The organism is Mesorhizobium sp. M1066, from assembly GCF_040318635.1.
Taxonomy (GTDB): Bacteria; Pseudomonadota; Alphaproteobacteria; order Rhizobiales; family Rhizobiaceae; genus Mesorhizobium.
Genome location: NZ_JAMYMR010000037.1, coordinates 1 through 54,238 on the forward strand (window position 1 = coordinate 1; position 54,238 = coordinate 54,238).

Genomic DNA, 54,238 nt, shown 5'->3' on the forward strand with positions numbered 1-54,238 from the left:
GGCATCGCGAACCTCCCGGCGCAAAGCACGCCAAACTGTTCGCGATGTCCTCGCACACCTGTTCGCGATCTCTCCGGTCCAAACACCCCCTTGAGGGGGAGATGGCCGGCAGGCCAGAGGGGGTCGCCTCACGTGGAGCGCCAGCCTCCTCCGCGGCGATAGGAGGTCGCGTCCCGTCGAACCGACCCCCTCTGTCGCCTTTGGCGACATCTCCCCCTCAAGGGGGGAGAAAGCAGATCACCCCGCCATATACCCACCGTCGATCGAAAAAATGCCGCCACTGGTCCATACCGCCTCGTCGCTGGCCAGGTAAACAGCCATCCCGGCCAGATCGTCGGGGCGGCCGATTCTGCCGAGCGGATAGCTGCGCTCGACATAGGCCTTCAGCTCCGCCTTTGCCTCGGCCGGCAAATTGTCGACGGTCTTGCGCCGCATGGCGGTGTCGACCGTGCCGGGCGCGATGGCGTTGACGCGGATGCCGCGCGGGCCGAGTTCGAAGGCCAGCGACTTGGTCAGCGAGTTCAGCGCGCCCTTCGACAGGGAATAGAGGCTCGACGGCCGCTTCGGGATCATCTTGTTGGCGAAATAGGACGAGATGTTGATCACCGATGCGCCGACTGCCAGATGCGGCAGCAGGCCCTGCGTGAGGAAGAACACCGCCGCCACATTGAGCGCGAAGGATTCTTGGAACTGCGCCACGCTGACGGTCTCGAACGGCACCAGGAAAGCCACTCCGGCATTGTTGACGAGGATATCGAGAGGCCAACCGGATCTCTCCACCTGCTCGATGACGGCTGCGATGCCGGCCGATGTGGCAAGGTCGGCTGACAGCGTCTCGACATTACCGCCAAGATGCTTGCGGGCGGCGTCGAGCTTTTTGGTGTCGCGGCCGACGATCAGCACGTCCGCACCCTCGTGCAAAAAGGCCTCGGCGATCGCCAGGCCGATACCGTCCGACCCACCGGTGACCAGCGCGCGCTTGTTGTGAAGTCTCATTGGACGCTCCGAGGGATTTGCCTCGTCGAGAGCACCGTATAGTGGCGGCCAAGGTCAAGCCGTCAGCCTATCCCACGGTATGAACTTCGACCGCTGCCATCCGGCAGGCCAGCCGAGTCTGGTTTAAGCGCCGGCGGTCGCAAGCTCCCCCAAAGCCAGCCGTCCCGCGACATAATTCTTGACTTGGCGGACCGCCTGTTCGCGCGACACGCTGCCCGGTTGCAGGCCGAGCCGCAGCCAAAGTCCGTCGATCAGCGCCGTGACACCAAGCGCGATGTCGTCGGCGTCTCCAGGCGAGGCGAGGCCGTGCAGGCCCGACAACAGGTTCGAGCGCATGCGCGCGTGGATCACCCTCTGGATGCGGGCCATCTTCTCGTCGCGCGGCACCTCGGCGCAGAGCGACAGCCAGGCATGGCACAGAGGCGGCTGGAACAGATGCTCCTCGAAATTGCCCTCGATCACGGCATCCATGCGCTCCATCGGCGTACGCGCCCGGCGAAGCCGCGCGATCACCGCCTGGCACAGGACGGCGTTTGCCTCGCGCATCGCGTGCTCGAACAATTCCTGCTTGTTGCGGAAATAGTGCAGCACGATGCCCTTGGAGGCACCGGCCTGCGCCGCCACCTTTTCCAGGGTCGCACCGGCAATGCCTTCGCGCTCCAGCACCGCGAAGGCCGCCTGCCGCAGCTCCTTGCGGCGGATCTCACTGAGACGCTTGAGTTTCACGGGATCGGTCCATGCATCGCGAATCCACGTTGACATTTTCGTCCGCTCAGATCAAGGATTGACCCATGGGACAATAAAAAGACCAATTGGTCAATTTCACAATGAGGAGAACCCGAAATGTTGCGCATCCTTGCAAACGGCGTCTGTTTGGCCGCCCTCATGTTGGCCTCTCATGCGGCCCAAGCTGCCGAGGCCGAGCAGTGCAAGACGGTCCGCATGGCCGAACCCGGCTGGAACGACCTTGCCTTCACCACCGGGGTCGCCAACGTCCTGTTGGAGGCGCTCGGCTATCAGCCGCAAAGCCAGGTGCTCGGCATCAACGTCATCTACGAGGGCATGAAGAACAAGGATCTCGACCTGTTCCTGGGCTACTGGGATCCGGCCATGGTCACCTATTACGAGCCCTACAAGAAGGACGGCTCTGTCGAGAATGTGCGCGTCAATCTCGTGGGCGCCAAATACACCTTCGCCGTCCCGACCTACGCTTGGGATGCCGGCGTCAAGGACATTTCCGATCTGCACAAATTCGCCGACAAGTTCGGCAAGAAAATGTACGGCATCGAGCCTGGTTCAAACCAGTTGATGATGGACGCCGTCGCCGATCCGGCCTTTGGCCTGGACGGATGGCAGGTGGTCGAGTCCAGCGAAGCCGGCATGCTGTCGGAGGTCGGCTACGAGATCAAGGAAAAGCAGTTCATCGTTTTTCAGGGCTGGGCGCCGCATCCGATGAACACGATGTACGACTTCAAATATCTGACCGGCGGCGACAAGTTCTTCGGCCCGAATTTCGGTGCCGCGACGGTAACGACGCAGGTGCGCAAGGGCTATCTTGAGCAGTGCCCGAACGTCGCGCAATTCCTCGGGAATCTCGTCTTCGACATCGATTTCGAGAATGTCGGCATGGGGTATCTGATCAATGACGGCATGAAGCCGGAGGACGGTGCGCTGAAGGCAATCATGGCGAACAAAAGCCGCCTCGACGCCTGGCTCGCCGGGGTCACCACTTTTGACGGCAAGCCGGGCCTCGCCGCAGTCAAGGAAAAGCTCGGCCTGTGAGAGCGGCCGCGCTCGATGACTTGCCGAAGTAGGATGTGATGGCGGAGCAGGGCGCCTGGGCCGGCCGCAAGCAGTTCGTCACTGTCGGCGATCTCGACATCGCCTATGTCGAGATATCGGGCGCCGAGCCGGCACTTCTGTTGGTGCACGGCTTCACCGACACCAGCCGCAGTTTTTCGCTTCTGGTGCCATATCTGGCCGGCCGCCGTCTGATCATGCCGGATCTGCGCGGCCACGGCGCCTCGCACGCTGGCAAGCACTGCGGCATCGCCGATCTTGCCGATGATATCGCCGGGCTGATCCAGAGTTTACAACTCGACCGACCGGTCGTCGTCGGCCATTCGCTGGGCGCCATGGTGGCTGTCGCTTTGGCTGCGGGGCACAAGGAGTTGATCGGCGGGCTGGTGGTCCTGGCCGGCACGTTGAAGCCCGATTTCGCGCCGGGTCATCCGCTGGTCACAGGCGTTGAGGCGCTGCGCGACCCGATATCGCCGGCCGATCCGTTCTATGCCTGGTGGCATGCCTGTCGTCCCGAGGTGCCCGCAGCCTTTCTCACCGGCTTGGCGCAAGAGGCCTCGGCGATGCCGACCCCGCGCTGGCGCGCGATTCTCGAGGAAATCCGCCGCGCCGACCTGACCGATGCTGCGCGGGCCGTGCAGGCCCGGACGCTGATCATCGCCGGCGCGTGCGACCCGCTGTTCGGCGAGGCGCACCAGCAGGCGTTGCAATCCGCTCTTGCAGAAGCCGTCTTCGTTCGGGCCGAGAGCTGTGGCCACAACCCGCATTGGGAAGATCCAGGCCTCGTCGCCAAGGCCATCATCGAGGCGTTTGAAGTCTGATGCATGTCGCCCAAAAGTGCCCCCGGTTTTGGGAGAACGACATGCACAAAAAAGGCCTATTCCTAAAGCGCGTCGACGCGCTTTAGGAATAGCGCCCGACCAGTGATTGCGATGTCGGCGACAGCCGCAAAGTCTCCGTTGGTTTGGTCAGGCCGAGCTGCGCGGCCTGCCAAAAGTCCTGCCATGCCGGCGAGGCGGCGAGGGCAGCTTTGCGGCGGGCATGCGCCTCGGCGCTGGCAAAGCCCATGACGCTGATGAAGACGTTTTCATCAGCCCGTACCGGCAGGCGCGGAAAACTGTTTTCGGCATGCTCCGTAACGAAAGCGGCGAGCAGACGTGCGTCGGCCGTCATCAGGCACGCCGTCTCAGTCTCGAAGCGAGTGGCGAAATCAGCCTCCGTGCCGGGCTGCAAATGATGAATCGCGATGACAACGATGCCGGTCAGCGGTTTGTTTTGAATGGGCTTTTCGTCATCGGCCAGACTTGGCCGCTGCTTGCCCGCGAGGTCGAAGCCGGCGCCCGGCCACGCCGGCTTGAGCAGCAGCACATCGTCGGAATCGATCATCGTCGCATTGGCCGCATGGCTGTTCGCCGCCCAGACCGGCCCGCCATAAAAAGCGGCGAGAGCATTTTTCCGCGCATCCATGCCGTCGAAGCCGCGCATCCAGACGAACATGTCAGGCCGATCGAGGTCCCGGAACTGGCCGATGATGGTCATGCCGGCGTCCTCTTGGCCCTCGATCAGCCTGCCGTCGAAGATGCCGATGAGCGTGTCGCGCCGGCCGGGCTTCAGCGTGTATTGCCGCAACTCGACGACAGGCGAGGCGAGCGCCGTGGGTTTCGGCGCGACGTTCCGGGGCAGGTTCATCCGGCACTCTCCTTAAAACAGGGTGATCGTCCTGTTTTCAAAACAGACCGGTTGTCCTGTTTTGTCAACATGCTAAAGTTCGGCAATGTCAGCAGAGATGACCGTCCAGCCAAAACCGCGCCCGGGAAAACGCATCAACGACCCTGAAGGCATGCGCAAGAAAGTGCTCGATGTCGCCGAGGACGCGTTCCAGGCGCGCGGCTATCACGCCTCCAGCATCGGCGACCTGATGGCGGCGGCTGATGTCAGCGGCGGAGCGCTGCATCACCATTTCCCGACCAAGAAGGCGCTGGCGCTGGCTGTGATCGACGAGCGTGTGGCGGCAGCGGTCGAAGAGACATGGATCGCGCCGATGCTGGCGGCGGCGTCAGTGCGCGAGGGCGTGCGCTCGGTGTTCGAGGCCGTGGCGGCGGAACTGGAGCAGCAGGGGTTCGTGCGCGGCTGCCCGCTCAACAATCTGGCGCACGAACTGTCGCTTGCCGATCCCGATTTCCGCCTTGCCCTTGCCGGTATCTTTGGCGGGTGGCGGCAGGCGATTGCCGACAAGGTGCGTGCCGACCAGCAGGCGGGCAAGGACGAGGGCACGGACCCCGAACGCTTCGCCGCGCTGACGGTCGCCGCCTATTCCGGGGCGATGTCGATGGCCAAGACGGCGCAGGATGCCGGTGTGCTGCGGGATTGCCTGGCGGGGCTGGAGCGCAGCGCGCCGTCGCCATCGCAGGGCGGATTGGCAGCCAGGCGACGCAACAGGATACTGCCACGGCCGAGAATTATTTGATGTCGGCGGGACAGCACCCCCCTCTGGCGTGCCGGCCATCTCCCCCGCAAGGAGGGAGATCTGCAGCATCGGCGCTCGCTCGTACCTTCACCGGTGGAGATTGGCGAAAGCCGGTGTGACAGCCAATCTCCCCCCTTGCGGGGGAGATGTCCGGGAGGACAGAGGGGGGTGTGCAGGATCGCGACGCAGCCACTTCTCTCGACCTTGCGGCTTCGCTCTGGCTGACACGAGGGGGAAGCGAAGAAGCCTGGGCTCTTACCTACTCGGCCAGCGGCTTGATCGTCTCGTAGCCGTTGACGGATTCCGAACTGGTGCCTTCATCGTAGCGCCGCGCGAGCGCGGCTTGCAGATCGGGAGCATAGAGGGCGGTGAATGAATCCAGCGTCTCGCCGGCGCCGTTCTTGAAGGTCTCCTTGACCGCCAGGACATTGTATTTGCAATCGCCCAGACGGAATGTTTCCTTGCCCTTGACGATCAGGCTCAGCGTCTTGGTGCCCTTCGGCGGCTTGTTCGGCGACAGCTCGACGAACTCTATCGTGGCCTTTGCCCCGGCCTTCAGCGGGAACAGCTTTCGCAGATCGGAAAACGGGATCATCGCCTGGCGGCCGGTGTCGCTGTCGCGAAACACCTCGATCAGGCCGGCGAACAGATATTGGGTCTGGGGCGATTGCGATTCGTAGGTGTTGGCAACCGACATCATCCCGCCGGCCACGGGCCGAAATTCGCTCTGGATGCCGGGTCTGGCCAGAACGAAACCCTTCCTGGCGGACTTGGCATCGACGCAACCGGCGGCATGCGCGGTGCTCGCGCACAACATCGCGGCCAGGATCATGCAGATAGGTGCGGCTTTCATTTTTCCTCCTCCGCTTGCGCAAGCGAGACATGCCAGACCCGTGGCGTCATGTCGATGATGGCGCAGAGGCGCTGGACGACCGGCTGCTGTCCATGCTGAATCAGCAGATGATGAATCGCCGTTCGATCGGATCGCTTTCCCGACGCAACTTCCTGGTACAGGCTGCAGGATTTGCCGTGGCCGGTGCATTGTCGCGCCCGGCCTTCGGCCAGACCGGCCAGCGCGTCCAGTCCATCGACGCCACCTTCCTGTTCATCGCCGATGTCCATGCCTGCCGCATGGCGAGCGGCTTGAGCCCCAACTGCCTGCAGGAAGGCAAGACCGATGCCGCGCTGCTGCGCAATGTTGCGGCGCTGAATGCCCTCGAGGACAAGGATTGGCCGACTGAAATCAATGGCGTTGCCACTCGCCTGCGCTCAGCCGGCAGCCGCATCGGCGCGCCGCTTGGCCTCGTTGTCGGCGGGGACATCACCGACGATGGCGGCGGCCAGATCACCCAGCCGAGCGAGGGCACCCAACTGCTCCAGTTCAGCCAGCGCTACAGCCAGGGCGTCGGTCCGGATCGCGTGCACATGCCGGTTTATGTCGGGCTCGGCAACCATGATCTCGACCAGAACGGGCCGCCGCACCATGTCGACTGGTACCGGCGCGAACTGCGCGACTATGTCGAGGTCAACCATCGCGCCGGCGTGTTCTTCAAGCCGCCAGTGCCGGCCACCGACTATGATGTCGACACCGACTGCTACTCCTGGGACTGGGGCGGCCTGCATCTGATCCAGACGCATCGTTTCGCCGGCGATACCGGCCACGGTGCCGAGAGCAGCCTGCCATGGCTGAAGCAGGACCTGGCGACCTATGCGGCGGACGGCCGTCCGGTCGTCCTGTTCCAGCATTATGGCTGGGACACTTTCTCGGTGGAACGCTGGGATGCCGCCAACAGGCACTTCGATGATGACGGCACCGGTGCGCCGCACTGGTGGGGCGAGGCCGACCGGCAGGCGTTGCTGGCGGCGCTGAAGGGCTACAATGTCGTCGGCATTTTCCACGGCCACCAGCACGAAACGCCGCTGGTCTATCGCAGGGACGGGATCGACCTGTTCAAGCCGAAGGCTGCCTATATGGGCGGTTTCGCGCTGGCCAGGGTGACCAGCAACGGCATGGACGTGGTGCTGGGCGAGGCGACCGGCGATCATGGCGAGGTCGCCTTCACCGATGCTTTCAGCAAGGGCTGGAGCACCTGAAAAAGGCGGCCTTCGCGGCCGCCTTTCCCTCGATAAAGCGCGTTTCTCGATGTCGGATCAGAGCGCCTTCTTGACCTTGTCCTTGACGTCGCCATAGGCCTTCTGCACCTTGCCGGCGATCCTGTCGCCCGTGCCTTCGGCCTGGGTCTGCCTGTTGCCGGTTGCCTTGCCTGCGGCTTCCTTGACCGAGCCCTTGACCTGCTTGGCCACGCCCGCAACCTGATCCTTGTTCACCATTTTTGCGCATCTCCTAGGATTTTTGAATTCGGGGGAATTCATTGCGGGTAGCTAACGAGCCGGCGTCGGTTAGGTTCCAGGCGTCGCCCGGACGCCAGATCAGGTCGCGCGGCCGCCGCCTGAGGCAAGGTCGGTGAGTTGGGTTTGAACACGCGCCGGCCAAAGGATTTTGGCTGACCGTGCGTACGGGGAGAAAAATGGCAGAATTTACGCTCTATATCGGCAACAAGTGTTTCTCCTCATGGTCGCTGCGGCCCTGGGTGGCGATGAGGCATCTGGAGATCCCGTTCGAGGAACGTTTGGTGCGGCTGCGCACGCCTGAAACCTTTGCCAATCTGGCAAAAGTGTCGCCGACCGGTCAGGTGCCGGTGCTGAATCACAATGGCAAGATCATCTGGGAAATGTATGCGCCTGTCGTCACCCGTTTCGATACCTATGGCGGCACGCTGGCGCCGGATACGCGCGCCTATGTCGACGCCGTGCTGGCAACGCCGGCGATGCGCCACTGGTATGCCGAGGCGGGCAGGGAGACGTGGCCGGAACCCGGCCCGGACGAATAGGATCCAAACGAAAACGCCCCTCGCACCTTTTATCGTGCGGGGGGCGTCTTTGCCATCAAACTGTTATTCGATTGCTCTCATGAACTGCTGATGACACGGAATAAATGCGCGTCTGCGCAGATGGTTCCAGAGGTGCCGCGAAATTTTTCCAAGGTGGCGCAAGCGCGCTGTTTGGCGCCCCCTTTGCCGTCATGCCAGGTGTTTTGGTCAGGTGTTTTGGAAGAATTCCGCAGCTGTGGCTTTATGCAAATTTGACAGCGCACCAAAAGAAGCCTACAAGCAAATCGTCGATATTTGTTTGACTGACTTTTGTTATCCGCGCTTTCGAGCGCGCCTTTGACGAACTTCCCACATCAAAAATCGGGACAAACGACGTTGTGCATCCGCATGGCGTCGAACGAATATTTGCCATGGAAAGGGTTCGTCATGAGCACCGGCACAGTTAAATGGTTCAACGCCACCAAAGGTTTTGGTTTTATTCAGCCTGACGACGGCTCGGCCGACGTTTTTGTCCACATCTCGGCCGTAGAGCGCGCCGGCATGCGCGACATCGTCGAGGGCCAGAAGCTCGGCTACGAGATGGTCCGCGACAACAAGTCGGGCAAGATGTCCGCCGACCAGTTGAAGGCGGCCTGAAAAACGAATTCAGCTCTCCCGGTGACCACGGATGTACTGGCACCGGTGAGTGGCGAATTCGGGCGCATGGCCGCGGAGACCTGAGTTTCCACGGCATATCATGTGCATAAGCAGGGCGTTCCCGTGCACCCCCGGGGCATCCTTTTGGATGTCGTCTGGTTGCGCGACGCTCTCATGGAAGGTCAGGCGGTGCCTGGCCTTTTTCATTTTGCGCGCCTTGCCGCCGAAAGTGCGCTGCGTGCCGGCCTGGACGTGCTAAGGGACGCTCCAGCAATTTGAATTCGCCGCGCGTATTGCTTTGTGCGTGATCCTGACCGAAGACCCGGTCTCGCTCCATCGGCACAGGCTCCTGACAGGAGAAAGATTTGACCACCAGTTCAAAGACAACCGTCGATCAGGCCGTGTCCCTGTTCAGCAAGACGCAAACCCAGTCGATGTCGCTCAACCGCATCAATTCCGAGCGCGACGCCGTCAGCGAGGCACGCGAAGCCAAGACCGCGCGTCTGCGCGAATTGCGCCTGGAGAAGGAGGCCGACGAGATGGCCGCCGCCGCCGCGCTAGCCGCTTTGCCGAAGCGGGCCGGAAGACGCTGATGGCCACCAAACGCGTACCGCCAACACCGATCGCCGCCGACGCAACCATTGCCGACATGGTCGAAGGCCTCGACAAGCCGGTCGAATTCGTCCGGCGTGTGCTGGAAAAGCTCGAACGCTGCAAGCGTGCCCACGGTGATGCCCAGGTGCGCGTCGGCGTGCGCGGCCGCGCCGAATGCCCGAATTACCTGATCGAATATGTCCGTGAAGACGCCAAGACCCATGAGCGGGTGACTTACCAGGACGCCGCCTACAGCGGCAGCACGCATCGCGAGCTGGCGGCCCATCACATCGAGGCGGTGAAAAACTGGTCGCCCGAGGAAATGAACATCACGGCCGTTTCGGCGCTGATCGGCCGCCTGCGCAATCCGCGCGCCCCATCATCGCGCTTCGCCGACGAGGACTGACATGGCCATAAAATTCTCCTCCAAGGATCAGCCGGCAGCCTCGGGTGCCGCGGCAAAACCGGCCAAGCCGGTTGCCGCGCCGAAAGCCGGCGACGCCACGGAGGCCGCGACCGATCTGTTCAAGTCGCCGGCGGATTCGCCGAAGGGCAAGACGGCTAAGAAGAAATAGCGCCTTGCCGCAAGACGCCGATCGCAACCCCGCCGCGCCAGGGCTGTCCGCCCTGGTGGCCGCCGCAAGCGTTTTGTCGTCGCAACAGGGCACCTTCGATTGCCAAAGCTGCGGTGCATGCTGTTCCTATTCGGCCGAGTGGCCGCGCTTTTCCACCGAGGATGACGCACAGCTCGACCGTATCCCGGAAAAATATGTCGCATCTGACCTGTCAGGCATGCGCTGCGAGGGCGTGCGCTGTTCGGCGCTGTCCGGCGAGATCGGCAAGTCGACCGCTTGCGGCATCTACGACGTCCGGCCGGACGTCTGTCGCGCCTGTATGCCCGGCGACGAGGAGTGTCTGATGGCACGCCGAGCGCTCGGATTGCCGGTGTAGCCAATCTCCAATCGCCTCCGCTTGTGCGCCGACCCGCAGCCCGATACGTTCCTGGCCGGGTCGGGTGCCGGAGGAACCATCGTGAGCATCGAATTTCTGTTGACGTCGCTGATCGTCGTGGCTTCGCCCGGCACCGGCGTTCTCTACACGCTGAGCGCCGGCCTCTCGCGCGGTGCGCGGGCCAGCGTCATCGCCGCCTTCGGCTGCACGCTCGGCATCATCCCGCACATGGCCGCCGCCATCACTGGCCTGGCGGCGCTGCTGCACACCAGTGCGCTCGCCTTCGAGACGCTGAAATATCTCGGCGTCGCCTACCTGCTCTACATGGCCTGGAACACGCTGAAGGAGAAGGGCGGCCTCAGCGTCCAGCAGGGTGTGACGCCGCGCTCGGCCGGCAAGGTGATTGCCACCGGTATCCTCGTCAACGTGCTCAATCCGAAACTGTCGATCTTCTTCTTCGCCTTCCTGCCGCAATTCGTCAGCACCACCGAGCCCAATGCGCTGTCGAAGATGCTGGAACTGAGTTCCGTCTTCATGCTTTTGACCTTCGTGGTTTTCGTCGGCTACGGCATCTTCGCCGCCTCGATCCGCAGCCACGTCGTCTCGCGGCCAATGGTGTTGACCTGGATGCGCCGGACCTTCGCCGGCGCCTTCGTCATGCTCGGCGCGAAGCTGGCGCTGGCCGATCGGTAGCGCCACGGGGAGCGGTTCAGTCTCGCTGATCCGCTCCCCTTTGTTGCGCTATTCCGGGCGAAAAGCCGTTATGCGCTTTCGGGGAATTGCTCGGGCACGCTACCCCTTCACATAGCCCATCGCTTCGACGATCCGCCCGTCGGCCACGCGCATGAGGTTGACGCCGCGCAGCGAATTGCCGTCGGTCATGAAATAGCGCCAGCGGATCGTTGCCCGGTCGCCGGCAACGAAGGTTTCCTCGATATCGAAGCGCGTGCCGGCCTGGGTTGCTATCGCCGTCCAAAGCCCGACGCACGCCGCTTGACCGGCATAACGGGCGCCGTCCGGCGCTGGAACGGTGTTCTCGATCAGGCAATCCTCAGCCACCAGCTCGGCGAGTGCCGAAGGATCATGGCGTTGGAATACGTCGTTGTAGCGCCGCATGATCTCGGCCGTCTGCTGGGACAGATCATACGCGGTTGCGTCCATGACAAGCTCCTGTGTCATCTTCTTTCTCCTGGCTTCATTGGCCTTTGGTGGCTTCGACGAGCGTTGCCTTGAGGGTGATTTGAGACACGCCGGCAAGGGCCCGCGAGACGAGGCAGCCCGCCTTGGCGGATTGTGCAAGGCGCTCGAATTCATCTTCGGCAAGTCCCGCGACCTCGGCCTCGGTTTCGAGCTCGATGCGGGTGATCGTCGGACCGGCAGCGGTTGCGCCAAGATGCACCTTGGCGACGGTGCTGATGCTTGTCGGGACATGATTGGCGTTGCCCAGTATGGCGCTCAGCGCCATCGAGAAGCAGCCTGCATGCGCTGCGGCGATCAGTTCCTCCGGATTGGTGCCCGGACCGTTCTCGAAACGCGACGGGAAGGAATAGGCGCCTTCGAAGACGCCGCTGCCGAGCCGTAACCGGCCCGAACCTTCCCTCAGCGTCCCCTGCCATTTGGCCGAGGCTTCACGAATTGTCATTGTCGTTCTCCCTTCGCATGTTGTTCCTCCCGAGAAATATATAGACTGATCTACATATTATGTAGACCGATTGTCATATTCTGCGCAAGGCCTATAATGATTCCTGCTGACAGAGGTTGACATGGCCAACGACACCCGCACCCGCATACTCGAGACGACTGGGCTGCTGCTCAGGCAGCGCGGCTATCACGGCACCTCGCTCAACGACATATTGAGCGCCAGCGGCGCACCGCGGGGCTCGCTCTACTTCCATTTTCCTGGCGGCAAGGACCAACTGGTCATCGAGGTGACGCGTGGCAGCGTTGCCGATGTGACGAAGAGGTTGGGCGAGGCGCTGGCCACCGAACGGGATCCGGCGGTGGCCGTCCATCATATCTACCAGTCGGTGGGGCGCATGCTGGAAGACAACCAGTTTTCGCTCGGCTGTCCGGTCGCGCCTGTCGTGCTGGACTCGCCCACCGACGTGCCGGAACTGACGGAATTGTGCCGCTCGGCCTTCGAACAGTGGATAGGCCTGCTGCGGGACGCCTTCGTCAAGGCAGGGGTGCCCGAGCGCCGCGCGCATGCATTGGCACTGCTGGTCGAATCGTCGCTGGAAGGACTGATGGTGATCGCCCGCGCCACAAGCGACCGCGCTCCGATACAGGCCGTGGCCGATGAGGTGGCGGCGCTGATCGAAGCTGCGGTGCTTGCCGGCGAGGTAAAGCAACGCGCGGATACCGCCGTCTGAGAGGCCACAACGACCGTTGCGCAAAACAAAAAGGGCGGCATCTCTGCCGCCCTTTCCGTATCTGAAGGCTGATAGGGCTGGATTAGAAATCCATACCGCCCATACCGCCCATGCCGCCGCCCATGCCGCCAGGCATGCCGCCGCCGCCAGCCGACTCCTTCTTCGGAGCCTCCGCGATCATGGCTTCGGTGGTGACCAGCAGGCCGGCGACCGAGGCCGCGTCCTGGAGAGCCGTACGGACGACCTTGACCGGATCGACGATACCCATGGCGATCATGTCGCCATATTCGCCGGTCTGGGCGTTGTAGCCGAAGGTCAAGCCCTTGTTCTCAAGGATCTTGCCGGCAACGATCGATGCTTCCGCACCGGCGTTGGCCGCGATCTGGCGGGCCGGAGCCTGCAGCGCACGACGAACGATGTTGATGCCGGCGGCCTGGTCGGCGTTGACGCCGGTGGCCTTGATGTTGGCCGAAGCGCGCAGCAGGGCTACGCCACCACCAGCAACGATGCCTTCTTCGACGGCCGCGCGGGTCGCGTTGAGGGCGTCATCGACGCGGTCCTTCTTTTCCTTGACTTCGACTTCCGTCGCGCCGCCGACGCGGATCACCGCAACGCCGCCGGCGAGCTTCGCCAGACGTTCCTGCAGCTTCTCCTTGTCGTAGTCCGAAGTGGTCTCTTCGATCTGCTGCTTGATCTGGGCGACGCGGCCCTGGATCTCGGCCTTCTTGCCGGCGCCGTCGACGATGGTGGTGTTCTCCTTGGAGATCGACACCTTCTTGGCGCGGCCGAGCATGTTGAGGCCGACGTTCTCGAGCTTGATGCCGAGGTCTTCCGAGATGACCTGGCCACCGGTGAGGATGGCGATGTCTTCCAGCATGGCCTTGCGGCGATCACCGAATCCCGGCGCCTTGACGGCGGCGATCTTCAGGCCGCCACGCAGCTTGTTGACGACCAGCGTGGCCAGAGCCTCGCCTTCGACGTCTTCCGAGATGATGAGCAGCGGCTTCGAGGTCTGCACGACGGCTTCGAGAACCGGCAGCATGGCCTGGAGGTTGGAGAGCTTCTTCTCGTGCAGGAGGATGTAGACGTCCTCGAGCTCGGCAACCATCTTGTCGGCGTTGGTGACGAAGTAGGGCGAGAGATAGCCGCGGTCGAACTGCATGCCTTCGACGACTTCGAGTTCAGTCTCGGCGGTCTTGGCTTCTTCAACCGTGATGACGCCTTCGTTGCCGACCTTCTGCATCGCTTCCGCGATCATCTTGCCGACCGACTCGTCGCCATTGGCCGAGATCGTGCCGACCTGGGCGACTTCCTCGGAGGTCTTGATCTTCTTGGCAGCCTTGCCGAGCGCCGCGACGACTTCGGTCACGGCCAGATCGATGCCGCGCTTCAGGTCCATCGGGTTCATGCCGGCGGCAACGGCCTTGTGGCCTTCCTGGACGATCGACTGCGCCAGAACGGTCGCGGTCGTGGTGCCGTCGCCGGCGATGTCGTTGGTCTTCGAAGCAACTTCGCGGACCATCTGCGCGCCCATGTTCTCGAACTTGTCTTCAAGCTCGATTTCCTTGGCGACGGTGACGCCGTCCTTGGTGATGCGCGGGGCGCCGAACGACTTGTCGATGACGACGTTGCGGCCCTTGGGGCCGAGCGTGACCTTCACCGCGTCGGCGAGGATGTTGACGCCGCGCAGCATGCGCTCGCGGGCATCACGGGAGAATTTTACGTCTTTGGCAGCCATTTTTAGCTCCTGGCAGGGGCTTTGATCGAGCCCGGGAATTCAGTTGACGGAAAGGCCTGATATCAGCCGATGATGCCCATGATGTCGGATTCCTTCATGATCAGAAGGTCTTCGCCATTGAGCTTGACTTCGGTGCCCGACCACTTGCCGAACAGGATGCGGTCGCCGGCCTTGACGTCCAGCGGGACCAGCTTGCCAGCTTCGTCACGAGCGCCGGAGCCGACGGCGATGATCTCGCCTTCCTGCGGCTTTTCCTTTGCCGTGTCGGGGATGATGATCCCGCCAGCGGTCTTGGATTCGGATTCGACCCGGCGAACGACCACGCGGTCATGAAGCGGGCGGAACTTCGACTTTGCCATTTTTTCTTCCTCGATGAGAACGGTGAGAAACAGTTCCTCCATCCGGCGGCGCCGGACATGTGGTTAGCACTCACCAAAGGCGAGTGCTAACGTGGCGCTGAAATAGGCTGGCGGCGCGCCGGAGTCAAGGCACTCGGAGCGCCTCTTGGCATGATGATGAACTTACCGGTGCCTGGCCGAACCGAGCACCAGGAGCGGGCACCGTTCCGCCAGCGGATAGCTGCCGCTCGGCACGACGCGCACCTCCCCGAACCAGTTGGCGGCCTCTTCGGTCAGCGCGGCCAGTGTCGCGAAGCTGTAGCTTATGTCCGAGCCTGCATAGACGTCGATCGTGTTGATCGAGGTGATGCTCCATCCTGTTCGCGCGGCAAGAGCTTCGCGGTCTGGGAACAGTCTGCCGAATGTATCGCGGATCGTTGCCACCTTGATGGTGAAATCGCGGTCGTCAGTCGTGGATGCCATCGCGATCCGCCATTTGAGCGCGTGGAAATTCTCGATCCCGCCGGCCAGAACCAGAGCTTCGATGCCGCGCGGATCATCCGCCGTTTCCGGTCGTGCGAAGACGCGGATCGCTGCGCGCCTGCCAGGCTTCAGCACCCTGGCGATCTCGCCAAATAACGAACTGCGCGCCGCCTGGGAATCGACCGCCGACAGGCATCCGTCGCCGATGACGGCGTCGATGCTTGCGTGATCCACGGGCAGGTTAAGCCAGTTGCCGGCGATTGCCCTTCGCGAGCCGTCGTCACCGGCCCATACGCCTGAAATCATGGCCGCCGACTGGTCGACCGCCAACATAGACCTGCCCAGAATTGCCAATTCCGGGGTAACCCCCAAGAGAAGGACATCGGCATTTCCGAGATCAAGTTCGCGATCGAATATAGCGACGGTTTCCGCTGTTGGCCGGAGTGGCGCTTCCAGAAGTTTCCAATGGCGGTGGTAATCGTCCCAATGATTTGTCATGCAATTCTATTGGTCCCTGGACGCCTGGATTTTGGATACCCACCGGGGCTTAATAGAGGTCGTTGGACAAGCCAAGACATTTCAAGGCATCTACAGACAGTCCAGGAGGCAGATAGTGGCGCGTATCGCTGTGATAACGCATGAGCATGACAGATTCCTGGGCAGGCGCGACATTCTGCTGCGCAGGAGCAGCCCATACATGCTGTTCGACATTCTTGCGGAATTGAAAAGGCGCGGCCATTCGGTTCGGGTTCAGCAAGGCCTGTCGAAGCCGGTCAGCGCCGATATGGCGGTATTGCATGTCGATGCCACGGTGACGCCCACGGACTATGTCGACTACGCCCGGAGTTTTGCATTCTGCCTCAACATCGGCGCCGCCGACATATCCAAGCGGCGGATCAGCGGTGCATTGATCGACAAAACCGACAGCTGGCAAGGTCAGGTGATCGTCAAAAGCAATCTCAACAATCGGGGACTTCCCGAGACACTCCTCAACCGGCGATCCGAGCGCGCGGGGAAACAGCCGCCGTTTCCGCATCTGCCAATCTTGCAGCCCTATGAGATCCATGGATCTCTCGGCGACGTTCCAGACGGCGTCTTTGATTGCGACGATCTCGTCGTGGAAAAGTTCATTCCGGAGAGAGAACCCGACGGTTTTGCTGTTCGTTTCTGGGTGTTTTGCGGAGAGCGCGAGCGCTGCACCCGCTACGTCTCTCCGAACGGGCTGGTCAAGGCATCGGAGACGATCCGGCGCGAGCCCGTCCCGGTGCCCGACGAGTTGCGTGAGCGTCGGCGCGAACTCGGCTTTGACTATGGAAAATTCGATTTCGTCATGCATGAGGGCAGGGCCGTCCTCCTCGATGCAAACAAGACTCCCGGCCGTCCGCAAAATCTCGTCAAGATGTTCGCGGCCGGCGCCTCCGATCTGACACACGGCTTCGAAGGCCTCATCCATCGGGCGAAATAGGCGCGGCTGAGATCGTCATCGGACGTTCTAGAGAAACAGCCGCAGCTGGGTGTGAATGATAGACCGGTAATCCTCTATGGTCTGGCGGCATTCCGCTTCGCCCTCGGCGAGCGCCAGGCGCACCACGCCGCCGGCGAGCTGGAAGATCAGCAAAACCATGCGTTCGAACTGCTCGCGCCTCTCGGGCTCGATCAGGGCGATGACATGGTCGCAGAACATTTTGGCTTGATGCCGGGTTTCGGCGATGTCGAGGTTTTTGAGCGCCTTGTCGGCCTGGATGGCGTTCTGCAGATCCTGGATGGCCGGATCGCCGGCGACACGGCTGAGGTAATCATCGAGCAGTCGGTCGGCGGCCACGATCACGTCGTTCGCCTCGCGGATTTCGGCGATGATCGTCGTCAGCCGTGCCCGGCTGACCTCTGAAAACCGCTCATAGAGCATCGCCAGGATCGCCGATTTGTTGGGAAAATAGTGGTAGACGGTGGCGATCGGCCCGCCCGCCAGCATGCCGACCTCCTTCATGGTGACGGCGTCGATACCCTTTTCCCCGATCAGCCGCATGGTCGTCGACAGGATCGCGTCGATGCGCTCGCGGCTGCGTTCCTGCTTGGGCCTGCGCCTCGGCTCGGTCGCCATTCTCTTCAATTCCGTCATGCACCGATCTTTCGCACGGTTTTCAAATTCCGGTTGACAAGAAATATGATCAAGTATCAGTTTCTGAAATACTGACAGGTTGTCAGCTTTTTTGCCGCACGGCAAGGACGTTGGGAGGCGCCTTTGGCTTCGACAGATACCGGCCATGCAGGCAGTGGCGACTGGCTGGTCGGCAATCCGACCGGCTGGCAGCTCGCCTCGGCCCTGTGGATCGGTTCGGTCGGCCTGCTCATCCTCGGCCTGCAGCCGGTGCTGCTTGGCGCCCTTTACACCGAGGGCCATGTCAGCGGCGACGAACTGGCGCTGGTCGCCACCGCCGAGATGATCGCCATTGCCATCGGCTCGGCTGTCGTGGCGATGCTGCTCTCGGCCCACAATATGCGCTGGAAAAGTGCCGTCCTTCTGCTGCTGCTGGCGCTGGCCAATGTGTGGACGGCCTATGCCGCGAGCGCCAACATGCTGATTGCGGCCCGCGCTCTGGCCGGGCTCGCCGAAGGCGGTCTGGTCGCCATCGCCACCGAACTGATCGCCCGTTCGCGGCGCGCCGAGCGCATCGGCGGCTTTTTCGTCACCATGCAGACGCTGGCGCAATGCGCGCTCGCCCTGTTGCTGGCGCTTTACGTCATTCCGGCCGCCGGGTCGGCGGGCGGCTTCATCGTTCTTGCCGTCGTCTGCGTCGTGTCGCTGGCGGTCGCTTTCACCGTACCCGGTGACTATGCCGACCTGCCCAAGGAAGAGAATTTGGCCAATGTGCTGACTGTTCCCTCGATGACCGCGCTGTTGTCGGTCTTCTGCTACTTCATGTTCTTCGGCGCGGTCTGGGCTTTTCTGGAGCCGCTAGGTGCGCAATACGGCATCGATGGCCGCACCGTTGGCCTGATCGTCTCGGCCAGCCTCGCCGTGCAGGTCCTGGGGGCGATGACAGCGACCGCGTTCGAGGCGCGCATCGATTATCGCCTTGCCATCGCGGCGATCGGCTTCGTCGCGCTTGTCAGTTCCCTGGTTCTTGCCAGTAGCCCCGGCCTGACGACGTTCTGGGTCGCTGCCTTGGCTATGGGCTTTATCCTGCTGTTCATCGTGCCCTACCAGATCCGTCTGGCGATCACCGCCGACGAGACCCGCACCGCTGTGCTCTTGGTGCCGGCAGCCCAGCTTTTCGGCCTGGCGATCGGACCGATCGCGGCGTCGCTGCTCATCGATGGCAAGGATTTCCGGCCGGTGCCGGAATTCGCCGCCGCCAGCGCGGTGGCCAGCGTGGTGCTGCTCGGTCTGTTCGTCCTTGTGTCACGTCGCCGTCGTGCGGTTGCCTGAGCGGGGAGGTGGGATGTCAAACATTTGGAGCAACTGGTCGGGCTTTGTAAGTGCCGAGCCCAAGCTGATCGCCAGCCCCGGCGATGCCGGTGAGCTCGGTGATCTCGTCCGGACCGCGCCTGGCCCGGTGCGCGTCGCCGGCGCCGGTCATTCCTTCACGCCGCTGGTGAAATCGCGGGGCACGATCCTGTCCCTGGAGAGACTGGAAGGGCTGGTCTCGCACGATGCGCAAAAACATCAGGCGCGGGTGCGGGCAGGAACCCGGCTCGGCGCGCTGATGGGCATCCTGCAAGGTATTGGCCAGGGCCTGCCCAACATGGGCGATATCGACCGCCAGGCGATCGGCGGCGCGCTGGGCACCGCCACGCACGGCTCGGGACCGACGCTCGGCGCCTATCACACGCAGCTGGAGACAGTGCGGATCGTCGACGGGCTTGGCAAGGTTCGCGACTTCAAGCGGGCAGGGGATCAGGACATGATCCATGCCATCGGCGTCGCACTCGGCGCTTTCGGCGTGCTCACCGAAGTGACGCTGAACAACATCGCGACCTACCGGTTGCGCCGCCGCAAATGGGTGCTGCCGATCACCGAGATGCTGCGCGATTTCGAGGCAATGATGGCCGCGCATCGCTCGGCCGAATTCTACTACATTCCGTTTTCCGGCTATGCGCAGTTCATAGCCAGCGATTTCAGCGACGCCGCACCCACCACACGGCCGCCGGAAAAGGACGAGGCGGGTTTGAGGACACTGCGCAGGCTGCGCACCTCACTTGCCTGGCTGCCATCGCTGCGTGGCCGTCTGATCCTGGGCGCCATCGCCAAATTGCCGGCCGAGGACTACGTGCAGGACTGGCTCAACGTCTATGCCAGCGACCGGCAGACCAAGTTCAACGAGATGGAATATCATTTGCCGTTCGAGGAAGGGCCGAAGGCGCTGGCCGAGATCATCGAGCTGACCGAGAAGCGTTTTCCCGAGGTCTATTTCCCGATGGAGGTGCGCTCGGTCGCGCCGGACCAGTTCTGGCTTTCGCCATTCTACAACAGGCTGACCTGCTCCATCGCCATCCACCATGATGCAGCGAACGATCCGTTGCCGTTCATGCGGGCGGCAGAGCCGATCTTCCGCAGATATGGCGGCCGGCCGCATTGGGGCAAGATGCACAGCCTGAAAGCGGCGGATCTGAAAAAGCTCTACCCGCGCTGGGACGATGCCATGGCGGTGCGCCGCGACGTCGATCCGCAAAACCGCTTCGTCTCGCCCTATATGGCCGGCCTGTTCGGCATCGAATGATGAGCACCTATTTTTCCACCCTGTCGGATGCGCTGAAGGAAGCCGGCATCTTCCAGCCCTGCCTGCTGCTCGATCGCGACCGGCTGGACGGCAACATTGCCCTGGTAAAGGAGAGACTGGATCCCGGCCTTGCTGTGCGGTTGGTCGACAAATCGCTCGCCTGCCTGCCGCTGCTTGCGCATATCGGCAAGGCGCTCGGCACCAATCATGTCATGACCTTCCATCCGCCGATCAGCGAGGCGGTGCTGAAGGCGTTTCCGGATGCCGATCTGCTGTATGGCAAGCCGATGCCTGTCGATGCGGCAAGGGCTGTGCTTTCGAGGGGCGTGGTCGACTGGTCGCGTGTCTGCTGGCTGATCGACAGCGAGGAGAGACTGGCGGAATATGGCGCCCTCGCTGGCGAACTCGGCATCGGCCTGCGCATCGCTTTCGAGATCGATGTCGGGCTGCATCGCGGCGGGTTCGCCAATCCTGAGGCCTTGTCGAAGGCGTTGAGCGCGTTGCCGGCCCGGCTGCATTGCGAAGGCGTCATGGCCTACGAGGCGCATGCGCCGCTCATTCCCGGCCTTTTCGGCGGACCGGCAAAGGCATTGGCCAAGGCGTCGGCGCAGGCCTCGGCGTTCGTCGCCTGTCTCGGCGCCGACCAGCGCCGTATCCTGAACATCGGCGGCAGCAAGACCGCGCTGCTTCATCATGGCGGCATGGCCAACGAGGTCTCGATGGGCTCGGCCTTCGTGCTGCCCAGTGATTTCGATACGCCAGGCCTCGACGGCTTCCAGCCGGCGGCCTTCATCGCCACGCCGATCTTGAAAATGGTCGAGCCGATGCTGCCTGGCCCGCCGGCCGTCACCCGCCTGCTGCAGGCGCTCGGCCGCTTCCCGCGCAAGGGCTGCTATCTCTATGGCGGCAAGTGGATGGCCGAGCCCGTCTTCCCCGAAGGCATGAAGGCGAACGGGCTGCTCGGCCTGTCCTCCAACCAGCAATTCATGGGCTTGCCCGCCGACGCGACCGCAAAACCCGGCGACTACGCGTTTCTAAGGCCGACGCAGAGCGAAGCCGTGCTGCAGCAGTTCGGGTCGATCGCTGTGTTTTCCGGCGGCGGGATAGTCGATCGCTGGCCGGCGCTGCCGATGGCCTGACCGACTACGCCTTCACCGGTATCCAGATCTCCAGCCCGCCATTGCCGCTGCGTGGGTCGAACTCAGGGCCGTAGCGTTCGAATTCCGGCGCATCCGATATCTCGTGGCCGGAAGCCGGCAGCCATTTGTTCCAGATCGTATTGACCGTGCGGCGGATGGTCGAGATGTGTTCGCGGTGGGCAAAGACCGCATATTTCTGCGCCGGCACCCGCACCCGGCTGAATTCCCTCGGCAGGTCGGAAAAATCAGACACTTCGACGCCGGCGATGTAGTCGAAATTGCCGGCATCGTCGCCGTTGACGCAGACGCCATAGGCGACATCGCCGGTCTCGCCCGGAATGTTGCCGATATAGGGGCCGAAGCGCTGCCATTGCATCGGAATGGCGGCGCTGGTTTCGCAGCTGTAGCGTTCGCCGAGGCCGGCGATCAGGAACGGCCGGCTGGTCTCGAAACGCGGTGGTTCGAGATTGGTGAGGAAGGACTGGTCCATCAGGATCGGCTCCACGAGGTCGAGCTTGTCGAGTGTGCCTTGCGCGCGCACCAGTTCCGGCGTGGTGCCGAACTGATCGCGGAAGGCACGGGTGAACGCCTCATGCGAGTTGTAGCCGGCGTCGAGCGCGACGGAGAGAATGTCGGGCGCCCCGCCGGCCAGCTTGCGCGCCGCCTCGGTGAGCCGGCGTGAGCGCATGTAGCCCATCACCGAGCGGCCCGTGGCAGCGCCGAAAGCCCGCGTCACATGAAAACGCGACACGCCGCTGCTTTGCGCGATATCGTCAAGCGAGATCGCCTCCGGCAGATGACTTTCGACGAACCACAGCGCTTTCTCGGTCGGGTTCATTTTGCTCCTCGCATTGGCCAGATCATCCTGCCGTTTCCTGGCGCGGCCAGTTTGATCGAAATTGCGCATCCCGCGCAATCGAACCGATCCCGTCACAGTCGCACACCGATATGGCACAGCGGTCGAGCGCCCCTTGCCGCCGACGAGCCAAATTCGGCAGGCTTCGCTTGACAGCGCCAGGCGGCATCCTCTAAATGCGTAATATTATTACATATCGAGAGCGTGAAATGCATGTTTCCCCTAGCCGGTCCACCACTCCGTCCGAGAAATCCATTGCGAAGCGATTGGGGGAAATCTACGCTGAAGCGGTGATGGTCCCCGAGTCGAAAGGCGAGGGGTGAAAAGGGAACACGGTGAGATCCCCAGGGGTCGAGGCCGTGGCTGCCCCCGCAACTGTAAGCGGCGAGCAAAATCCGTGAATGCCACTGGCCGGCAAGGCTGGGAAGGCAGGATGGCGCAACGACCCGCGAGCCAGGAGACCTGCCATCACTGAGTTGACCGGACGGGGTGTGCCGGGAGGAAACGCGAATCCCGGTCTTGTCGGCCGCTTCGCCAGCTTCCTTCCGTCGCCAGTTTTGGAAAGTGACGGAAAGTTGGACGGCTCTATCGATCATCGCATCATCGTGTGCACGCTTTGCCATCCCGGCAATCTGGCGGGCAGCCGATGACCGTAGCGCTTCTCGAAGCACATGACCTCTGCGCCATGGCCAATGGGCGGGATCTGGTTCAGGCGGTCAGCTTCTCGGTGGCCGCTGGCGATCGCCTAGCCATCATCGGTCCCAACGGCGCCGGCAAGACGACGCTGCTGCGCATGCTGTCGGGCATGCTGCGGCCAAGTTCCGGCGAGGTGAAGCTCGGCGGGCGGCGGCTGGACGGGATTTCGGCTGCCGAGCGGGCACTGCATATCGCCGTGGTCGGCCAGACCGACCAGCCCGATCCGCGGCTGGCGGTGATCGACTATGTCGAGCTTGGCCGGGTCCCGCACGCTCGGTTACGGCGCAGGAGCGAGGAGCGTGACATTGTCGTCGATGCGCTGCGCCGGACCGGACTGCTGCCGCTGCTTGGCCGCACCATCGGCTCGCTGTCGGGCGGCGAGCGCCAGCGCGCCCAACTGGCCCGCGCCATCGCCCAGCAGCCAAAGATACTGTTCCTCGACGAGCCGACCAACCATCTCGACCCGCGCGCCCGCGGCGAACTGCTCGACCTCGTGGCAGGCTTCGAGATGACGGTGATCGCGGTGCTGCACGATCTGGCGCTGGTGGCACCGTTCGCCACCAGGGTGGCGGTGATGAACCATGCCCGTCTGCAAGCGCTCGCCGCACCGCGCGAAGCGCTGACCCAAAAGCTGATTCGCGAAATTTTCGGCATCGATGTGCTGCGTCTGCGCCATCCGACCGAAGACCGCGAACTGACGGTGTTCGATGTTCCGAACCGTGCCGCGCCGCCATCCTGATTGAAGCCGTCCCATATCGATCATCCCGTCCACAGGAGCAAACCCTTGAAACGCCTTGCTTTTTCGCTTGCCTTCTCGCTGCTGGCCTCGACAGCCCTGGCCTTCCCGGTGACCGTCGACAGCTGCGGCAAGCCGCTGACCTTCGATGCGCCGCCGAAGCGCGCGGTCATCCAGGATCTCAACATGGCCGAGATGGCTTTCGCGCTGAAACTGCAGCCGTCGATCGTCGGCCTGACCGGCATCACCGGATGGTACAAGGTGGGTCCCGAATTCAAGGCCGAGCAGGGTTCGATCCCGGAACTGGCGCCGAAATATCCGACGCTCGAAAACCTCGTCGCGGTCGAGCCCGATTTTTTCTTCGCCGGCTGGTATTATGGCATGAAGCCGGGTGGTGAAGTGACGCCCGACACGCTTGCTCCGCACGGCATCAAGACGCTGGTGCTGACGGAAAGCTGCGTCCATCTCGACAAGAGCCGCCCCGCCGCCTCGATGGACCTGCTCTATGGCGACGTCGAGAAACTGGGCAAGATCTTCGGCAAGGAGACAGAGGCTGAAAAGCTTGTCTCCGGCTGGAAGACGCGGCTCGCCGACATCACCGCCAAGGTCGGCAGCGCCAAGGGAACGCGGGTGTTCCTCTATGATTCCGGCGAGGACAAGCCGTTCACCGCAGGCAAGTTCGCCATCCCCAGCGCCATGATATCAGCCGCCGGCGGCGACAACATCATGGCCGACATGGACACCAGCTGGGGCAACACGGACTGGGAAACGGTGGCGTCGCGCAATCCGCAATTCCTCATCCTGCTCGATTACCAGGACGGTGGCGGCTACAGGAAGCTGCTCGATTTCCTGAAGGCGCATCCGGCCATGAAAGAGACGGACGCGGTCAAGAACGAGCGCTTCGTCGCGCTTCGCTATGCCGAACTGACTCCCGGCCCGGCCAACATCGAAGCGATCGACAAGCTCGCCAAGGCCATGCATCCGGAAGCGTTTTGATGCCTGTCGCCCAAAAGTGCGCAGCGGTTTTGGGGCAACGACATGCATGAACAAAAGATCCTGGAAGTGCGTCGCACGCGTCCTGACAGACACGACGCATTTCCAGGCTTGCGCCATCCGGCATTTGCACTGGCCATGCTGGTGGGAGCGGCGGCGATCGCCGCTCTCGCTTTGCTGTCGATCGCCTACGGCTCGACGCTGATCCCGCTGACCGACATCGTTGCCTCCCTTGGTCGTGCAGTCGGCTTCAGCGGGCACGACGTGGCCGGGCCGGTCGGCAAGATCGTCGTCGACCTGCGGCTGCCGCGCACGATCCTGGCCATCTGCGTCGGGGCCGGTCTCGGCGTCGTCGGTGCGCTGCTGCAGACGGTGACCCGCAACGACCTTGCCGATCCGTTCCTGTTCGGCCTGTCCTCGGGCGCCGCCGCGGGTGCGGTTTCCGTTATCACCGTCTTCGGCGACAGTTTCGGCATCTGGACATTGCCGGTCGCGGCCTTCACCGGCGGCATATTGGCTGCCGGTGTCGTGCTGCTGCTGGTGGCGCGGGTGAGGGGGCAAGGCCCGGAGCGGCTGATCCTTGCCGGCCTTGCCGTGTCCTTCATGTTCACCGCCTTGACCAACTATCTTGTCTTTGCCGGCGATCAGCGCGCCGCCCACTCCGTGCTGTTCTGGACCATGGGCGGCCTTGGCCTGGCGCGCTGGGATAATATCTGGCTGGGCGCGCTGGGAGCAGGCACCATTCTGGCTTACGCGCTGTGGAACCACCGCCGGCTCGATGCTTTCCTGGCCGGCGAAAACGCCGCCGAAAGCCTGGGCGTGCCGGTGGCGCGGATGCGCAGGATGACCTTTCTCGTCGCTGCCTTCTCGACGGCTATCCTGGTCTCGGTCGCCGGCGTCATCGGCTTCGTCGGGTTAATGATCCCGCATCTGTCACGGCCGCTGGCGGGTCCCTTGCATCTGCGCCTGGTTGCCAGCTGTGCCGTCTTCGGCACGGTGCTGTTGCTGGCCAGCGATCTTCTGGCCCGAACGCTGCTGCCGCCGCAGGAACTGCCGATTGGTATCATCACCAGCTCCGTCGGCGCGTTCTTCGTCGTCACCATGCTGATCCGCAACCGGCTTTAAGTGCGGTCGGAAACGGTTTACTCAGACCGTCCAGAAATAGCGCACGATGTGAAAGAACACCGGGGCGGCGAAGACCAGGCTGTCGGTGCGGTCCATCATGCCGCCATGGCCTTCGATCAGATGACCCCAATCCTTGACGCCCTGGTCGCGCTTGATGGCCGAGGCGACCAGCCCGCCGAGAAATCCCATCGAGCAGGCGACGAAGGCCACGGCTGCTGCCTGCAGCGGCGAGAAGGGTGTCACGAACGATAGCAGCGCGCCGAGCAGGCTCGCCGACACCAGTCCGCCGATCAGGCCTTCCCAGGTTTTCGAGGGCGAGACGTTCGGCGAGAAACGGTGTTTTCCAAACAGCTTGCCGAAGATGTATTGCAGCACGTCGCTGCCTTGCACGACGATGATCAGAAAGGCAATCAGCAGCAGGGTGCGGCCTTCGAAGCCCGGCACGTCGAGTGTCAGCAGGGCAGGGACGTGGCTGACGCAATAGACCGAGATCATCACCGCCCATTGCTGCGCGGCGATCCGCTCGAGGAAGCGTTCGGTGTCGCCATGCAGCGCCGTGATGGCCGGCATCAGCAGGAAGCAATAGACCGGAATGAAGATGACGAAGAGACCGTACCAGGCGGTCCACACCAGCCAGTACTGAAACGGGATGATGATGCCGAACATGCCGAGCAGCACCCAATGGTCGCTGCGGCGCGTATGCGTCAGCGTCACGAATTCGCGCAGCGCGGCGAAGGAGATCAGCGCGAACAGGATGGTCATCCCGTAACGGCCGAAGAAAAATGCGACCGTCATCAGCGCCACCATCACCCACCAGGCGTTGATGCGCTGGGTGAGATTGACCAGCGTCGAACTGAGCGGCTTCGGCGCTCGCGCCGAAAGTATGGTGGCGACGATGCTGGCGGTGGTCAAAACCGCCAGCAGGCCGATGATCAGGATGGAGATTTCGTGGCGCATCAATCGTCTCGCTCGGGACGCGGGTTGAGCGCCAGAAGCGTGGCGTGGGCGCGTTCGAGGAAGGCGCGGCGTTCTTCGCCCGGACCGATCGCCACCGGCGCGCCGAAGACGACGCGGCACAACAGCGGCACCGGCAGGAACTGGCCCTTGGGCAGCACGCGCGACATGTTCTCGATCCAGCACGGGATCAGCTCGACCTCAGGCCGCGCCGTCGACAGATTGTAGAGCCCGGAGCGGAATGCCAGCAGCGGCTCTTCGGTCATGTTGCGTGTGCCTTCGGGAAACAGGATCAGCGAGTGCCCCTGGTCGAGAACCGACAGCATGATCTCGATCGGATTTTCCTCAGGTCTCGTCCACTGCCGGTTGATGAGCACCGACGACAGCATGTCCTGCGCGATGAAGCGGCGCAGCCGCGACTTCCCCCAATATTCGCCTGCGGCAACAGCATGGGTGATCGCGCGCTCCCTTTCGCTGAGGCAGGCCGACAAAAGGATGAAATCGCCATGGCTGGTGTGGTTGGCGAAATAGATGCGCTGCCGGTCGGACGGCAGGCTGCCGTTCCAGATCGGACGCACGCCGGTCACCATCCTGGCCAGCGCCGACAGGCCGACGGAGGTTACCGTCTGCAGCAAGGTGAAGGTCTTGAGCGAAAGCCTGTTCATCGCGGCGCCCAAAACCCTGACGCCAGAAGTGCTGCGGCAAACAGAGCCAGGGCGGCACGCTGCTTGAGCAGCAGGCGGTTTGTGCCGGCCATGCGGTCATCAAGCGAACGTGTCGCGGACGGGGCCGGTTTCAGGCGCATGCGCGCCAATATGTCATCGATCGCGGCGCCGCCGGAGGCTTCGTCGTCATGGCTGGCCATCAGCCGGAACAGCAGCGCGTCGAATGCCAGCAGCGCCGACAACGCCAGCACCGCAACAGCACTCGCGGCGGTGATCGACAAAGCAACGGCCGCAGGCAAGTTTTCGAAAGCGCCGCGCGTCGAGGCAGCCAGCGGCGCAAGGACATTCGCGGAAACCACGATTGCGGCCGGCCACGCTGCCTGCCGCATCAGCATGCCGGCGAAGCGGTCGGTGCGGTCCTGATAAGCATTGCCGGTCATGACGCTACCGGATCCGTGGCTTCTGCAAGATGAACCGGCCGGCCGAGGGCCGCGAGCATCTCGCGGGCGAGCGTCGACGTTTTGGCCCTGCCGGTCACCACCAGCCATTCGGCCACGACGCCGGCGCTGCGCTGGAAGCCGAGCGCGCAGCACACCAGCACGGTGCCATCCCGGCGCGCGCTTTCCAGCGCGCCGGCTGCCTGTTGCTGTACCGACACGGGCGGCGGCAACAGGTCGATCATCGGAAAGCTGATCCAGCTGCAATCGGCTGCCGCCGGTCTTTCAAGTTCGGCGGCAAGGTCGATGACCGTGCCGAAGCCGTTGGCCTCGCGTGCCGTGGGAAAGCGCCCGAGAAAGACGCCATCGGCAATCGCCACCTGGGGAGCAAGTTTGCGCGTCCAGGCCCATATGTTTGCCCTGGCGCCGAGACGGTAAGGCAAGAGCAGGACACGGCTTGCAAGCGTGATGCTGCCATCGGCGGATTTCTGGAACACTTTTTCGCCTGCCCCTGCATAGGCGAGGGCGACGATGGCCAGCGCCAAAGCCGGCCAAAGCAGGAAGAGGGCGACAGCGCAAACGAATGCACCGAGCGCGGCGCCCGCCAGCGCAAGGACGGCGCCCAGCGCATAGAACCGCGCCAGCCGCCGCGCTTGCACATCGCTGGTCAGCCGGAAGCCTGAAAACGGCAACGCGCCGCTGCGCGGAAACAGCCACAACGCAAAGAACCCGAGCAGTGCGCCGGTCGGGATGTCGATGAAATGATGCTGCCAGGTCGTCAGCACCGAGGCGCCGATGAGGAAGCACCAGCCGTGCCAGAGCGGCAGGAGCAACCCGCCGAGCCGGTGGCGCCAATGATCCCAGATGATCACCAGAAGGGCGATGTGCAGCGAGGGCGCCTGGTTGAACGGCTTGTCGAAACCGCCGAGCACGGCAAACAGGAAGCCGGGCAGGCCGGTCGTCGCCGGTCGCACGAATGTCGCGGTCAGCGGGAACAGGATGAAGCAGGCAACGGCGACGATTTGCGCGGTGAGATAACGCCCGGCCAGGCGGTCCACCCCTTGCCTGTCGTTGTTGAGCAGCAGCGACAGGCCGTAGAACAGGTTGATCGACCAGTAGGGCACGATGGTCCAGGCGACGAACGGGATGGAGTGCTCCCAGGAGAACACGATGCTGCCGACATCGTCGCGGCGCGACGCCAGCCAGTTGGCGAAGCCGTAGCTGAGATAGAAGAACGGTGCCAGCAAGGCCAGCCACAGGGCTGCCCTGACGACCACCCGTCCATAAGGCTCGGCGCGCGCGGTGGGTGCAGGCGATGAGACCATGCTGTTCAGCGGCGCCGCGCGACCGAGACGGTGAAGATGCCCCATTGGTCGATGCGCTGGTCGAGCTTTTCGAAACCGGCGGCTTCGACGAGCTGGTCCATCTCGCCTTGCGTGCGCCGGCGCATCACCCAGGCCTCGCCGCCGCGATGCGAGGTCAGGCTGCGTGCAATCATCTCGAGCTGCGGGTGCCAGGGCTGGTTGGTGTAGAGCAGTAGGCTGCCCGGCTGCATGGCGCTGGCCAATCCACCGAGCGAGCGCGCGATCATGGCGTTGTCCGAGAACAGTTCGTAGAGGCCGGAAACGATGGCGAGATCGGGCGCCGGATCGACGTTGGCGAGCATGTCGGCATCGAAGGCATCGGCGCGTTGGAACGAGACATCAGCCGGCAATTGCCGTTCGGCGATCAGCTTGCGGCCAAGCTGGACGTTGAGGTCGGAATAGTCCTGCAGGCGCACGCTCGCCGGCTGGTCGGGGCTCTTCACGATGGCATCGAGAACATAGCGGCCGTGGCCGGCGGCGATGTCGAGAATGTGCGCCGGCCGACCAGCGGCCTTGAGCGTCGCCAGGCAAGAGCCGATGAGTTCTTCGAGATGCAGCTTGCGCTGGCGGATGCCGCGCCAGCCAATGGCCTCCAGGAAAATGCGGTCGACGACGCGGCCAAGAGGCGTAAGACCCCGCGCGTCGTTCTCATAGACGTAATCCAGCGTCGAGCCGGAATCGAAGCCAGTAGCGACACCGGTCTTCATGCCCTGCGAGACCCAGGCGCCCATGCGGATGGAGGCACGGCTGAAGGCCCAATAGAGGCCTTTGGGCGACATCAAAGCGAGCGGCGAGGCAAGCCTGTCGGCCTCGTCGCGGGTGTAGCCGGCGATGTCCGCCTGCTTCAGGTCGACCGGCGCGTCCGGCGCCGCAAACTGCTTCGCCAGGAACGGCCGGATCAGCTCGAGGGCCTGCGCCCGGTCGCGTTCGCCCAGCGTGTCGTGAAAGAAGCCCGGCAGCACATGGCGTTCCTTGGCGCGGCTGCCGAGATTGACGAAGAACTCGTGCTGCGGGCCGTGGCGCACCACCCAGTCGCTGCCCGAGAGCAGAAGCTGGGTCGGCACGCTGATGGCGCGGGCGTCAGCGACGATGCGTGCGGCATGCTGGTAGAGTTCGACCAGGATGTTGGAAGCGATCGGCCGCGTGATCAGCGGATCGCTCTCGAAGGAGGCGATGCGCACGGGATCATGGGTCAGGAATTTCGCCTTGACGTAGGAATTGACGAAAAAGCGGCCCTTGATCTTCTGCCAGAGCGCGATGCCCTCCTTGGCGAAAGGTACGTAGAGTTTCACCGAGAAAGCCGGTGAAGCCAGCACCATGGCGCGCAGCTTGGGCGCATAGTCATGCACCCAGGCGGCGGCAAGCACAGCGCCGAAGGATTGCGCGATCAGCGCGATATCCCCAGTGGCGAAGCCATCCCTGGCGGCAATCTCGCGCATGAAGCAGTCGATGTCGCGCACCAGGGCCGAGAAGGAAGGGGCATAGCCGCGCTCGCCGGACGAACGGCCATTGCCGCGGGCATCCCAGGCATAGAAGGCGTGGTCCGGCATCTGCAATTCGTCGACGAGATGGGCCATGCGGCCGCCATGCTCGTGGCCGCGATGGAACAGCACCACCGCGCCTTTGGCATCGGCCGAAGCCGCAGGCCAGAATCGGTAGAAGATCTCCGCCCCGTCATGGCTGCGGAAGACCCGCTCCTGCGCTTGCCGCGCAAGGCTTTGCGTGGCCGCGGCGGCGATCGGTTCGTGCTTCATGGTCTTTCCCTCTGGCGGCCCAATGGCGGCATGGCGAGCCTCGATGCTCAGCTGGCGCTGCCAATAAGGCCGGCGCGTATCCGGTTTATGGCGGTCAACAACGAAAGCGTTGCCATGGCCGGAAACACAAACAGCGCGATGGTTGCCGGCCAGAGCCCGGCGGCGCACAGCACGGCAACCACACCGAGCGCCAGCGCCCTGTCGCTCTTGCCGAACGGCCCGGCATAGTTTCGCCCGATCTTGGTAGCGATGCCGAGCACGCCGGCGAACTCGGTCAGCACGGCCGATATCGCGAAGGCGATGACGCCCCATGCGCCAAACTCCGGAAAGACGGCAAAAGGGAGGATCAGCGTGAGGTCCGAAACGACGTCGCACAACTCGTTCAGATACATGCCGAGCGTCGAGGCTTGGCCATGTTCCCGTGCCAGCATGCCATCCACGGCATTCAGCGCCATGCGCACGAACATCACCACGGGGATAAGCAGCAGCAGCCAGCGCCATTCTGGCCAGATCGCAATGGCCGCGCCGGCGGTTATCGACATCACGGCCGCCAGGATGGTTATGCTGTTTGCGGTGACCCCGATTGCCGCCAGCCGATTGACCAGCGGCCGCAGTCGACCCTGGAAGGCCGGCTTGAGAGCGTAGAGCGTCGGCATTTTCGTGATCCCCCGATCCTGACCAACGGCTGTACATCAATATGTCAGACCCGACCAGCATGACGTGGCAGAGCGGCGAAGCCGGCTGGCATGGCGACAGTCGCTCACCAATCGGTAACCATGCCTGCATCGCATGACTGTCGTGCATATCTGCCGGCTTCTTATGCAACGCGGCATCTTGAATAGTGAGCACGCTTATTATATATCCCGCTCATGGTTTCCGATGGCATCGACAGATTGGGCTTCTTGATCCACGACGTGCAGCGCCTGATGCGCAAGCGCTTCGAGGCGAGGGCCAGTGGCTTGGGGCTTTCTTCGGCGCAATGGCGGCTTCTGGTCCGCGTTGCCAAGGAAGACGGTGTCGCGCAGGCGCGGCTGGCCGAACTTCTCGAAATCGAGCCGATCAGCGTTTCGCGCCTGGTCGACCGCATGGAGGAGGGAGGCTGGATCGAGCGTCGTTCCGACGCCGCCGATCGTCGCGTCCGCATGATCTTCCTGACGCCCAAGGCAAGCGATGCCTACGCCGTGATCAAGAGCATTGCCGGAGAAGTCTATGAGGAATCGCTGGTCGGCGTGAAGCCGGAAGCCCGTCGCGTCCTCATCGAAGGGCTCGAGGCGATGGTCCGCAACCTGACCGACGACGAGACGCCGTCCATTGAAAAAGTGAAGAATACAGAAGGCGCAGCAGCATGAACGCGGTAGCCAAGATAGACAAGAACACGACCGAGCTGGAGATGGAAGCGCCGGCGCAGCCGGCCGCGGCCCCGGCGGCGGTTGCTCCCCCGGTGCAGCCGGCCTCAGTGCCCGTGAAGAAAAAGCGCCGGCTGGGCCGCTTCCTTCTGATGGTCGCGTTGCCTGCGGCATTGGCTGTCGGCGGCGGCTACGTCTGGGTCACCGGCGGCCGCTACCAGGAGACCGAGAACGCCAACCTGCAGCAGGCCAAGGTGTCGATCGCTTCCGACACGGCCGGCCGCATCGTCAAGGTCGACATCTTCGATAACCAGCTGGTCAAGCAGGGTGACGAGCTGTTTGCCATCGACCCCGAGCCATACCGGATCGCGCTGGCGCAGGCCGACGCGGCGGTGGCGGGCGCGCGTCTCAATGTCGAGCAGCTGCGCGCGGCCTATGGCCAGTCGATGGCTCAGCAGAAGTCCGATGCCAGCCAGGTCGTCTTCGCCCAGTCGCAGTTCGACCGCGCCGCCGATCTTGCCCAGAAGGGCATCAACGCCAAATCGTCGCTGGACGAGGCCAAGAACGATCTCGACAAGGCCAAGCAGCAGCTGGCCGTTGCCGAGCAAGGCATCATCAGCGCCAAGGCAGCCCTTGGCGGCAATCCCGATATCGAGACCGACAAGCACCCGACCGTGATGGCCGCGCTCGCCGCGCGCGACAAGGCGGCCTACGACCTGGCGCAGACCACGGTCAAGGCGCCGGCGGACGGCATCGTCAGCCAGGCCTCGTCGTTCAAGGTCGGCCAGTATGTCGGTTCCGGCACGCCGCTGTTTTCACTGGTCGAGACCGGCGACACCTGGATCGATGCCAATTTCAAGGAAACACAGCTCACCCACATGAAGCCCGGCCAGAAGGCCGAGATCGTGGTCGACACCTATCCAGGGCGCACCTTCGAGGCGACGGTCAAGGCGATCGGCGCCGGCACGGGAGCCGAGTTCTCGCTGCTGCCAGCCCAGAATGCCACCGGCAACTGGGTCAAGGTCACACAGCGCATCCCGGTTCGTCTCGAACTGACCGATGCGGACGCCAAGATGGCGTTGCGCACCGGCATGAGCGCCACCGTTACCGTCGACACCGGCGTGGCGCGTGGCCTGCCTTCGATCTTCGGTCACGCCACGGCTGGCGAGGCCGCGCAGTAACGTCAACAGAATGCCGCAGGACCAGCGGCGGAGGTGAATAGCAGGATTGGTCTGATGGGAGGAGCTGGAGGATCAGCGTTTGGGCGCGCCGCGTAGCGGCCTGGCCGAAATCTGAAATCTCCGACGCGGACCCGTCGGTCCTCATGTTTCCGGGCGGCAGGCATCCGCTCATCAGAGACTTTCAGTCGATGTAACCCCCACATCGACAATCGCGTCCCACCGCGACGAGGGTCTCTCAACGGAAGGCGTTGCCGCCCGGAAACCCCTTGTACACGTTTTTGTTACCTGCTGGAAGTTTCATGCCATGAGCACGCCCGAACCCTTCAAAGAAGTGCCGCATCGCGGCCTGATCACGGTCGCGCTCATGCTGGCGACGATCATGCAGGCGCTCGACACGACGATCGCCAACGTCGCGCTGCCGACCATGACCGGCGATCTCGGCGCCTCACCCGACAACATCAACTGGGTGCTGACCTCCTACATCGTTGCCGCCGCCATCATGACGCCGGTCACCGGCTGGCTGGCCGATCGCTTCGGCCGCAAGGAACTGTTCCTTGGGGCGGTTGTCGGTTTCACCGTGTTCTCGATGCTGTGCGGCATCGCCTGGAGCCTGGAGAGCATAGTGTTCTTCCGGCTGATGCAAGGCGTGTTCGGCGCCGCCATCGTGCCGCTGTCGCAAACCTTCCTGCTCGACATCAACCCCAGGGAACGTCACGGCCAGGCAATGGCCATCTGGGGCGCCGGCATCATGCTGGGGCCGATTCTGGGTCCGACGCTCGGCGGCTGGCTGACGGAAAATTTCAACTGGCGCTGGGTGTTCTTCATCAACCTGCCGGTCGGCATCATCGCCTTCCTCGGCATGGCCGCCTATCTACCGGCGGTTGCCCGGCGGGTGCGCAGCTTCGATTTCTTCGGCTTCGCCATGTTATCGCTCGGTGTCGGCGCGCTGCAGCTGCTGCTCGACCGCGGCGGCGAGGTCGACTGGTTTTCCTCGGTCGAGATCTGGATCGAGCTTGCTCTTTCGATCACCGGATTCTGGGTGTTCATCATCCACACGCTGACGGCGGAACGTCCTTTCATCGACCCCAAGATCTTCCTCGACCGCAATTTCGTGACCGGGCTGGCATTCATCTTCGTCATGGGCGTGCTGATCCTGGCCTCGATGTCGCTGCTGCCACCGATGCTGTCGACCATCTTCGGCTATCCGACCGTCACCATCGGTGTCGTGTTGGGGCCACGCGGTGTCGGCACCATGATTTCGATGCTGGTCGTGGGGCGGCTCATGAGCAGGATCGACGCCAGGATCCTTGTCGTAATCGGCTTTCTGCTGACCGCGCAGTCGCTCTACACCATGTCCAGCTTCACGCCACAGATGGACAATTGGCTGATCCTCAGCTCCGGCGTCATCCAGGGCCTGGGCATGGGAATGGTGTTCGTGCCGCTGTCGACCGTCGCCTTCGCCACGCTTGACGTGCGCTTCCGCACCGATGCCACGGCTTTGTTCAGCCTGGTGCGCAATCTTGGCTCGTCCATCGGCGTGTCGGTCGTGACGGTTCTGATGGTGCGCAACACGCAGGTCAACCACACCGAGCTTTCGGCCTTCATCAACCCGTTCAATCCGAATCTGTGGGCGGTCTCTCCAGCCGCCGCGAGCGGCGATCCCATGGCGCTCTCGCAGGTCGATCGCATGGTCAATCTCCAGGCGATGATGATCTCTTACGTCAATGACTTCAAAATGCTCATGGTGATGACGCTGCTTGCCATTCCGTTTGTTTTCCTGCTGCGCAAGCCGAAGCAGGCGCCTGCCGGCGGCGCGCCGGCAGCGCATATGGACTAGCTTTCCACCCTATTTCCCGAGCACCAGGCTCCAGTAACGGAGCTTGCTGTCGCCGCCGTCGCGCACATAGGCAAGGCCGAAGCGGGTGAAGCGCGGGTCGAGCATGTTGCGGCGATGGCCTGGTGAGTGCACCCAGATGTCGAACAGCTTCTCGAGGTCGAAACGACCCTCGGCGATGTTCTCCGCCGCGGCACCGGAAATTCTATTGTCCTTGACGCGCGAGGCGAAATCCTTGCCCCAGCCGGTGGTGTGGCTCATGCGGCGGCGCTGCGCCATGTAGCCGGCCTGCTGCAAGGCGGCCTGTTCGAGCTGCCGGTCGGGGACAAGCGGCGCGAGCCCGGCCGAGGCGCGGATGCTGGCCAGCGTGCCGGTGGCGGAGGAGGAGACCCCGGCGCCTTCGCCGGTCGGCAGTGAAACAGTGCTGCAGGCGGCGAGGCCCGCCAGGGCTGCGAGGCCGGTCAGCACCGTCCGCCTGTTCAGATTCGGGATCAGGTGGGTTTCGATTTTCGCTATGGTCATGCCCCTGAGATAACGTCGATCATGGCTTTTGCCGGGCAGGGCGGCGAAAATCGAAGATGTTAGGCAGCAGTATCGAGATCTGCGTCCGAGGAACCGCCCATCCGGTCGTCTTCCGTATGCACCCACCACGAGCCCAGCGCGTCGATGAGCGGTACAAGCTTGCGGCCAGGCGCCGTGAGGTCATAGTCGACCCGCAGCGGATAGCCGGAGTGCGCCGTTCGCCGCACGATGCCGGCTTCCTCCAGCTTGCGCAGTTCCAGAGCCAGAATGCGGTGCGACACGGTGGGGTTGTCGCGCCTCAGGTCGCTGAACCGCTTGGTCCCGTCCTTCAGATAATAGAGCAGCAGTGTGGGCCAGCGGCCGCTGAGCACGCGCATGGTCTCTTCGATCGGGCAGCGTGAGACGACGTCTTTCATGGGCGGATCCTGGTTACAGAATTGTGCGTAATTTACATGGGACGACCAGCGTTTAGGGTCAAGTTTCGCTGCGCGGCGTGATCTCCTCAATCACGGAAGAAAACAAATGGAACCTATCCTGCTTTATGGCTTCCCGGCGGGAAGCTCGATGGGGCTCGTCGCTGCCTTCGAACGCGTCGGGCAACCCTATCGCCTGTGCCGCGTCGACATGCTCACCGAGATGAAAAACGATGCCTATGCCAGCATCAACGACCGTCAGGAAACGCCGGTGCTGATCACCGACGAAGGCCGGGTGCTCACCGAGACAATGGCCATCGCCGCATGGCTCGAAGCCCGCGACACACAGCGTCGCATCAGCTTCGAACCGCGCACGCCGCAAGCCGACCGCATGCACCAGCTGATGGCCTTCGTGAACACCGGCTTCACCGCCGCCTTCAGCCCGCTCTGGGTGGCATTGGAAATGGCGGCGGATGAACCGGCGCTGAAGGCGACCTTGCGGGAGTTCGGCCGCAAGGCCGTTGCGGAACGTCATGATCGGCTCGAGGCGATGATCGCCGACACGGATTTCCTGGTCGGCGACCGGCTGACTCTGGCCGATACCACGCTGATCGGCGTGGCACGCTGGGCGGAATTTCACCAGGCGATCGACGGCGCTGCCTATCCCAAGCTGGCCGGATTGCGCCTTCGCATCGAAGCCGATCCGGCCGTGCGTTATGCCCTGGCTGCCGAGGATGGCGAACAGCCCGCCGGTTCTGGCGCCTGCCTTGGCCACGTCCCGCTGACTGAGGTGATCGATCGCTTCGTGGCATCGGCGCAATCGTAGCGATACTCCATTTTCAACCAGGATGTGCCTTTGTGAGAGGCACTGATCTGCCGGAGTGCGGTCGCTGCACTCCGGCATTGTTAAACGCGACCGCCATTTTTCTCAACGCGACCGCTTGGGCCGCCTGTCGTTTCTCATTTCACCAGAGTGATCATCCGATCGGCATACATTGTGCGATTTCCAAGCGCCGCCGCGCAGTCCGACTTGACGGACGAGTTTCCGGTCATCTGTATCGTATTGCCGACAAGCCTGAGACAGTTGCCCTGGGCGCTCATATCAGAGTTGCCGGCGTAGGAAATGGGCGCGTCCGGCGCGTAGATAAAACCGCTGATCACGGAATTTGCGCCGCCATTCAATGTCAGAGCAGACGTATTGCCGTGATCCTGGAAAATGGTGATACCAGCATAAGGGCCGCTGGTGGGCGGGGAAAGGTTCACCTTCTCATTGGCATTTATGTAGATCTGAGCGCTTTCCATGAGGAATATGGTCACGCCCTGGCCAGTCAGGCTGCCGTTTCCCCCTGGCTTTATGGTGGTGCCGCGCATGATGTAGACGCCCGGATCGAGCGTGATGTTTCCCGACAATGTCTTATCGCAATAAGTGCCGGGCGACAGTGTGTAGGTTTTGCCGTTCGGGACCGGCAAACACAATGTGTAAGGGGGAGGAACGACGTCGGCCAGCGGATCAAAAGACGCGTACCTATGTTCGTGCGGCGTTCCGCAGGCGAGACTGGCGCTGGGTGGCAACAGCCCGCTGGTGCCGCCGACAGTTGAGACACAGCCGGCTGAAACCAGGGCGGAGCCGCCCCTGTTGACGGAATCGGACGCGTCCGAGTTTGCCGCGATCACACAATTGTCCATCGAGACGTTGGTCGAGCCCTGCAGGTTCACGGCGGCGGACGCATGCGGATCGAGCGCCAGCACGCAGGCCTGCGCGCCAGGTTTTATCTTGACCGAGGCCGAGCGGTAGGCCTGCCAGGGGGCCGAGGCGCTGATAAAGCTTGGGCGGCTTATGCTGGACGACAGCGAGATAAAGTAGGCGCTTGGGCTGCCGCTTGCCGTTGCCGCGAAAGCGGAGACGCTGCCCAGATATTCCTGCTGGTCGGCCGCGCTCATATTGGCGGCGAAGAATTGCAGCCCAAGCTGCTGGACATCGCCGGCCGCCATATCGGGAGAGAACTTCGTGCCGATGGCGAGCCCCGCCGCGTCCAGCGAGTTCTGTAGTTGCGAGGCGTCATGGCTCGTGCCGATCAGATCAACGGCACCGGCCAAACCAATCATTATCGGCAGCATCCCGATGGCGGTCGTTATGGCAAAGTTGCCGCGCTCCGAAGACCAGAAGCCTTTCAATGCGAACATAGTTCCTCGCCGAACTTCGTAAAGCTCAGGTGATACGCCAAAGATCCCTACGAGCAATTTAAGCAAATGCTAAAATGCGTAAATGCTAAAATGCAGCACAATGATTGGTCAAAACGAAGGACTGCCAAGGTACGCCATATGAGAGGCAATACGGAGAGTTGAACACTACGAGGAGTTGCTCCCCAGGCAATTGACGCGGCGACAATCGCCGCCAACTCTGCTATCGTGCCTCTCGTTCTTGAAGTGGCAGCTCTGGCGGCCATCCTGGCGGTGACCGCCCCGACACACGGGAGGAAGGTTATGGCCGGCTTTCATGTCATGGCGGACGCACGTGGAATGCATGTGCAGCCAACGGTGCGCCGCATCACCACGTCGGACCTTTGGGATGCGCTACGCCTCGGCGTCGAGGATTTCTGGGCAAAACCTTCGCACTATGTGTTCCTGTGCTTGATCTATCCCATCGTCGGCCTGATCCTGACGCAGTGGACGTCCGGGGCCAATGCCATCCAGCTCATCTATCCCCTGATGTCGGGTTTCGCGCTGGTCGGGCCCTTTGCGGCGCTCGGCCTTTACGAGATCAGCCGCCGGCGCGAACTCGGCATGAACACCTCCTGGCGGCACGCGTTTGATGTGCGGCGCTCGTCCGCAGTTCCGTCGATCGCCGTCATCGGCATCATGCTGGTGGCGCTGTTCCTGTTGTGGCTCTACACCGCGCAATCGATCTACACTGGCCTGTTCGGCGACCAGCCGCCGGCCTCGATCGGTGGCTTCATCCGCGACGTGCTGACCACCAGCAAGGGCTGGACGCTGATCCTTGCCGGCAATGCCGCGGGCTTTGCCTTTGCCGTAATCGTGCTGGCCACCACCGTGGTTGCCTTCCCGCTGCTGCTCGACCGTGACGTCGGCGCCGTTTCGGCGATCGAGACCTCGGCCCGGGCGGTAATGGCCAACCCGCTGCAGATGGCGCTGTGGGGCTTGCTGGTCGCCGTGCTTCTGGTGATTGGTTCGATCCCGCTGTTTGCCGGGCTCGCCGTCGTCATGCCGGTGCTCGGCCATGCCACCTGGCATCTCTACCGCAAGGTGGTCGAGCCCGAGCGGGCACAGCAGACAAGGCGGCCGATGTAGGGTGCGCTGTCGCTGACTTCTTGCAATCACTCAACGACGATAGGCCGTTCAGCGATTGAGCTGGGAAACATCACCGCCCCAAAACGCGGCGCGCGGTCTTGACCGGGCGCTTTCCAGGAAGGCGACAATGATTGGATGCGGGTGCTGCTTTGTCGACGTCAGCTGCGGCACGAAGAGCGTGGCAAGGTAGAATGGGTGGGATGGCAGCAGGAGGACGCGAGCCTCGCCATTCGAATCCCTGCCGACAATGTGAAAGCCGCCGGCGTCCAGTTCTTTCTGGTAGGCTGGATTGATGCCGAAGTTGCAATAGTAGCGCTCTTTCGTGTTCGTTTGTCCATAAATCCGCGCTGCCCGGCTCCCTCGCGTCAGAAATACGTCCATGGTTTGCCCAACGAGTGAACAGGTCAGCTGTGTGACGAACAGGGTGGAAGCATAGGGATCGTATTCCGCATGCTCGGCGTCCTGGAAACCCAGCACGTTGCGGGCATATTCGACGACCATATGCTGGCAACCGCCGCAGGTTCCCAAAGCAGGAATTTCGTTTTCCCTGGCATGCCGGATGGCATTCAGAGCGCCATTCATGCTCCTGTACGGGCTGCCTGGAGCGATCCAGATCGCATCAAAAGGTGCCAGCTTGTCGCTGACCCCGGTGATCAGTTCTTCGGTCGAAATCCACTGGTGTTCGTACTGGATACCGAGCGTGGACCCGGCATGATCCAGCGCTTCGTCCATCTTGGCGTGTGGTTCGAAAGATGGCGTGTATTCACCGATCAGCGCCAATGCGAGTCGTTGTGTCATGAGAGCTCCTATGAATTGAAGTGAGCTTCCAGATGCGTTATCGGAGATCCATAAGTAAAATGCATTCGGATGATGTTTATCATGACTATCACTAATATCACTCTCGCTCAGCTGCGGGTCCTGACCATGATTGTCGAAGACGCGAGCTTTTCGACGGCCGCTACGCGGATCGGCATGACGCAGTCGGGCGCAAGCCAGGCGATGAGAAGCCTTGAAGGCGTTCTTGGAGTGAAGCTTCTGGTTCGCGGCAAGAACGGGGTGTTTCCGACGGAAATAGGACAAGCAGTGCTTCAGGATGCGCGAGAGGCCGTTCTGGCCATCGAGCGAATCCAGCAAAGGAGCGCCGCAGCTTCAGGCGCTCAGACCGGGCGGTTGCGCATTGGAAGCGTGGCAAGCGCGGTAGAGCGTTTGCTGCCGCAAATACTTGCCCGCTTCCAGCGGCTTTTCCCCGGCGTCGAACTGGTTTTGCTGGAAGGAACCGATCATGAGGTTCTGGAATGGGTTGAAACAGCAGTCGTTGACGTCGGCCTGACCTCCGAACAATCAGCCGAAACTGTCGGGGATGTGGTCCTGGAGGATGATTTTGTCTTTCTTGCTGCTTGCGACCACCCGCTAGCAGCGACGGCGCGCGTCAAATTGTGCGACCTGGCCGACGAGAATTTCATCATGTCGGGCTCTGGTTGCGAGCCGGTCATCCGTCAGCTCTTCGCATCCGTGAACATGTCGCCTAAGGTTGTCCTTACGGTTCGCGATACGGCTGCCCTGGTGGAAATGGTGTCGCAGGGGATCGGTGTGACACTGATGCCTGAGCTTTCCACTCCGGAAGGAGACGCTCGCGTGTGTCGAATTCCCATTGTTCCTTGTGTTCAGAGGCGGCTGCTCGTTGTCAGTCTTGCAAGGGCCAATCGTTCGCCAGCCGCGGAGAAATTCGTGCAGCTGCTGGCGCCCTGACGTTTCTAGCTCAGCTCGCGATCATCGTCCAAGGCGAATTCAGCGCTGCGCCTCTGTCGCCATCTTCAGCGCAAGTGCCGCCAGCACGGTGCCCATCATCCAGCGCTGGATGACCAGCCACAAAGGCCGTCCGGCGAGAAAGGTGGCGATCGAGCCGGCCGTCACCGCGATGACGGCATTGACGCTGAGACTGATCGAGATCTGCGTCGCGCCGAGCACCAGAAGCTGCGACAGGACGTGGCCTTTGCCGGGGCTGATGAACTGCGGCAACAGCGACAGATAGAGCACGGCCACCTTCGGATTGAGCAGATTGGTCATCAGGCCCATGGCGAAAAGCTTGCGCGGCCTGTCCATCGGCAATTCCCGCACTTCGAACGGCGAGCGTCCGCCCGGCTTCACCGCCTGCCAGGCCAGCCACAGGAGATAGAGCACGCCGGCAAAGCGCAGCGCGTCATAGGCGTAGGGCACGGCGAGCAGCAGCGCGGTGATGCCGAATGCCGCCGCCAGCACATAGAAGACAAAGCCGAGTGCCACGCCGCCAAGCGAGATGAGCCCCGCCTTCGGCCCCTGCGACAGGGAACGCGAGATCAGATAGATCATGTTAGGGCCAGGCGTCAGCACCATGCCGAGGCAGACCAGCGCGAAGGCGAGATGATTGGCTGTTTCGGGCATCTGTTCTTCCCCAGCGCGCCGCGAATGGACGCGCGATCCGGCAGGCGGCCAAGATGTGCCTGTCCCGGCAGGCGCGCGCAAGTGCATGGCGGCGCCAGCCGTTGTTCCAGCTAGCCGCCGGTGCCTACGGATCAGCCGACGATGCGCAGGTTCGACAGTTCGTTGCCGATTTCCTTGAAATCGTTCGACAAGCTGGCGCCGGTGGCGTTCCAGAACAGTTTTGCCGGCTTGCTCGCGTCCGTCGGATCCTTGCGGAAGCGCGAGTTCGACGAGCAGGATTTCAGCGCCTCGATCGCCTGCTGGTCGGCGATTTTAGTCGTCGACAGATCGAGCGCTACCGTCATCACCATGATGTTGGCCGCCTTGGCGTTGTTGCAAAGCGTCGCCATCTGCTCGTTGAGCGCGTTGGTGTAATTGCCGTTCGAATAATCGAATTGGCCAATGGTGCTCGATGTGCCCATGAACAGGCGGCCCACCGACGTGCCGTTGTAGCCGGGTTTGAGATAGCCGAAGGACGCGTAGGTCGACTTCGAATCGGCGGGGTCGGAATAGCCGAGCGAGGAAGGCGTGTAGTAGGTGTTGGCGCCGTCGGTCAGCACGATCACGACCTTGTCGTTGCCCCTCTCGGTTTCCGGGCGTCCTTGCGTGAAGGGCTCGCCGCTCGAAACCACGCGCCATCCCCAGGCCATGCCTTCGGGAACATTGGTGCCGCCATCGGGCTTCATCAGGTCGATCGCGGCCTTGATCGCCGTGAGCCCAGTGGCAACGCTGACATCGGTCAGCGGCGTGATCGGGTTGGTGGAGCAGCTGTAGTTCGGCCCGTTGCCGGCGGCCAGCGCCGGCGCATTGATCGGCCGCGGCTGGAAATATTTGGCCATGTTGCGCAACCGGGATTGGCCGGTGCTGCTTGTCGCGTCGTCATTCCACCAGCTGTTCACGGCGCCGTAGGTCGTCGGCGCGGCCTCATCCGGATCCTGAGTGATCTTCCAATGGTTGCCGGGTTCGTCAGGGGCGAACATCGGCACGAACATCGTCGCCGGATCGCCAATCCCTATGCCGGTGTTCGCAGAGCCGCCGGAAGGCGCCGCGTCGTTGACATTGTAGGGATAGGGTCTGGCCTCGACGCAGCCCTGCCAACTGGCGAACGGGCCATAGGAATCGATGTAGTCGTATTCGTCGTGGTCGCGTTTGCAGGTGTTGTTCGAGTTGTATTCGTCGCAAACCACGCGCTTGCTGTTGGTGACACGCTCATGGTTGGTGACGACCTTCATGTCTCGGTAGAGCGAAAACCGGGTCAGCATCTGGCCTTCGTCGGTACCCCATCCGGTGCCGCGCTTGTACCAGATACCGTTGGTCTGCTGGGCGTATTTGTCGACCGCGTTCAGCGTCGACCAGTCGAAACTCTCGTTCGATACCGGCGACAGTCCTTCGGTGTCCATCCAGGACGCGTTACCGTTGCCGGGTCCGACATTGACCGAGGCGGCAAACGGCACGAGGCCGAACTGCACCGGCCTGTCGACCTGCTTGATCATCGCCGCCTGCTGGGCCAGCGTATCGACCAGCTGTTTGGCCGCGGTCTTGAGAAGGTCGATCCGCGTTTGCCCCGAGCCCGTTCCGGTCTTGGTCATCGACCCGGAATTGTCGAGCACCAGGGCGACTTCAAGAGTGTTCTTCAGCCGCACTTCCGAGGTGACGTTGAAGCTGATCCTCTGGTAGGCGTCGGTTTCGGATTTGCCGACGAGCTGGCCGAAGACCGGATAGAAATAGGGCTTGTAGTCTAGCCGCGCGCTCATCTTGAGCAAGCCCCCGCCGGCGGTGTTGCTTGGCAAGGTGACGCTGAGCGTCGTGTTGGCGGGGTTGATCTTGTTGAGGTTGGCATTGAAGAAATCGAGCGCATAGGCTCTCAACTGGTCGTCGGTAGCACCTTCCGTCAGCCGGCGCGCCGTGGCGAAGTTTGCGGCATCGAGCGCATTCGAAACCGCCTGTTTTTCGCGGCTCATCTCGGTGAAGTCGACGGCTATCGCCAGGGCGCCCATGAGCGGAACCATCGCGACGACGGTCATAAGAGCATAGTTGCCGCGTTGGTCGCGGCAGAACTGACGCCAAAGTCCATGCATGTCTTGCAGCGGCCCCCGCCGGCGGATTCTCGATCGATGCCAGCTTTCCACAAAACGCTGAAGGCCGTGTTTGGGAAATCGCTCGATTGCCGGGGCAGCGCTTCACCAACCGCTAACCAATCGTGCCTGGCGAAAGCTGATGACAGGCCGGGGCGGTTCGGCTAATCCGAACCGGCTGCGCGAACCGTCGGTCGCGGCGATCGCAACGATCATGACTGAAGGAAACGGCATGGCGGATTCGCCTGAAATCATCAGCTCGCTCGAAGACGTGTCGAAGGCCTATTCGGCAATCCTGTGCGACGTCTGGGGCGTGGTGCACAATGGTGAAACGCATTTCCCCGTGGCGGCCTCGGCGCTTGCGAGGGCTCGAGAGGCGAAAATCCCCGTCGTCCTGATCACCAATTCGCCGCGCAGAAGTGCCGATGTCGTGGCGCAGATGAACGCGATCGGTGTTCCACCGTCAGCCTACGACCGGGTGGTTACCTCAGGCGACGTGACGCGGGATCTGATCGCCGAAGGGCCGCGCAAGATTTTCCATATCGGCGCGGACCGCGACTTCACCCTCTATGAAGGTCTCGACGTTGAGCTTGTCGAGGAGTTCGAGGCGTCCGGCGTCGTCTGCACCGGCCTGTTCGACGACGAGGTCGAGAAGCCCGAGGATTACACCGAGCTCCTGCGGCGGCTGCGCGCCCGGAACCTGCCTTTCATCTGCGCAAATCCCGACATCGTGGTCGAGCGTGGCGAACGCATCATATGGTGTGCCGGCGCGCTGGCGCGTGACTACGCCCAGCTCGGCGGCCGCACATTGATCGCTGGAAAACCTTACGCGCCGATCTACAATCTCGCGATGAAGGAGGTCGCCGAGATTCTTGGCCAGCCGGTCGAGCGCGGCCAGGTGCTGGCCATCGGCGACGGCATGATGACCGATGTGAAGGGCGCCGCCGACAATGGCTTCGATGTTCTTTATGTCTCCGGCGGCATCCATGCCCGCGACTATGGCGATGCCCTGTACCCGGACCCGGCAAGATTGGCGGCGTTCCTGGAAAAGCATGGCTATGGTCCGGTGGCCGTCATTCCCAGACTTCGGTAGGTGACGATGGCAGCCTTCCAACGCATCCTGGCAACCGCGCCGCTTCCCGCCGACCTATGCGGCGGCGTGGTGGCGATCGGCAATTTCGATGGCGTCCATCGCGGCCATCAGGCGGTGCTCGAGCGGGCCTCTGCCGAGGCCGGACGGCGTGGAGTGCCGGCCCTGGTGCTGACATTCGAACCGCATCCGCGCAAGATCTTCAGGCCTGATATCCCGTTGTTCGTGCTGACGCCGCCGCCGATGAAGGCGCGGCTCCTGTCGCTGCTGGGCTTTGCCGCGCTGGTCGAACAGCCGTTCACGCGCGACTTCGCCTCGCTGTCGGCAGAAGCATTCGTGACCGATGTGCTGGAAACGAACCTTGGCATTACCCACGCCGTGACCGGGTTCGATTTCCACTTCGGCAAGGATCGTCAAGGCGGTCCGGCCTACCTGATGGCGGCGGGCCAGCGTCACGGCTTCGGCGTCACGCTCGTCGACGCCTTCCGGGACGAGGGCGCCGAGGTGGTGTCGTCCAGCCGCATCCGCGGATTGCTGGGCGGGGGCGAGGTGGCTGAAGCCGCCGGTCTGCTCGGCTACCGCTTCACCGTCGAAAGCGAGGTGGTCGGTGGACAGCAGCTTGGCCGCACCCTTGGCTTTCCAACCGCGAATATGAGGCTGTCGGCTGAAGCCGCACTCAAGGAGGGCATCTATGCCGTCCGCTTCCGCCGCGCCGACGGCACGCTTCACGACGGCGTCGCCAGCTTCGGCCGTCGCCCGACCGTCGACGACAATGGCGCGCCGCTGCTGGAAACCTTTGTTTTCGACTTCTCCGGCGACCTCTACGGCGAGGTTTGCCAGGTTTCCTTCTTCGGTTTCCTGCGCCCGGAGGTGAAGTTCGATGGGCTCGACGCGCTGGTCGCGCAGATGAAGCGCGATGAAGCCGAGGCACGCGCGCTGCTTGCCGGCGTCAAGCCGCTCTCCGACCTCGACGCGGCCATGGCTTTTTGAGCCAGGCGTGATCCCGGCTACTTCTTCAGTGCCAGGCCGACAGCGACGAAGGTCCAGCCCTGGAAGATCAGATCGATCGCCAGGAACAGTCCGAGCACCCACAGGCTGTTGACCGGCCAGCCCATCGCGATGATCAGACCCGCAAGGGCGCTGATGACACCGGCGGCGACGATCCAGCCCCAGCCGCGTTCCGGCCGATGGCTGTAGCCGACCCAGGCCCTGAGCACCCCTGACGCGACCAGCGCGATCGCCAGCAGGAACGTCAGCACCGCCGAGGCAAGCAACGGATTGCCGAAAGCGAAGAAGCCGGCAACGGCGTACAGCAGTCCGCTGAGCAGCCAGTAGAAGAAGCGACTCCAGCTCTTGACGCCGAACGCATGCACGATCTCGATGATGCCCGCCATCAGCATCAGCCATCCCACGACGTAGACGGAAGCCACCGTGGCGACGAACAGATTGGCGAAGGCAATGCCGCCGAAGATGAGCAGCAGCACACCGAGCGCGACAAACCATCCCCATTTTGTCCGTGTCTGTTCGATCGCGATTTTCAAGGCGTCGCCATGCAGGGTCATTGTCGCGATCTCCATCGAGGGCTGCGGAATACTGCGGATGGAAGGTAATCCGGGCGCCGGCCAACGTCCAGTCGATGACCGGCAACGGGATCGCGGCAAAGCGCGAGCATATGTCTCGGGTTTAAATCAAATTTTACCAAACGGCCGTCAAAGCTGTCATCGGCAATCATATGCGTTGTGTTAGTGGAGTGGCCATGAGTTCGGTCGGAAGAATCTCTCTTGTGTTGGCCGCTGCGGTGCTGGGTGGGACGGGCGCTGCCAATGCGGGCGAGGGCAGCTGGCTGTCCGGCGACTGGTATCTGACCGTAGGCGCCACCGGCATGGTGGCGCCGAATTTCGAGGGCGGCAAAAAGTACCTGCTCAGCGCCTCGCCGATCATTTCGCTGGGCAAGGCCGGACCTGCCGCCCGCTTTGTCTCGCGCAACGACAACATCTCGCTGGCGCTGGTCGATGATGGCGGTGTCCGCGCCGGCCTGACCGGCAAGTTCCTGTTTTCCCGCGACGATGACAACGCCGATGAGCTGAAGGGCCTCGATCCGGTGCGCTGGGGCGGCGAAGTCGGCGGCTTCTTCGAATTCTATCCGACGGACTGGCTGCGCGCCCGCGCCGAGCTGCGCCACGGCATTCGCGCTCACAACGGCTTTGTCGCCGACATCGCCGCCGACGCCTTTTACGACGTGACGCCAACCGTCAGGATTTCGGGAGGACCGCGTGTTTCCTTCGCCTCAGGCAACTATTTCGACGCCTATTATGGCGTCAACGCGCAGGAAGCGATGGCCTCGGGCTTGAGCGAATACCATCCCGGTGGCGGGCTGAAATCGACCGGCCTCGGCGGCGCCATCACCTGGAAGGTGACCGAGCCGATGACCGCCAGCCTGTTTGGCGAGTATTCCCGCCTGATGGGGCCGGCGGCCGATTCCAGCCTGGTCAAGGAGCGCGGCGACCGCAACCAGTTCATGATTGGTGTGTCGACCACCTACCGCTTCGATTTCACGATGTAGGTGAATCGAAGGAGAGACGCTTTATTCCTGCGTCTATCTCCGCTAAAAGCCCACCAATGACGAGCTTTTCGCGCCTTCGCGTGCTGACGATACGAATTACCGGCCCGGTGTTCCGGGCGGCCTGAGGGTCGCCGGAACCGCCGGGAATTCTGCGCGCGGCCTCTCGCGCTTTTTCCAGATCATCAGGCATGTCGCCCAAAAGTGGCCCCGGTTTTGGGAAAACGACATGCGCAAAAGTATAGTTCAACGCCCGAGCTCCTTTGCCGCCGGGCAATGCACATGGCAGACCAATGACCGATACGACTGAAACGATCGACTATTCCAAGACGCTTTATTTGCCGCAGACGGACTTCCCGATGCGCGCCGGTTTGCCGGAGAAGGAGCCGCTGCTGGTCAAGCGCTGGCAGGACATGGATCTCTACCGCAAGCTGCGCGAGAGCGCTGCCGGCCGCACGAAATACGTGCTGCATGACGGGCCGCCCTACGCCAACGGCAACATCCATATCGGCCACGCGCTGAACAAGATCCTCAAGGACGTCATCACCCGCTCGTTCCAGATGCGCGGCTACGACTCGAACTATGTGCCCGGCTGGGACTGCCACGGCCTGCCGATCGAGTGGAAGATCGAGGAGCAGTACCGCGCCAAGGGCAAGAACAAGGACGAGGTGCCGGTCAACGAATTCCGCAAGGAATGCCGTGAGTTCGCCGCGGGTTGGATCACTGTGCAGGGGGCCGAGTTCCAGCGCCTCGGCGTCATCGGCGACTTCAAGAACCCCTATACGACGATGGCTTTCCATGCCGAGTCGCGGATCGCCGGCGAGCTTTTGAAATTCGCCATGTCGGGCCAGCTCTATCGCGGCTCCAAGCCGGTGATGTGGAGCGTGGTCGAGCGCACGGCGCTGGCCGAGGCCGAAATCGAGTACCACGACTATGAGAGCGACACGATCTGGGTGAAGTTTCCGGTCGCCAGCCTGGTTCGCCCCATCGATGGCGAGACCAAGCTGACCGAGGGCGCGCTCGATCTGCTGCAGGCTCATGTCGTCATCTGGACGACGACGCCGTGGACGATCCCCGGCAACCGTGCCGTCAACTATTCGCCGCGCATCAACTATGGCCTCTATGAGGTCACGGCAGCCGAGAACGCATTCGGCCCGCAGCCGGGTGAAAAACTGATCTTTGCCGACGCGCTGGCCGAAGACTCCTCGGCCAAGGCCAAGGTCACCTTGAATCGTCTCCGCAGCGTTTCGGCGCAAGAGCTTGGAAGTCTTACGCTTTCGCATCCGCTCAAGAGTTTTTGCGGCGGCTACGACTTTGCCGTTCCGATGCTCGCCGGCGACCACGTCACCGACGATGCCGGCACCGGCTTCGTCCACACCGCGCCCGGTCACGGCCGCGAGGACTTTGACGCCTGGATGGACGCGGCGGTGGATCTGCGCGCACGCGGCATCGATCCCGCCATCCCGTTCACCGTCGACGATGGCGGCTTCTTCACCAAGGACGCGCCGGGGTTCGGCCCCGACCGCGAGGGTGGACCGGCACGCGTCATCGATGACAATGGCAAGAAGGGCAACGCCAACCAGGCCGTCATCGACGAGCTGATCAAGCGCAACGCGCTGTTCGCGCGGGGCCGGCTGAAGCACAGCTACCCTCACTCCTGGCGGTCCAAGAAACCGATCATCTTCCGCAACACGCCGCAATGGTTCGTCTACATGGACAAGGACCTCGGCGATGGCTCGACACTGCGCAGCCGGGCGCTGAAGGCCATCGACGACACCCGCTTCGTGCCCGCCGCCGGCCAGAACCGCATCCGCGCCATGATCGAGGAGCGCCCGGACTGGGTGCTGTCACGCCAGCGCGCCTGGGGCGTGCCGATCGCCGTCTTCGCCGATGCCGACGGCAATGTGCTGAAGGACGAAGCGGTCAACCAGCGCATCATGGACGCCTTCGAGCAGGAAGGCGCCGACGCCTGGTTCGCGGCTGGCGCCAAGGAACGTTTCCTCGGCAATCACGATGCCTCGAAGTGGAAGCAGGTGATGGACATCCTCGACGTCTGGTTCGATTCGGGCTCGACGCACGCCTTCACGCTGGAGGATCGTCCTGACCTGAAATGGCCGGCCGACGTCTATCTCGAAGGCTCCGACCAGCATCGCGGCTGGTTCCATTCGTCGCTGCTGGAGAGCTGCGGCACCAGGGGCAGGGCGCCTTACGACACCGTCGTCACCCATGGTTTCACCATGGACGAGGATGGCCGCAAGATGTCAAAGTCGCTGGGCAACACCGTGGTGCCGCAGGACGTCATCAAGCAGTCGGGCGCCGATATCCTGCGTCTGTGGGTGGTGACGACCGACTACTGGGAGGACCAGCGGCTCGGCAAGAACGTGCTGCAGACCAACATCGACGCCTACCGCAAACTGCGCAACACCATCCGCTGGATGCTGGGTACGCTTGCCCATGACGATGGCGAAGAGGTGCCGATGGAGAAAATGCCGGAGCTGGAGCGGCTGATGCTGCACCGGCTGGCCGAGCTCGATGAGATCGTGCGTTCGGGCTACGACGCCTTTGAATTCAAGCGCATCACCCGCATGCTGCTCGATTTCATGGTGGTCGAGCTGTCGGCGTTCTATTTCGACATCCGCAAGGACGCGCTCTACTGCGACGCGCCGACGAGCCTGAAGCGCAAGGCTTCGGTGCAGGTGGTGCGCCATCTCTTCGATTGCCTGGTGAAATGGCTGGCGCCGATGCTGCCTTTCACCATGGAGGAAGCCTGGCTTGACCGTCATCCCGACGCCGTCTCGGTGCATCTCGACCAGTTCCCGCAAATCCCGACGGACTGGAAGAACGAGGCGCTGGCTGAAAAGTGGCGCCAGGTGCGGCAAGTGCGGCGCGTCGTCACCGGCGCGCTGGAGATCGCGCGCGCCCAGAAGGTGATCGGATCGTCGCTGGAAGCGGTGCCGGTCGTCACAATCAACGACGCAGCGCTCGAAGCGGCGATTTCAGATGTCGACATGGCCGAGATGGCGATCACCAGCGATCTGGTCATCGCTCATGGCGAGGCACCGGCTGGTGCCTTCGCGATCGACGACGTCAAGGGTGTCGCCGTGGTGGTCGAGAAGGCCGAGGATCGTGGCCTGTTAAAATGTGCACGCTCCTGGCGCTACACCGCCGATGTCGGCCAGGATCCGGAATTCCCGGATGTTTCGGCCAGGGATGCGGCGGTGCTGCATGAATTGAAGGCGCTTGGCCGGCTTTGACGGCTGGATCGGTGCACAAATGCCACGCCGGGCGGGCGAAAACCGCCCGCGCGTTGCCCTTAACGAGTGGTTGAGGTAAACACGCGAAACTCCGGAAGACAAATTGTCGCCGGATTTCCGTCGCAAGTGCTTGGACGATGGGGACCGGCCACAAGGCCGGCGGCAATCGAGAGGCTGTCTAGAGTGGGACTTTTTGGCATGACCGAGAGATATAATGCGCGCTTGGCGCTGCTGGCGCCGCTTGTCGCGTCGGGCCTCGCTTTGTCCGGCTGCATGGGCTCTCCGACCTACGGCACCGACAAGACCGCCGGCGAACAGCTGGCCGGCGATATTTCAGGTGCCTTTTCATTCGCGCCGAAGCGCAAGGAACAGATCGACTACAAGCCGCGTCCGACGCTCGTGAAGCCGGCGCCAGGCCAGAAGGAAGCGCTGCCGGCCCCGCAGGACAGCATCGAGACGGCGAGCGCCGAATGGCCCGAATCGCCCGAGCAGCGCCGCGCCCGCTTGCGCGCCGACGCCACCGCCCATCAGAACGACCCGGCCTATCAGTCTGAGATCGTCGACGACGTGCAGACGGACCCGGCCTCGGTGAAGAGGGCGATGGCGGAGTCAGGGTCGAGCCACCCGCCGGCATGGACACCGGCCGATTCCGACAAGGGCCGTGCCGCCGAGATCCAGCGCCGCCTTGCCGACAGCAAGCAGGGCGATCCGAACACCCGCAAATATCTGAGCGAGCCTCCAGTGCAGTATCGTGTCGCGGCCGGCACCGCGCCGCAGAATGAGCTTGGCGAGGACGAATACAAGAAGGAACGCCGCCTCAAGAAAGAGGCGGAAGGCAAGAAGGGCAGCGGCTGGTTCGACTGGATGCCGTCCCTGTAAAAACCGCCTCTTTGTTGTTTCTTGCCGAAGGGCGCCCGGTTCAACCGCGCCGTTCCAGGAAAAATCCTTTGAGCAACAGGGCCGCCTCGGTCTCGCCCATGCCTGGATAGATGTCGGGCGTGTGGTGGCAGGTTGGCGATGCGAAGAAGCGCACGCCATTGACCACCGCACCACCCTTGTCGTCGGCGGCGCCGAAATAGAGCCGGCGCAGCCGGGCGAAGGAAATGGCGCCGGCGCACATGGCGCAAGGTTCCAGCGTCACATAGAGATCGTGGCCGGTCAGCCGCTCGGCCGACAGTTTGCGGCAAGCTTCGCGGATGACCAGCATCTCGGCATGCGCGGTCGGGTCGGCAAGTTCGCGTGTGCGGTTGCCGGCGCTGGCGACAACACCAGCGCCATTGGCGATGACGGCGCCGACCGGCACTTCGCCTCGCAAGGCGGCAGCCTCGGCCTCCTTCAGCGCCAGCGCCATGAAATCGGGCCGCTTCACGCGATTTCCACTCCGATTATCTCCTCGCCACCTGACGGTGATCCTGTTATTGAGCGCAGGACCTCGAAAATCGGGACTCGGTTTTCGAAAATGATCATGCGCCACATCAAAAGTGCTACAGCGTTCGTTGCGCGCCCGAAAGGATGCGCCACGCTGTAGCAGCGCAAACGGATAAAGGCCACATGGACGACAACGACAAGAGATTCCGACCCAGGAAGGGTCCGGCCAAGAGTGGGCCGAAAGCCGCGGGACCGCGCAGCCGTGATGGCGCCGCCGGCAAGGGCGGCAAGCCGTCCTTTGGCGCCAAGAAGCCTTACGCACCGCGTGGCGATCGGCCGATGGCCGCCGATGGCGATCGGCCGAAGCGCGATTTCAAGGGCGGCGACAAGCCTTTCAGCAAAGGCCCGCGACCCGAAGGGAAGCCTTTTGAGAAGCGCGAGGGGCCGCGCAAGCCCTACGCACCGCGCGGCGACCGCCCGATGGCCGCCGAGGGTGAGCGCAAACCGTATGAGAAGCGCGAAGGACCACGCAAGCCCTACGCACCGCGCGGCGACCGCCCGGTGGCCGCCGAGGGTGAGCGCAAACCATATGAGAAGCGCGAGGGGCCGCGCAAGCCCTACGCACCGCGCGGCGATCGCCCGGCTGCGGCGGCAGCGGGCGGCGAAAAGCGTTTCGACCGTCCCAAGCGTGATTTCAGTGACCGCGCGCCGCGCGACGCCGGCGATCGACCGAAGCGTGACTTCGCCGACCGCCCCAAGCGGGATTTCAACGATCGGCCGCAAGGCGCGGCAGGCGGCAGCTTCAAGCCACGCCCGCGTCCCGCCGAGGGCGCGGAAGAGGCAGGCGAGCGCATCGCCAAGCGGTTGGCCCGCGCCGGCCTGGCCTCGCGCCGCGATGCCGAGGAGCTGATCGCCGCCGGCCGCGTCAAGGTCAATGGCCGCGCCCTGACTTCACCGGCCTTCAACGTCATGCCCGATGACATCATCCATCTCGACGGCATGGAAATCCCGCCGATCGAGCGCACCCGGCTGTTCCTGTTCCACAAGCCGGCCGGCGTCGTCACCACCAACCGCGATCCCGAGGGCCGCAAGACAGTCTTCGACGTGCTGCCGGCTGAATTGCCGCGGCTGATGACCATCGGCCGGCTCGACATCAACACCGAAGGCCTGCTGCTGCTCACCAATGATGGCGGCCTCTCGCGCGTGCTCGAACTGCCGGCCACCGGCTGGCTGCGTCGCTACCGCGTGCGCGTCCACGGCAAGGTCGAGGAAAGCGCGCTTGCCGGCCTGCGTGAAGGCATTGCCGTCGACGGCGTCTTTTACGGCGCCATCGAAGCGACACTCGACCGCGAGCAAGGCACCAATGCCTGGCTGACGATCGGCCTGCGCGAGGGCAAGAACCGCGAAGTCAGGAACATTCTCGGCTCGCTCGGCCTCGACGTGACGCGGCTGATACGCATCTCCTACGGGCCGTTCCAGCTCGATGACCTCGCCGAGGGCCATGTGCTGGAGATCAAGGGGCGCGTGCTGCGTGACCAACTCGGCGAGCGCCTGGTCGAGGAATCCGGCGCCAATTTCGACGCCGATGTCACCAAGCCGTTTTCCAACAAGCCGGTGCGGCGCACCGAAGTTCGCGAGCCGGAGCCGGAGCGGCCGAAGTTCACCCGCGACGGTGAGCGCCGCCCGATCGGGGAGGGCGGTCTGATCAAGAACCGCAAACGCCGCGAAGGCAGCCGCGACGAGGCTCTGGGCAAACTGTCGACAAGTCCCGACAGAAGCGCGGAGAAGAGTTTTGGCGAACGCGGCCCGCGTCCCGAACGCAGCTTCGGCGACAAGCCGCGCGGCAATTTTGGCGACAAACCGCGCGGTGGCTTCGGTGACAAGCCACGCGGCGGTTTCGGCGACAAGCCTCGGGGTGGTGGCAAAAAGTCCGAGCGCGAGCAGCGGCCGATCGAGCCGCCCGGCCAGCGCAAGGCCAATGTCTGGATGGCACCGGGCGCGCGGCCGATCGGCAAGGGCAGGGCCGACGCAGACGCAGCCAAGGCCGCTGAAGCAAAGGCGCGCAAGGCATCGTTCAAGCCGACCTATGGCAAACCGGCCGGTGCCAAGCCGTTCGGCAA

Annotated in this window: 58 protein-coding genes and 1 riboswitch (1 of these 59 cut by a window edge); of the genes, 31 read left to right on the plus strand and 27 right to left on the minus strand. The window is 63.1% G+C overall.

Going from position 1 to position 54,238, the window contains the following annotated elements:
• Positions 1–237: 237 nt before the first annotated feature.
• Both NKH52_RS28915 and betI read right to left on the minus strand, forming a co-directional pair.
• Positions 238–996: an SDR family NAD(P)-dependent oxidoreductase gene (locus NKH52_RS28915; protein ID WP_352735835.1), complete on the minus strand. Its 759-nt coding sequence runs from the start codon at positions 994–996 to the stop codon at positions 238–240.
• Between the two features lie 123 nt (positions 997–1,119).
• On the minus strand, positions 1,120–1,758 hold the full coding sequence (betI, locus tag NKH52_RS28920) for a choline-binding transcriptional repressor BetI (protein WP_352735836.1): 639 nt from the start codon (positions 1,756–1,758) through the stop codon (positions 1,120–1,122).
• A gap of 81 nt (positions 1,759–1,839) precedes the next feature.
• Here betI and choX point away from each other — a divergent pair, with 81 nt between their 5' ends.
• Together choX and NKH52_RS28930 are read left to right on the plus strand one after the other, a co-directional pair.
• The gene (gene choX, locus NKH52_RS28925) at positions 1,840–2,778 is read left to right on the plus strand and encodes a choline ABC transporter substrate-binding protein (RefSeq protein WP_352735837.1); all 939 of its coding nucleotides are present in this window, start codon (positions 1,840–1,842) and stop codon (positions 2,776–2,778) included.
• Between the two features lie 38 nt (positions 2,779–2,816).
• Positions 2,817–3,617, plus strand: a complete 801-nt coding sequence (locus tag NKH52_RS28930) for an alpha/beta fold hydrolase (RefSeq protein ID WP_352735838.1) — start codon at positions 2,817–2,819, stop codon at positions 3,615–3,617.
• A gap of 82 nt (positions 3,618–3,699) precedes the next feature.
• On the opposite strand, the gene NKH52_RS28935 is transcribed toward NKH52_RS28930, so the two are convergent.
• On the minus strand, positions 3,700–4,485 hold the full coding sequence (locus NKH52_RS28935) for an NIPSNAP family protein (protein WP_352735839.1): 786 nt from the start codon (positions 4,483–4,485) through the stop codon (positions 3,700–3,702).
• A 97-nt stretch (positions 4,486–4,582) separates the two neighbouring features.
• On the opposite strand from NKH52_RS28935, the gene NKH52_RS28940 reads away from it, so the two are divergent.
• Positions 4,583–5,263 carry a TetR/AcrR family transcriptional regulator gene (locus NKH52_RS28940; RefSeq protein WP_352735840.1) on the plus strand — a complete coding sequence of 227 codons (681 nt, stop codon included), beginning with the start codon at positions 4,583–4,585 and terminating at the stop codon, positions 5,261–5,263.
• A 259-nt stretch (positions 5,264–5,522) separates the two neighbouring features.
• Here the strand turns inward: NKH52_RS28940 and NKH52_RS28945 are convergent, their stop codons facing one another.
• A complete protein-coding gene (locus tag NKH52_RS28945) occupies positions 5,523–6,116 on the minus strand; it encodes a hypothetical protein (protein WP_352735841.1) in 594 nt (197 codons plus the stop codon).
• A 107-nt stretch (positions 6,117–6,223) separates the two neighbouring features.
• On the opposite strand from NKH52_RS28945, the gene NKH52_RS28950 reads away from it, so the two are divergent.
• On the plus strand, positions 6,224–7,357 hold the full coding sequence (locus NKH52_RS28950) for a metallophosphoesterase (RefSeq protein WP_352735878.1): 1,134 nt from the start codon (positions 6,224–6,226) through the stop codon (positions 7,355–7,357).
• A gap of 57 nt (positions 7,358–7,414) precedes the next feature.
• Here NKH52_RS28950 and NKH52_RS28955 read toward each other — a convergent pair whose 3' ends face one another.
• Entirely contained in the window at positions 7,415–7,594 is a 180-nt protein-coding gene (locus NKH52_RS28955; protein ID WP_027037831.1) for a CsbD family protein, read from the minus strand.
• A gap of 197 nt (positions 7,595–7,791) precedes the next feature.
• Here NKH52_RS28955 and NKH52_RS28960 point away from each other — a divergent pair, with 197 nt between their 5' ends.
• From NKH52_RS28960 to NKH52_RS28990, 7 genes are all read left to right on the plus strand, one after another.
• On the plus strand, positions 7,792–8,154 hold the full coding sequence (locus tag NKH52_RS28960) for a glutathione S-transferase (RefSeq protein ID WP_352735842.1): 363 nt from the start codon (positions 7,792–7,794) through the stop codon (positions 8,152–8,154).
• A gap of 426 nt (positions 8,155–8,580) precedes the next feature.
• Positions 8,581–8,790, plus strand: coding sequence for a cold-shock protein (locus tag NKH52_RS28965; RefSeq protein WP_010915421.1), 210 nt, complete (start codon positions 8,581–8,583; stop codon positions 8,788–8,790).
• 365 nt (positions 8,791–9,155) lie between these two features.
• Positions 9,156–9,383 carry a hypothetical protein gene (locus tag NKH52_RS28970; RefSeq protein ID WP_013532399.1) on the plus strand — a complete coding sequence of 76 codons (228 nt, stop codon included), beginning with the start codon at positions 9,156–9,158 and terminating at the stop codon, positions 9,381–9,383.
• A complete protein-coding gene (locus NKH52_RS28975) occupies positions 9,383–9,790 on the plus strand; it encodes a hypothetical protein (RefSeq protein ID WP_013532398.1) in 408 nt (135 codons plus the stop codon). The genes NKH52_RS28970 and NKH52_RS28975 overlap by 1 nt, the downstream gene beginning before the upstream one ends.
• Before the next feature lies 1 nt (position 9,791).
• Positions 9,792–9,959 carry a hypothetical protein gene (locus NKH52_RS28980; RefSeq protein ID WP_013532397.1) on the plus strand — a complete coding sequence of 56 codons (168 nt, stop codon included), beginning with the start codon at positions 9,792–9,794 and terminating at the stop codon, positions 9,957–9,959.
• A gap of 4 nt (positions 9,960–9,963) precedes the next feature.
• Positions 9,964–10,335, plus strand: a complete 372-nt coding sequence (locus NKH52_RS28985; protein ID WP_352553863.1) for a YkgJ family cysteine cluster protein — start codon at positions 9,964–9,966, stop codon at positions 10,333–10,335.
• A gap of 81 nt (positions 10,336–10,416) precedes the next feature.
• Positions 10,417–11,028 (plus strand): LysE family translocator, encoded by a 612-nt coding sequence (locus NKH52_RS28990; RefSeq protein ID WP_352735843.1) that lies wholly within the window; start codon positions 10,417–10,419, stop codon positions 11,026–11,028.
• Between the two features lie 99 nt (positions 11,029–11,127).
• Here NKH52_RS28990 and NKH52_RS28995 read toward each other — a convergent pair whose 3' ends face one another.
• Positions 11,128–11,514, minus strand: coding sequence for a nuclear transport factor 2 family protein (locus NKH52_RS28995; protein ID WP_352735844.1), 387 nt, complete (start codon positions 11,512–11,514; stop codon positions 11,128–11,130).
• A 16-nt stretch (positions 11,515–11,530) separates the two neighbouring features.
• Complete coding sequence (locus tag NKH52_RS29000; protein WP_352735846.1) at positions 11,531–11,977, minus strand: OsmC family protein; 447 nt, start codon at positions 11,975–11,977, stop codon at positions 11,531–11,533.
• Positions 11,978–12,098: 121 nt separating this feature from the next.
• Between NKH52_RS29000 and NKH52_RS29005 the strand changes: the two genes are divergently transcribed.
• Positions 12,099–12,707, plus strand: a complete 609-nt coding sequence (locus NKH52_RS29005; protein ID WP_352735847.1) for a TetR/AcrR family transcriptional regulator — start codon at positions 12,099–12,101, stop codon at positions 12,705–12,707.
• An 82-nt stretch (positions 12,708–12,789) separates the two neighbouring features.
• Here NKH52_RS29005 and groL read toward each other — a convergent pair whose 3' ends face one another.
• From groL to NKH52_RS29020, 3 genes are all read right to left on the minus strand, one after another.
• Positions 12,790–14,445: a chaperonin GroEL gene (gene groL, locus NKH52_RS29010; protein ID WP_127289069.1), complete on the minus strand. Its 1,656-nt coding sequence runs from the start codon at positions 14,443–14,445 to the stop codon at positions 12,790–12,792.
• A gap of 62 nt (positions 14,446–14,507) precedes the next feature.
• A complete protein-coding gene (gene groES, locus NKH52_RS29015) occupies positions 14,508–14,804 on the minus strand; it encodes a co-chaperone GroES (RefSeq protein WP_006203049.1) in 297 nt (98 codons plus the stop codon).
• Between the two features lie 162 nt (positions 14,805–14,966).
• Positions 14,967–15,764: a class I SAM-dependent methyltransferase gene (locus tag NKH52_RS29020; RefSeq protein WP_352735849.1), complete on the minus strand. Its 798-nt coding sequence runs from the start codon at positions 15,762–15,764 to the stop codon at positions 14,967–14,969.
• Between the two features lie 115 nt (positions 15,765–15,879).
• Between NKH52_RS29020 and NKH52_RS29025 the strand changes: the two genes are divergently transcribed.
• On the plus strand, positions 15,880–16,731 hold the full coding sequence (locus tag NKH52_RS29025; RefSeq protein ID WP_352735851.1) for an ATP-grasp domain-containing protein: 852 nt from the start codon (positions 15,880–15,882) through the stop codon (positions 16,729–16,731).
• Positions 16,732–16,758: 27 nt separating this feature from the next.
• Here NKH52_RS29025 and NKH52_RS29030 read toward each other — a convergent pair whose 3' ends face one another.
• Positions 16,759–17,385, minus strand: a complete 627-nt coding sequence (locus NKH52_RS29030) for a TetR/AcrR family transcriptional regulator (protein ID WP_352735852.1) — start codon at positions 17,383–17,385, stop codon at positions 16,759–16,761.
• 123 nt (positions 17,386–17,508) lie between these two features.
• Between NKH52_RS29030 and NKH52_RS29035 the strand changes: the two genes are divergently transcribed.
• The 3 genes from NKH52_RS29035 to NKH52_RS29045 are packed head-to-tail and all read left to right on the plus strand — an operon-like array spanning position 17,509 to position 21,126.
• Positions 17,509–18,696, plus strand: coding sequence for an MFS transporter (locus NKH52_RS29035; RefSeq protein WP_352735853.1), 1,188 nt, complete (start codon positions 17,509–17,511; stop codon positions 18,694–18,696).
• 13 nt (positions 18,697–18,709) lie between these two features.
• Complete coding sequence (locus NKH52_RS29040; RefSeq protein WP_352735854.1) at positions 18,710–19,987, plus strand: D-arabinono-1,4-lactone oxidase; 1,278 nt, start codon at positions 18,710–18,712, stop codon at positions 19,985–19,987.
• The gene (locus NKH52_RS29045; RefSeq protein WP_352735856.1) at positions 19,987–21,126 is read left to right on the plus strand and encodes a DSD1 family PLP-dependent enzyme; all 1,140 of its coding nucleotides are present in this window, start codon (positions 19,987–19,989) and stop codon (positions 21,124–21,126) included. Before NKH52_RS29040 ends, NKH52_RS29045 begins: the two co-directional genes overlap by 1 nt.
• A 4-nt stretch (positions 21,127–21,130) precedes the next feature.
• Here NKH52_RS29045 and NKH52_RS29050 read toward each other — a convergent pair whose 3' ends face one another.
• Positions 21,131–21,964 carry an AraC family transcriptional regulator gene (locus tag NKH52_RS29050; RefSeq protein WP_023813513.1) on the minus strand — a complete coding sequence of 278 codons (834 nt, stop codon included), beginning with the start codon at positions 21,962–21,964 and terminating at the stop codon, positions 21,131–21,133.
• 295 nt (positions 21,965–22,259) lie between these two features.
• A riboswitch (cobalamin riboswitch) is annotated at positions 22,260–22,466 on the plus strand.
• 162 nt (positions 22,467–22,628) lie between these two features.
• Here NKH52_RS29050 and NKH52_RS29055 point away from each other — a divergent pair.
• The 3 genes from NKH52_RS29055 (at position 22,629) to NKH52_RS29065 (ending at position 25,532) form a co-directional block, all read left to right on the plus strand.
• Positions 22,629–23,417: an ABC transporter ATP-binding protein gene (locus tag NKH52_RS29055; protein ID WP_352735857.1), complete on the plus strand. Its 789-nt coding sequence runs from the start codon at positions 22,629–22,631 to the stop codon at positions 23,415–23,417.
• A 45-nt stretch (positions 23,418–23,462) separates the two neighbouring features.
• Positions 23,463–24,410 (plus strand): ABC transporter substrate-binding protein, encoded by a 948-nt coding sequence (locus NKH52_RS29060; protein ID WP_352735858.1) that lies wholly within the window; start codon positions 23,463–23,465, stop codon positions 24,408–24,410.
• 135 nt (positions 24,411–24,545) lie between these two features.
• Positions 24,546–25,532 carry a FecCD family ABC transporter permease gene (locus tag NKH52_RS29065; RefSeq protein ID WP_352735879.1) on the plus strand — a complete coding sequence of 329 codons (987 nt, stop codon included), beginning with the start codon at positions 24,546–24,548 and terminating at the stop codon, positions 25,530–25,532.
• A gap of 21 nt (positions 25,533–25,553) precedes the next feature.
• Here the strand turns inward: NKH52_RS29065 and NKH52_RS29070 are convergent, their stop codons facing one another.
• From NKH52_RS29070 to NKH52_RS29095, 6 genes are read right to left on the minus strand one after another with little or no spacing between them, the layout of a single operon-like run.
• Positions 25,554–26,489: a phosphatidate cytidylyltransferase gene (locus NKH52_RS29070; protein ID WP_027163212.1), complete on the minus strand. Its 936-nt coding sequence runs from the start codon at positions 26,487–26,489 to the stop codon at positions 25,554–25,556.
• Entirely contained in the window at positions 26,489–27,151 is a 663-nt protein-coding gene (locus tag NKH52_RS29075; protein ID WP_128304799.1) for a lysophospholipid acyltransferase family protein, read from the minus strand. Before NKH52_RS29075 ends, NKH52_RS29070 begins: the two co-directional genes overlap by 1 nt.
• Positions 27,148–27,591 carry a hypothetical protein gene (locus NKH52_RS29080; RefSeq protein ID WP_352735859.1) on the minus strand — a complete coding sequence of 148 codons (444 nt, stop codon included), beginning with the start codon at positions 27,589–27,591 and terminating at the stop codon, positions 27,148–27,150. Before NKH52_RS29080 ends, NKH52_RS29075 begins: the two co-directional genes overlap by 4 nt.
• Positions 27,588–28,913 (minus strand): phosphatase PAP2/dual specificity phosphatase family protein, encoded by a 1,326-nt coding sequence (locus NKH52_RS29085; RefSeq protein WP_352735860.1) that lies wholly within the window; start codon positions 28,911–28,913, stop codon positions 27,588–27,590. Before NKH52_RS29085 ends, NKH52_RS29080 begins: the two co-directional genes overlap by 4 nt.
• 5 nt (positions 28,914–28,918) lie before the next feature.
• Positions 28,919–30,706: a bifunctional alpha/beta hydrolase/class I SAM-dependent methyltransferase gene (locus NKH52_RS29090; RefSeq protein WP_352735861.1), complete on the minus strand. Its 1,788-nt coding sequence runs from the start codon at positions 30,704–30,706 to the stop codon at positions 28,919–28,921.
• A gap of 47 nt (positions 30,707–30,753) precedes the next feature.
• A complete protein-coding gene (locus tag NKH52_RS29095; protein ID WP_352735863.1) occupies positions 30,754–31,362 on the minus strand; it encodes a CDP-alcohol phosphatidyltransferase family protein in 609 nt (202 codons plus the stop codon).
• A 213-nt stretch (positions 31,363–31,575) separates the two neighbouring features.
• Between NKH52_RS29095 and NKH52_RS29100 the strand changes: the two genes are divergently transcribed.
• The 3 genes from NKH52_RS29100 (at position 31,576) to NKH52_RS29110 (ending at position 35,070) form a co-directional block, all read left to right on the plus strand.
• Complete coding sequence (locus tag NKH52_RS29100) at positions 31,576–32,055, plus strand: MarR family winged helix-turn-helix transcriptional regulator (protein ID WP_027038640.1); 480 nt, start codon at positions 31,576–31,578, stop codon at positions 32,053–32,055.
• Complete coding sequence (locus NKH52_RS29105) at positions 32,052–33,233, plus strand: HlyD family secretion protein (RefSeq protein ID WP_352735864.1); 1,182 nt, start codon at positions 32,052–32,054, stop codon at positions 33,231–33,233. The genes NKH52_RS29100 and NKH52_RS29105 overlap by 4 nt, the downstream gene beginning before the upstream one ends.
• Before the next feature lie 304 nt (positions 33,234–33,537).
• The gene (locus tag NKH52_RS29110; protein WP_023813528.1) at positions 33,538–35,070 is read left to right on the plus strand and encodes a DHA2 family efflux MFS transporter permease subunit; all 1,533 of its coding nucleotides are present in this window, start codon (positions 33,538–33,540) and stop codon (positions 35,068–35,070) included.
• 9 nt (positions 35,071–35,079) lie between these two features.
• On the opposite strand, the gene NKH52_RS29115 is transcribed toward NKH52_RS29110, so the two are convergent.
• Both NKH52_RS29115 and NKH52_RS29120 read right to left on the minus strand, forming a co-directional pair.
• Positions 35,080–35,589 carry a CAP domain-containing protein gene (locus NKH52_RS29115; RefSeq protein ID WP_352735865.1) on the minus strand — a complete coding sequence of 170 codons (510 nt, stop codon included), beginning with the start codon at positions 35,587–35,589 and terminating at the stop codon, positions 35,080–35,082.
• 59 nt (positions 35,590–35,648) lie between these two features.
• Positions 35,649–36,005 carry a winged helix-turn-helix transcriptional regulator gene (locus NKH52_RS29120; RefSeq protein ID WP_352735866.1) on the minus strand — a complete coding sequence of 119 codons (357 nt, stop codon included), beginning with the start codon at positions 36,003–36,005 and terminating at the stop codon, positions 35,649–35,651.
• Between the two features lie 106 nt (positions 36,006–36,111).
• Between NKH52_RS29120 and NKH52_RS29125 the strand changes: the two genes are divergently transcribed.
• Entirely contained in the window at positions 36,112–36,828 is a 717-nt protein-coding gene (locus NKH52_RS29125) for a glutathione S-transferase family protein (protein WP_352735867.1), read from the plus strand.
• Between the two features lie 134 nt (positions 36,829–36,962).
• Here NKH52_RS29125 and NKH52_RS29130 read toward each other — a convergent pair whose 3' ends face one another.
• Complete coding sequence (locus tag NKH52_RS29130) at positions 36,963–38,186, minus strand: TadE/TadG family type IV pilus assembly protein (protein WP_352735868.1); 1,224 nt, start codon at positions 38,184–38,186, stop codon at positions 36,963–36,965.
• A gap of 300 nt (positions 38,187–38,486) precedes the next feature.
• Between NKH52_RS29130 and NKH52_RS29135 the strand changes: the two genes are divergently transcribed.
• Positions 38,487–39,311: a DUF2189 domain-containing protein gene (locus tag NKH52_RS29135; protein WP_352735869.1), complete on the plus strand. Its 825-nt coding sequence runs from the start codon at positions 38,487–38,489 to the stop codon at positions 39,309–39,311.
• Positions 39,312–39,359: 48 nt separating this feature from the next.
• On the opposite strand, the gene NKH52_RS29140 is transcribed toward NKH52_RS29135, so the two are convergent.
• Positions 39,360–40,109 carry a CTP synthase C-terminal region-related (seleno)protein gene (locus NKH52_RS29140; protein ID WP_023813534.1) on the minus strand — a complete coding sequence of 250 codons (750 nt, stop codon included), beginning with the start codon at positions 40,107–40,109 and terminating at the stop codon, positions 39,360–39,362.
• Positions 40,110–40,190: 81 nt separating this feature from the next.
• Between NKH52_RS29140 and NKH52_RS29145 the strand changes: the two genes are divergently transcribed.
• On the plus strand, positions 40,191–41,060 hold the full coding sequence (locus NKH52_RS29145; protein WP_352735870.1) for a LysR family transcriptional regulator: 870 nt from the start codon (positions 40,191–40,193) through the stop codon (positions 41,058–41,060).
• Positions 41,061–41,099: 39 nt separating this feature from the next.
• Here NKH52_RS29145 and NKH52_RS29150 read toward each other — a convergent pair whose 3' ends face one another.
• Both NKH52_RS29150 and NKH52_RS29155 read right to left on the minus strand, forming a co-directional pair.
• Positions 41,100–41,732: a LysE family translocator gene (locus NKH52_RS29150; RefSeq protein ID WP_127289028.1), complete on the minus strand. Its 633-nt coding sequence runs from the start codon at positions 41,730–41,732 to the stop codon at positions 41,100–41,102.
• Between the two features lie 131 nt (positions 41,733–41,863).
• A complete protein-coding gene (locus NKH52_RS29155) occupies positions 41,864–43,849 on the minus strand; it encodes a TadE/TadG family type IV pilus assembly protein (RefSeq protein ID WP_352735871.1) in 1,986 nt (661 codons plus the stop codon).
• Positions 43,850–44,078: 229 nt separating this feature from the next.
• Between NKH52_RS29155 and NKH52_RS29160 the strand changes: the two genes are divergently transcribed.
• Entirely contained in the window at positions 44,079–44,939 is an 861-nt protein-coding gene (locus NKH52_RS29160) for a TIGR01459 family HAD-type hydrolase (RefSeq protein ID WP_352735880.1), read from the plus strand.
• A gap of 6 nt (positions 44,940–44,945) precedes the next feature.
• Entirely contained in the window at positions 44,946–45,926 is a 981-nt protein-coding gene (locus NKH52_RS29165) for a bifunctional riboflavin kinase/FAD synthetase (protein WP_352735872.1), read from the plus strand.
• Between the two features lie 17 nt (positions 45,927–45,943).
• On the opposite strand, the gene NKH52_RS29170 is transcribed toward NKH52_RS29165, so the two are convergent.
• Positions 45,944–46,498 (minus strand): HdeD family acid-resistance protein, encoded by a 555-nt coding sequence (locus NKH52_RS29170; RefSeq protein ID WP_352735873.1) that lies wholly within the window; start codon positions 46,496–46,498, stop codon positions 45,944–45,946.
• A 194-nt stretch (positions 46,499–46,692) separates the two neighbouring features.
• Here NKH52_RS29170 and NKH52_RS29175 point away from each other — a divergent pair, with 194 nt between their 5' ends.
• Positions 46,693–47,499, plus strand: a complete 807-nt coding sequence (locus tag NKH52_RS29175; protein WP_352735874.1) for a MipA/OmpV family protein — start codon at positions 46,693–46,695, stop codon at positions 47,497–47,499.
• Here the strand turns inward: NKH52_RS29175 and NKH52_RS29180 are convergent.
• The gene (locus tag NKH52_RS29180) at positions 47,489–47,746 is read right to left on the minus strand and encodes a hypothetical protein (RefSeq protein ID WP_127257956.1); all 258 of its coding nucleotides are present in this window, start codon (positions 47,744–47,746) and stop codon (positions 47,489–47,491) included. The two genes, NKH52_RS29175 and NKH52_RS29180, sit on opposite strands and share 11 nt — an antisense overlap.
• Positions 47,747–47,789: 43 nt before the next feature.
• Here NKH52_RS29180 and ileS point away from each other — a divergent pair, with 43 nt between their 5' ends.
• Positions 47,790–50,750 (plus strand): isoleucine--tRNA ligase, encoded by a 2,961-nt coding sequence (gene ileS, locus NKH52_RS29185; protein WP_352735875.1) that lies wholly within the window; start codon positions 47,790–47,792, stop codon positions 50,748–50,750.
• A gap of 198 nt (positions 50,751–50,948) precedes the next feature.
• A complete protein-coding gene (locus NKH52_RS29190; protein WP_023813543.1) occupies positions 50,949–51,629 on the plus strand; it encodes a hypothetical protein in 681 nt (226 codons plus the stop codon).
• A gap of 40 nt (positions 51,630–51,669) precedes the next feature.
• On the opposite strand, the gene NKH52_RS29195 is transcribed toward NKH52_RS29190, so the two are convergent.
• Positions 51,670–52,119: a nucleoside deaminase gene (locus NKH52_RS29195; protein WP_127289016.1), complete on the minus strand. Its 450-nt coding sequence runs from the start codon at positions 52,117–52,119 to the stop codon at positions 51,670–51,672.
• A 182-nt stretch (positions 52,120–52,301) separates the two neighbouring features.
• Here NKH52_RS29195 and NKH52_RS29200 point away from each other — a divergent pair, with 182 nt between their 5' ends.
• A protein-coding gene (locus NKH52_RS29200) for a pseudouridine synthase (RefSeq protein ID WP_352735877.1) crosses the window boundary here: on the plus strand, positions 52,302–54,238 show its 5' portion. 79 nt of this gene lie beyond the right edge of the window; 1,937 of the gene's 2,016 nt are visible here — the first part of the coding sequence; its start codon is at positions 52,302–52,304; its stop codon lies beyond the right edge, outside the window.

What these genes read in the sequence shown, in the direction of transcription:
- NKH52_RS29160 (WP_352735880.1), top strand. Translation starts at nt 44,079, where the DNA reads ATGGCGGATTCGCCTGAAATCATCAGCTCGCTCGAAGACGTGTCGAAG.
- NKH52_RS29100 (WP_027038640.1), top strand. Translation starts at nt 31,576, where the DNA reads ATGGTTTCCGATGGCATCGACAGATTGGGCTTCTTGATCCACGACGTG.
- NKH52_RS29120 (WP_352735866.1), bottom strand. Translation starts at nt 36,005, where the DNA reads ATGAAAGACGTCGTCTCACGCTGCCCGATCGAAGAGACCATGCGCGTG.
- NKH52_RS29045 (WP_352735856.1), top strand. Translation starts at nt 19,987, where the DNA reads ATGAGCACCTATTTTTCCACCCTGTCGGATGCGCTGAAGGAAGCCGGC.
- NKH52_RS28955 (WP_027037831.1), bottom strand. Translation starts at nt 7,594, where the DNA reads ATGGTGAACAAGGATCAGGTTGCGGGCGTGGCCAAGCAGGTCAAGGGC.
- choX (WP_352735837.1), top strand. Translation starts at nt 1,840, where the DNA reads ATGTTGCGCATCCTTGCAAACGGCGTCTGTTTGGCCGCCCTCATGTTG.
- NKH52_RS29095 (WP_352735863.1), bottom strand. Translation starts at nt 31,362, where the DNA reads ATGCCGACGCTCTACGCTCTCAAGCCGGCCTTCCAGGGTCGACTGCGG.
- NKH52_RS29040 (WP_352735854.1), top strand. Translation starts at nt 18,710, where the DNA reads ATGTCAAACATTTGGAGCAACTGGTCGGGCTTTGTAAGTGCCGAGCCC.
- NKH52_RS28915 (WP_352735835.1), bottom strand. Translation starts at nt 996, where the DNA reads ATGAGACTTCACAACAAGCGCGCGCTGGTCACCGGTGGGTCGGACGGT.
- NKH52_RS28960 (WP_352735842.1), top strand. Translation starts at nt 7,792, where the DNA reads ATGGCAGAATTTACGCTCTATATCGGCAACAAGTGTTTCTCCTCATGG.
- NKH52_RS29115 (WP_352735865.1), bottom strand. Translation starts at nt 35,589, where the DNA reads ATGACCATAGCGAAAATCGAAACCCACCTGATCCCGAATCTGAACAGG.
- NKH52_RS29140 (WP_023813534.1), bottom strand. Translation starts at nt 40,109, where the DNA reads ATGACACAACGACTCGCATTGGCGCTGATCGGTGAATACACGCCATCT.
- ileS (WP_352735875.1), top strand. Translation starts at nt 47,790, where the DNA reads ATGACCGATACGACTGAAACGATCGACTATTCCAAGACGCTTTATTTG.
- NKH52_RS28935 (WP_352735839.1), bottom strand. Translation starts at nt 4,485, where the DNA reads ATGAACCTGCCCCGGAACGTCGCGCCGAAACCCACGGCGCTCGCCTCG.
- NKH52_RS29000 (WP_352735846.1), bottom strand. Translation starts at nt 11,977, where the DNA reads ATGACAATTCGTGAAGCCTCGGCCAAATGGCAGGGGACGCTGAGGGAA.
- NKH52_RS29105 (WP_352735864.1), top strand. Translation starts at nt 32,052, where the DNA reads ATGAACGCGGTAGCCAAGATAGACAAGAACACGACCGAGCTGGAGATG.
- NKH52_RS29170 (WP_352735873.1), bottom strand. Translation starts at nt 46,498, where the DNA reads ATGACCCTGCATGGCGACGCCTTGAAAATCGCGATCGAACAGACACGG.
- betI (WP_352735836.1), bottom strand. Translation starts at nt 1,758, where the DNA reads ATGTCAACGTGGATTCGCGATGCATGGACCGATCCCGTGAAACTCAAG.
- NKH52_RS29125 (WP_352735867.1), top strand. Translation starts at nt 36,112, where the DNA reads ATGGAACCTATCCTGCTTTATGGCTTCCCGGCGGGAAGCTCGATGGGG.
- NKH52_RS29085 (WP_352735860.1), bottom strand. Translation starts at nt 28,913, where the DNA reads ATGGTCTCATCGCCTGCACCCACCGCGCGCGCCGAGCCTTATGGACGG.
- NKH52_RS29175 (WP_352735874.1), top strand. Translation starts at nt 46,693, where the DNA reads ATGAGTTCGGTCGGAAGAATCTCTCTTGTGTTGGCCGCTGCGGTGCTG.
- NKH52_RS29145 (WP_352735870.1), top strand. Translation starts at nt 40,191, where the DNA reads ATGACTATCACTAATATCACTCTCGCTCAGCTGCGGGTCCTGACCATG.
- NKH52_RS29165 (WP_352735872.1), top strand. Translation starts at nt 44,946, where the DNA reads ATGGCAGCCTTCCAACGCATCCTGGCAACCGCGCCGCTTCCCGCCGAC.
- NKH52_RS29155 (WP_352735871.1), bottom strand. Translation starts at nt 43,849, where the DNA reads ATGCATGGACTTTGGCGTCAGTTCTGCCGCGACCAACGCGGCAACTAT.
- NKH52_RS29150 (WP_127289028.1), bottom strand. Translation starts at nt 41,732, where the DNA reads ATGCCCGAAACAGCCAATCATCTCGCCTTCGCGCTGGTCTGCCTCGGC.
- NKH52_RS29005 (WP_352735847.1), top strand. Translation starts at nt 12,099, where the DNA reads ATGGCCAACGACACCCGCACCCGCATACTCGAGACGACTGGGCTGCTG.
- NKH52_RS28975 (WP_013532398.1), top strand. Translation starts at nt 9,383, where the DNA reads ATGGCCACCAAACGCGTACCGCCAACACCGATCGCCGCCGACGCAACC.
- NKH52_RS28980 (WP_013532397.1), top strand. Translation starts at nt 9,792, where the DNA reads ATGGCCATAAAATTCTCCTCCAAGGATCAGCCGGCAGCCTCGGGTGCC.
- NKH52_RS28950 (WP_352735878.1), top strand. Translation starts at nt 6,224, where the DNA reads ATGATGAATCGCCGTTCGATCGGATCGCTTTCCCGACGCAACTTCCTG.
- NKH52_RS28965 (WP_010915421.1), top strand. Translation starts at nt 8,581, where the DNA reads ATGAGCACCGGCACAGTTAAATGGTTCAACGCCACCAAAGGTTTTGGT.
- NKH52_RS28930 (WP_352735838.1), top strand. Translation starts at nt 2,817, where the DNA reads ATGGCGGAGCAGGGCGCCTGGGCCGGCCGCAAGCAGTTCGTCACTGTC.
- NKH52_RS29110 (WP_023813528.1), top strand. Translation starts at nt 33,538, where the DNA reads ATGAGCACGCCCGAACCCTTCAAAGAAGTGCCGCATCGCGGCCTGATC.
- NKH52_RS29070 (WP_027163212.1), bottom strand. Translation starts at nt 26,489, where the DNA reads ATGCGCCACGAAATCTCCATCCTGATCATCGGCCTGCTGGCGGTTTTG.
- NKH52_RS29020 (WP_352735849.1), bottom strand. Translation starts at nt 15,764, where the DNA reads ATGACAAATCATTGGGACGATTACCACCGCCATTGGAAACTTCTGGAA.
- NKH52_RS29130 (WP_352735868.1), bottom strand. Translation starts at nt 38,186, where the DNA reads ATGTTCGCATTGAAAGGCTTCTGGTCTTCGGAGCGCGGCAACTTTGCC.
- NKH52_RS29135 (WP_352735869.1), top strand. Translation starts at nt 38,487, where the DNA reads ATGGCCGGCTTTCATGTCATGGCGGACGCACGTGGAATGCATGTGCAG.
- NKH52_RS29055 (WP_352735857.1), top strand. Translation starts at nt 22,629, where the DNA reads ATGACCGTAGCGCTTCTCGAAGCACATGACCTCTGCGCCATGGCCAAT.
- NKH52_RS29090 (WP_352735861.1), bottom strand. Translation starts at nt 30,706, where the DNA reads ATGAAGCACGAACCGATCGCCGCCGCGGCCACGCAAAGCCTTGCGCGG.
- NKH52_RS28945 (WP_352735841.1), bottom strand. Translation starts at nt 6,116, where the DNA reads ATGAAAGCCGCACCTATCTGCATGATCCTGGCCGCGATGTTGTGCGCG.
- NKH52_RS29075 (WP_128304799.1), bottom strand. Translation starts at nt 27,151, where the DNA reads ATGAACAGGCTTTCGCTCAAGACCTTCACCTTGCTGCAGACGGTAACC.
- NKH52_RS28995 (WP_352735844.1), bottom strand. Translation starts at nt 11,514, where the DNA reads ATGACACAGGAGCTTGTCATGGACGCAACCGCGTATGATCTGTCCCAG.
- NKH52_RS29080 (WP_352735859.1), bottom strand. Translation starts at nt 27,591, where the DNA reads ATGACCGGCAATGCTTATCAGGACCGCACCGACCGCTTCGCCGGCATG.
- NKH52_RS29050 (WP_023813513.1), bottom strand. Translation starts at nt 21,964, where the DNA reads ATGAACCCGACCGAGAAAGCGCTGTGGTTCGTCGAAAGTCATCTGCCG.
- NKH52_RS29065 (WP_352735879.1), top strand. Translation starts at nt 24,546, where the DNA reads ATGCTGGTGGGAGCGGCGGCGATCGCCGCTCTCGCTTTGCTGTCGATC.
- NKH52_RS29030 (WP_352735852.1), bottom strand. Translation starts at nt 17,385, where the DNA reads ATGACGGAATTGAAGAGAATGGCGACCGAGCCGAGGCGCAGGCCCAAG.
- NKH52_RS29190 (WP_023813543.1), top strand. Translation starts at nt 50,949, where the DNA reads ATGACCGAGAGATATAATGCGCGCTTGGCGCTGCTGGCGCCGCTTGTC.
- groL (WP_127289069.1), bottom strand. Translation starts at nt 14,445, where the DNA reads ATGGCTGCCAAAGACGTAAAATTCTCCCGTGATGCCCGCGAGCGCATG.
- groES (WP_006203049.1), bottom strand. Translation starts at nt 14,804, where the DNA reads ATGGCAAAGTCGAAGTTCCGCCCGCTTCATGACCGCGTGGTCGTTCGC.
- NKH52_RS28940 (WP_352735840.1), top strand. Translation starts at nt 4,583, where the DNA reads ATGACCGTCCAGCCAAAACCGCGCCCGGGAAAACGCATCAACGACCCT.